Genomic DNA, 49,908 nt, shown 5'->3' with positions numbered 1-49,908 from the left:
GACATGCCGTTCACCGGCACCGACAACGAGCAGGTCCGCTTCCGTCGCGGCCTCCCACAGCGCCTGTCGTGCTGATCCCTCGACCACCCGGCGTGTCACGTCGGTCCCCGGGTACTGCTTCTCAGGGTTGCGCAGAGCGTCGTCGAGCACCTGTGCCGGTGGGCGACGGTGGGCCTCGAGGGCGTACCACGGCCCGGGGAGAGGTTCGGAGAGTGCGCCAAGCGGCGCACTCCAGGCGTGGACCGCTACGAGTTCGCAGCGCCGCACATGAGCCTCGCGGAAGGCGAACCCCACGGCCGTGTCGCTTCCCTCACCGTCCTCGACCCCCACGACGACGTTCCCGAACCGGCCGGCCCGGTGCTCCTGCGAGCCACGCACGACGATGACCGGGCAGTCCGCCCGCGCCGCCACGGCGAGGCTGACCGAACCCAAAAGCAGCCCGGTGAGTTCCCCGAGCCCTCTGGACCCGAGCACCAGCGCGAAGGCCTTGTGTCCCTCGTCGACCAGGGCGGAGGCCGCGTCGTCGCGCAGCACCTCGCTCGACAGCCGCACGCCGGCGGCGCCCCCTCCGGCCCGTTTTGAGGCGGCGGTGATCAGACCGGACGAGTCCTGGCCCGGCGCCGCCGCGTGCAGCAGGTGGAGCGGCACCGCGTGCCGGGCCGCCTCGTCGACCGCCCAGTCCACCGCCTCCAGGCTCGACTCCGACCCGTCGACCCCGACCACCAGGGGAACCACCACAGCCACACCTCATCCCTCGCCGGACTCCGTCCTTCGAGCCCCGACCCACATCGGGTCCGCGTGCGCCGCAGAAGGGTTTGCGGTAACTCTCGGATGAGTGGCAGGCACTGCGCGGCCCGCCACGCCCCGGAAGGACGACCCCGGTCATCGTCATGTCCAGCTTCCTACGAGACGGAGGCAGGCGCCATGGAGCCTGTGATCACCGTTGGTCTCGACGGCTCACCCGAGAGTCTTTCCGCCGCCCGCTGGGCCGCGGACGAGGCCGAGCACCGCAAGCTGACGCTGCGCCTGTTGCACGCGTGGCCCATGCTCGCGCCGGAACCCACCAAGGTGCCCTCCGAGATCGACCAGAACTACTGGGCGAAGCGGCTGGTGCACAACGCACAGGCGGAACTTCAAAGGCGCCATCCCGGTCTCGCCATCGTCGGCAACCTGGTTGCCGACGAGGCCCAGGACGCGCTGTTGCACGCGGCGTCGGAGTCCGCCATGACCGTGCTCGGTTCGCGCGGGCTGGAACTCGTCGAGAGCTACTTCCTCGGCGACACCGGCATGTCCGTCGCGGCACAAGCCGAGCGGCCGGTGGTCCTGGTCCGTGCCGGAACCCGCGCGGAAGTCCCGCCGGCCGCACCGGCCGGGACAGGCGATGTCGTGGTCGCGTTGAAGCTGCACGGCCCCTGCGACGACCTGCTCGGGTTCGCCTTCGCCGCGGCCTCGGCGCGGAATGTGCCGCTGCGGGTCGTGCACGGCCGGAGCCTGCCCGTGCACGCCTATGTTCCCTGGGGGGTGGATCACGACGTCGCCGAAGGCGTCGCGCAGGAGGCGAGGAAGCAGCTGGACCAGGTCCTTCGCCCCTGGCGTGAGAAGTTCCCGCAGGTGGAGGTGGCCGACAGCATCGGGCTGGAAAGCCCCGCCAGGGCGGTCCTGCGGTCCGCCGGGAGCGCCGGGCAGCTGGTCGTCGGCCGACGTCGGCACCGTCGCGTTCTGGCACCTCGCCTGGGTCCCGTCGCCCAGGCGGCCATCCATCACGCACGCTGCCCCGTCGCCGTCGTCCCCCATGACTGAGCCCGATGCCCCGAGGGGAGCGAGGCCGGTCGCACACCGGATCGACGCGTCCGCACTCCGGTCGGGCTCCGGCCCCGACGGTGCGACGTTTCCGCGCGCGGAGCTGCACGAGACGCACACCGCGATCGTGCTCCTCTTCGGCGATCACGCCTACAAGATCAAGAAACCGGTCGATCTGAAGTTCCTGGACTACACCACGGTGACGGCCCGCCGGGCCGCCTGCGAACAGGAGATCTCCCTCAACCGCCGCTTCGCCGCGGACGTCTACCTGGGCCTGGGCGAGATCCGCACCCCGCACACGGACGTGGCCGAACCGCTCGTCGTGATGCGCCGCATGCCGGCGGACCGCCGACTGTCCCGGCTGGTACGAGAGGGAGTCGCCGTCGACGACGTCCTGCGGGCCGTGGCCCGGCAACTCGCCGCACGCCACGCGGACGCGCACCGCAGCCCGGAAGTGGACGTACAGGGAACCCGCGACGCTCTGTACTCGAGGTGGGAAGCGAGCTTCGCACAGGTCCACGCCCTGGCCGAAGACGTCTCCTTGCCCGACGGCATCGACGAGGTCGAGCGGCTGGCGCGCCGCTATCTGGCCGGCCGCGAGCACCTGTTCGACACGCGGATCCGGCAAGGACGGATCGTCGACGGCCACGGCGACCTGCTGGCCGAGGACGTCTTCTGCCTCGACGACGGCCCCCGCATCCTGGACTGCCTGGAGTTCGACGACCGCCTTCGCCACGTCGACGGCCTCGACGACGCCGCCTTCCTCGCCATGGACCTGGAACAGCTCGGCGCCCCGGAGTCCGCGGCCCACTTCCTCGCCCGGTACAGCGAGTACTCCGGAGACCCCGCGCCCCCGTCGCTGTGGCACCACTACGTGGCCTACCGCGCGTTCGTCCGCGCCAAGGTCTCCCTGATCCAGTCAGGCCAGGGCGCGCCCGGTGCCGAGACGGCGTCCCGGCGACTGGTCACGGCGACGCTGCGCCACCTGCGCACCTCCGCCGTCGGTCTGACGCTGGTGGGCGGCCTTCCGGGCAGCGGGAAGTCCACGCTCGCCGGCGCACTGGCCGACCGCCTGGGGGTGAGCCTGCTCAGCAGCGACCGCCTCCGCAAGGAACTGGCCGGCCTCCCCGCGGAGCAGCCCGCGGCGGCCGGCTACGGCGAAGGCCTGTACACACCGGAGTGGACCGCCAGGACCTACGCCGCGCTGCTCGACCGTGCCTCCACCCTGCTGTCCTCGGGAGAATCCGTCGTCCTGGACGCCACATGGTCCGACGCGGGACAACGCGAAGCCGCCCTGCGCACGGCCGAACGCACCGGCGCCGACCTCGTGGCCCTGCACTGCCAGGTCCCCGGCGACGTGTCGGCGGCCCGCCTCACCTCCCGTGCCCCAGGAGCATCGGCATCCGACGCGGGCATCGCCGTGGCCACCGCCATGGCCGACAAGGAGCCACCGTGGCCCGAGGCCGTCACGGTCGACACCCGTGGCCCCCTGGAAGCGGCGGTCGTCCAGGCGCTGGCAGCCCTGCGCCCGTGGGGCACCGGCCAGGCCCCGGTATTCCGCCGCCCCCACCCGCGGCCGGACTGACGGACATGGGCGACGTGGTTCCCGTGTTGCCGGGGAGGCTTCGGGGGGTGACGGTGGAGAGGAACCGGCGAGGGGGACGAGGGAGGCAGCGGGCATGCGAGGACTCGTCTACCACGGTCCCGCCCGGACCTCCTGGGACACGGTGCCGGACCCGGTGCTCGAGGCCGACACCGACGCGATCGTGCGCGTCGACGCGACCACCGTCTGCGGCAGCGACCTGCACATCCGGCAGGGCGACCTCGCCGAGGTGAAACCGGGAACGGTCCTCGGCCACGAGGCCGTCGGCGAGGTGGTGGAGGCCGGCAGCAAGGTGCACAGCCGGCGCCCCGGACAGCAGGTGATCGTGTCGGCCGTCTCGGCCTGCGGGCACTGCCCGTCCTGCCGCGACACCCTGTACGGGCAGTGCCGCGGGGGCGGCGGGTGGATCCTGGGCAACACCGTCCACGGCACGCAGGCCGAGTTCGTCCGCGTCCCCTTCGCCGACCACTCCACACACCGGCGGCCCTTGGACCTCCCCCTGGACGAGGCGGTCCTGCTCGCCGAGCTCCTGCCCACCGCCTACGAGGTCGGGGTGCGCAACGGGCACGTGGGCCCGGGCGACACCGTGGTCGTGGTGGGCGCGGGACCGGTGGGGCTGGCCGCCGTCCTGGTCGCCCGGCTCTACTCGCCGCGCCGGATCGTCGCGGTGGACCTGTCCCGCCCCCGGCTGGCGGCCGCCGCCCGGCTGGGGGCCGACGCCGCCGAACTGCCCGGCCGGATGGTCGCCGAACTGTCCGAGGGGCCCGGCGCCGACGTGGTCATCGAGGCCGCGGGCACCCCGGACGGCTTCGTCCTGGCGACCCGCGTGGTGCGCGCGGGAGGGCACATCGCCAACATCGGCATGCCCGGCAGGCCGGCCACCCTGCACCTGGAGGCCCTGTGGCGCAAGAACGTGACGATCAGCACCGGCCAGGTCGACACCTCCTCCACCCCGTGGCTGCGCGACCTGCTGCTCTTCAAACGGCTGGCGGCCGCCCCCCTGGTCACCCACCGGTTCCGCCTCGAGCGCATGGAGGACGCCTACGAGGTCTTCGCGCACGGTCCGGACACCGGCGCCCTCAAGGTCGTGCTGCACCGCGAGACACCAAAACCACCCCGGTAACCGGTCCTCCGATCCGCACTGGGCCGACGACGACAGCTCTCACCTCCCGTGGGCGACGAGGAAGTCGGCGCTGCCGGACAGCGTGGTGAGCTGCGGTGTGTCCTCGTCGTCGATCCGCATGCCGGTCCGTTCGCCCAGGATCTCGATGTAGGTCAGGAAGTCCAGCGAATCCATCTCGAGCGCGTCCCGAAACGCCTCGTCGGGACCCAGAGTGGCCAGGTCGGCGTCAGGAATGACCTGGGCGATCGACTCCTTGACCACGTTCAGCGCGTCGGTTCGGTTCACAGCTTCTCCGGATTCTGCAAGAGACGGTCGAGCGTTGTCAGATAGCGGGCCCCGACGGCGCCGTCCGTCGCCCGGTGGTCCGCCGAGAGGGTGGCCGTGACGACGGGACGTACGCCCAGCAGGCCGTCGACGGCGCACGGCCGGTCGACCACCCGCCCGAAGCCGACCAGGGCCACCTGCGGCGGATGAATCACGCCGAACACGGTTTCCACGCCCTGGTCGCCCAGGTGGGTGACCGTGATCGTGGCGTCGGACACTTCGGAACCGCGCAGCCTGCCCGTGCGGGCGCGTGACACCAGGTCTTTCAAGGCGGTCATCAGCTCGGGCAGTCCGAGGGTGTCTGCCCGGTGCAGGGCGGGTGCGACGAGTCCCCCGCCCCGAAGGGACACCGCCACGCCGAGATGGATGTCCTGAGCAGCGGCGAAGCGGTCGTCGGTCCAGAAGCCGTTGAGCTCGGGCACCTCGTGTGCCGCGAGGGCGGCCGCCTTGAGCAACAGGGCCGCCGGAAGCAGTCGTTCGGACATCGGACTGCGCCGGTTGTGGTCGTGCAGCCAGTCCATCGCGGTGGCCATGTCGACGGTGGTGGACAGGTAGTAGTGCGGGATGTCCCGGTTGGCGCGGGTCATCAGGCGTGCGATCACCTGGCGCATGCCCGACGCCTGGTCCTCGGGAGGGTGGGAAGCACGCACGGCAGCGGTGGTCCGGCGCGGCGGTGGGGGCGCGGCAGCATGACCGGAGGCCGCCTTGCTCACGTCTTCGGCGCGGATGGCGGAATCTTTGCCGGTGCCGGTCACCGCGGACAGGTCGACACCCAGCTCGGCGGCGCGTCGGCGGGCGAGGGGAGTGGCCCGTATGCGCGAGGGCCGGGCAGCGGTCGTGGCTGCCGCTGCCCGCTCGATGTCGGCCCGGGTGACACGCCCTGCCGGCCCGGAGCCGTCGAGGGCCGTGAGATCGACGCCGCTCTGCTCCGCGAGGCGCCGGATCAACGGGCCGGCCCCGACGTGTCCGCGGTCCCGGCCCCCGGACGGCACCGGCGTGCGGGCAGGGGAGGGCTCGGAGGTTCTGGCGGGCCTCGCGTGCTCAGGGGCGGGCGGGGCCTGTGGTTTCCCCTGGGCCTTCCGGGCTCTCTCCGGTTCCCCGCGCCCTTCTGCCGCCGACTCGATCAGCGCGAGCGGCGTGCCCACCGGTACCGTCGTGCCCGGCTCGACGAGCAGCCGTCCCATCGCTCCGCTCTCGAAGCACTCCACCTCGATCGTGGACTTCGCGGTTTCGATGACCGCGACCGGATCGCCTCTGCGGATGCGGTCGCCGGGTCCCACCAGCCATTCCACCAGCGTGCCCTCGTCCATGTCGGCGCCGAGTGACGGCATGGTGAACTCGCCCATGATCAGTCCACCGCCCGGTGTGCGGCCGCGACGATGTCGGCGGTCTGTGGCAGGGCGGCCTCTTCCAACTGCCGGGCGTACGGGATGGGCACCTCGGCGCTGCACACCCGCTCGACGGGGGCGTCCAGGTCGTAGAACGACTCCTCGGCGATGCGGGCGGACACCTCGGCGGCGAGACTCCCCGTGCGCCATGCCTCGTCGACGATCACCGCACGGTGGGTACGGGCCACGGACGCGGTGACGGTCGCACTGTCGAGGGGCCGCAGCGTGCGCAGGTCGATCACCTCGGCGTCGATACCCTCGGCGGCCAGCTCGTCCGCCGCCGCGCGTGCCTTGGGCAGCGAACCGCCGTACGTGATCAGGGAGATGTCGGTGCCGGGTCTGCGGATCGCGGCATGGTCCAGGTCCACGGGGGCCGTCGGCGGGAGGAGTTCGCCGGAGGCGTTGTAGAGGCTGCCGTGCTCGAAGACCACCACCGGGTCGGGGTCGGCGAGCGCGGGGGCGAGCATGTGGCGTGCGTCCTCGAGCGTGGCCGGGGCGAGCACGCGGATGCCGGGAATGTGTGCGTAGAAGCCTTCCAGGCTGTGCGAGTGCTGCGCCGCGAGCTGCCGCCCCGCGCCCGTCGTCATGCGGATGACCAGCGGCACGGGCAGCTGGCCACCCGACATGTGCAGCAGGGTGGCGGCGTTGTTGAGGAGCTGGTCGAGGGCGAGCAGGCTGAAGTTGACGGTCATGATCTCGACGACGGGCCGCATCCCGGCCAGAGCGGCGCCGATGCCGGCCCCCACGAACGCGGACTCCGAGAGCGGGGTGTCGCGAACGCGGTCCGGTCCGAACTCCTCCAGCAGCCCGAGGCTGACGCCGAAACAGCCGCCGTACCTGCCGACGTCCTCGCCCATGAGGAAGACCCGGTCGTCGGAGCGCAGGGCTTCCCGCAGGGCCTCGCGCATCGCCTCCCGGTACGTCGTCTTCGTCCCCTCCGTCGCGACCGCGTTCACGGTCGGCTCACTTCCTCGGCCGAGGTACTGGTGACGTGGCGGAGCAGGTCCTCGACCGGCTCCTCGGGTGCTTGCTCGGCCGCATCCACGGCGCGGTCGATCTCGTCGGTGATCCGCTGCTCGATCCGGGTGAGTTCTGAGTCGTCGAGCTCGCCGTTGTCACGCATGAGGTGCGTCAGCCGGTCGATCGGGTCCCGGGACTTCCACTCCTCGATCTCCGCCTTCTTGCGGTAGCGGTCCGGGTCGTACATGGAATGGGCGCGGAACCGGTAGGTGCGCAGCTCCAGGAAGTGTGGTCCGGTGCCTGCCCTGATGCCTTCGACGGCCCGCCGGGCGGACTGTTCGACGGCGTCGACGTCCATGCCGTCCACGGCCCAGGCGGGCATGCCGTAGGAGGCGGCGCGCATCGCCAGGTCGGTCTGGGCGTGTTCGCGCGTGAGCGCCGTTCCCATGGCGTACAGGTTGTTCTCGCAGACCAGTAGCAGGGGCAGGTTCCACAGGGCGGCGAGGTTCGCCGTCTCGTGGAACTCGCCCTCGGCGAAGGCGCCGTCGCCGAAGAAACAGCAGGTGACGCGGGGCATGCCGCGCATCCGGTCGGCGAGGGCGAGACCGGCGGCCAGGGGAAGACCACCGGCGACGATCGCGCTGCCGCCGTAGAAGCGGCGGCTCGCGTCGAACAGGTGCATGGATCCGCCCCGGCCGCCGCTGCAGCCGGTCGCCTTGCCGTACATCTCGGCCATGACGGCCTCGGCCGTGAGGCCACGGGCCAGCGCGTGGCCGTGTTCGCGGTAGGTGGAGACGACCGCGTCCTCGGGGGTCAGCGCCTCGTTGACGCCGACGGCGACGGCCTCCTCACCGATGTAGAGGTGGACGAAGCCGCGGATCTTCGCGGCGCTGTACAACTCGACGCATCGCTCCTCGAAGCGCCGGATGCGCAGCATGGCCGTCAGCAGGTCCGTTCGGCGCCGGACATCCGGTCGGCCGACCGGTGGGGGTCCGGTGTCCGCCTTCCGCTCGGCCGTCGCGGTCTTCCTGCCGGGCTTCGGGGGCGCCGAGTCCTTGCCGGTGCGGGTGGTGGGTCGGGCCGCGCTCATGCGGATCCCTCCAAGGTCGACAAGTCGCCGGTAGGCAGACCGAGTTCACGCGCACGCAGCAGCCGGCGCATGACCTTGCCGCTGCGGGTCCTGGGCAGGTTCTGGTCGAACGCGATCTCCCTGGGCGCGACGGCCGGGCCCAGCCGCCGACGGGCGAAGCCCAGCAACTCGCGCTCCAGATCCGGGGAGGGGCCGACGCCGGGGCGCAGCGACACGAAGGCCTTGACGATGTTCCCGGCCACGGGGTCCGGCCGTCCGATCACCCCGGCCTCCGCGACCGCCGGGTGCTCCATCAGAGCGCTCTCCACCTCGAACGGGCCGATCAGATGCCCCGCCGACTTGATCACGTCGTCGGCGCGTCCCACGAACCAGTACCAGCCGTCCGCGTCCCGTCGCACCAGGTCGCCGGTCAGGTACCAGCCGTCGGTGAAGGCGGCGTCGTAGCGCTCCTTGTCGTGCAGATAGCCGCGGAACATCGACGGCCAGCCGGGGCGCAGCGCCAGCTCACCCTTTTCGTCGGGGCTCTGCACTTCCGTGACCCGGCCGTCGCTGACCAGCGTCCGGCCGTCCTCGCCGGTCCTCAGCACGGTCGCCTCGACGCCGGGCAGCGGGCGGCCCATCGAGCCGGGCCGGATGTCACAGGCCGCGTAGTTCGCGATCATGATGCAGCCGGTCTCCGTCTGCCACCAGTTGTCGTGCACCGGCAGGCCCAGCACATCCCGGCCCCACACGACGGCCTCGGGGTTGAGGGGTTCCCCGACGGAGGCGATGAGGCGCAGGGCCGACAGGTCGTAGGAGCGCGGCAGGTCGTACGGGCCCTGACGTGGTGTCGCACGCATGAGCATGCGCAGCGCGGTGGGCGCCGTGTACCAGACGGTGACCCGCTGCTCGCCGAGGATCCGGTACCAGCGGCGGGCGTCGTAGTCGCCCTCGTCGACGACCACCGTCACGCCGTGCACCAGCGGGGCGACGATGCCGTACGACATGCCCGTGACCCAGCCGGGGTCGGCGGTGCACCAGTACACGTCCCCGGGGTGCAGATCGAGCGCGTACGCGGCCGTGGCATGGTGGGCGACCACCGCCTCGTGGACATGGACCGCGCCCTTGGGGGTGCCCGTGGTGCCGCTGGTGAAGTGCAGCAGGGCCATGTCTCCGGGCGAGGTCGGCGGGATCGTGAAGGTGTCCGCGGCGGCGGACAGCAGCGCGTCGAAGGAGACGGTGCCGGGCAGATCCTCGGCGCCCGGCCCGACGATCAGGACGTGTTCCAGGCCGGGCAGCGAGTGCCGGCGGTCGGCCACCTTCTTCCGGTAGAGGGCCGCCGTGGTCACGAGCACCCGGGCGTCGCCGAGACGCAGCCGCTGCTCCACCGGGTCGGGGCCGAACGCGGAGAACAGCGGGCAGAGCACGCCGGTGTTCTTCAGCGCGCCCAGCACCGTGGTGTAGAGCTCGGGGCAGCGGCCGAGCAGCGTGAACACCCGGTCGCCGTGGCCGACGCCGAGTGTCCGCAGCACGTTCGCGAAGCGGGCCGTACGCCGGGCCAGTTCGGCGTACGTGACATCGGCGACGGCGTTGTCCCGGGCGATGCACCGCAGCGCGACCTTGTCCGCCCGATCCGAGGCCGCATGCCGGTCCACTGCCTCGTGTGCGATGTTCAGCCCGCCGCCGGGCAACCCGGCCAGCGCAGTGCGGGCCTGAGCCCAGGTGAACGTCGAGCGGACCCGTTCGTAGTCGGTGAGCCGAGGCGGAACGACCGGTGCGGTGTCCTTGTGGATCGTTTCCCAGTCCATGGGTGCTCCTCGCGGCACTGCCCTTGATCTCCAGGGTCGCGGAGCATGGCGCCGGTCGCACGTCGGCCCGCGTGGAGCGCCCGGACCAATGGACGGGCGGCATCTGCCGGCCTCGATGGAGCCGAGGGCCGCCCGCTTCTTGCGGGCCCTCATTGCACGGTGCGCGGTTTCGCTCCGCTCCTCCGTGTCTTTTGTGGCCCTCGGCTCATTTCCATGACACCGCTGCCCGCCCGCCGGCTGTAGGGCCGGACGGCCCTGCCGAGAGGGCCGGCCGACCCTCTCGGCGGAGAGCAGGAACGGCCGGATCCGCTCAGGGACCAACGGCACCTCCCGTCACGGGTTGAGGGCCACGAGAGGGGAGCCACACCTCACCGGGAGGCCCATGACGCTTCCCACCGTCACCATCGGTTCGGACGGCTCGTGCGAAAGCCTCACCGCTGCCGATCGGGCCGCCCGTGAGGCAGCCCTGCGGCAGTGTGAAGAAAGGTGGTGGACACCATGACCCAATGGCCCTTGGTCGTGGGCGTCGACGGATCGGGTCCCAGCCTCCTGGCGGTCGACTGGGCCGTGGACGAGGCGGCCCGGCACAAAATGCCGCTGCGGCTGGTGCACGCCTCCCTCTGGGAGGGCTCCGAAGGCACCTTTTCCCCGGTGGGCGAAAGGCCCTCGGCGCGTGTGTCGGCCGAGCACATCGTCGCCTCCGCCGCGGAACGTGCTCACCGGCGCAATCCGCAGATCAAGGTCTCCACCGCGATCCTCCCTGAGGAGGCGGCCCACGTCCTACTGCGCGAGGGCGACAGCGCCTCGCTCCTGGTGACCGGATCGCGGGGTCGCGGCGAGTTGAAGGGACTGCTCCTGGGCTCGGTCGGGCTCGCCGTGGCCGCGCGGGCGCACTGCCCGGTGGCCGTCGTGCGAGGCGACACGGCCGGTCTGGCCGGCGCCCACGAGCGGATTCTGCTCGGCGCGGGGGACCCCGGCACGAGCGGTGAGGCGGTGGATTTCGCCTTCCGCGAGGCGGAGGCCCGCGGGTGTGTCCTGGACGTCGTGCGCGCCTGGCGCTGCCCGGCGTACGAGACCACCGACCACCCGGCGTCGGCCGGGGGACCGGAGCGTCAGCACGAGGAGGAGGCTTCCCTCCTGCTCGACGAGCTGCTGCGCGACGCGATGGCCGCCCACCCGGGCGTCCGGGTGCGCCGCGCGACGGTCGAAGGCCCGGCCTCGAAGGTCCTCGTGCTCCGGTCGGCCGCCGCCGATCTGGTGATCGTCGGCGCGCGGCGCCACCAGGGCCGCTTCGGCCTCCAGCTCGGCCGGGCGAGCCACACGCTGCTGCACCACGCGCAGTGCCCGGTGGCGGTCGTGCCGCACGATCCGGGTGGCCGTCCCGTGGGCGGGCAGGAGACATGGGTCTGATGGCCCCTCGGGCGCACCCGGTAGCCCCTGTTCCGAACGTCGCTTCCCGCGTGACGCTGGTGGCGAGGGGGAAGGCCTTGTTCTGGAGGTGTATGTCATGCTGTCGCCCGTTGTCGTCGGCGTCGACGGTTCCGCCGAAAGCCTGGCAGCCGCCGAGTGGGCGGCCCACGAGGCCGTGCGCCGCGGGCGGGCCCTGCGGCTGCTGCACGCGCGCAGCTGGCACCCGGACCAGGAGCGGGCGGAGAGCGCGCAGGCGAGCGAGCGGCACCTGGCGCGGCGGGTCCTGCGGGAGGCGGAGGACCGCGTCCGCGCCGTGTGCCCCGAGGTGCCGTTGCACGCCGAGCAGGTCGCGGGACCGGCGACCGCCGCCCTGGTGGAGGCGGCGGACGGCGCCGACCTGCTGGTGCTGGGCTCGCGCGGGCTGGGGCGCGTCACCGGTCTGCTCCTGGGGTCGGTCGCGCTCGGCGTGGTGGCGAAGGCCACCCGGCCCGTCGTCCTGGTACGGGCCGGTACGGCCGGGGCAGAGCAGGCGGCCGGCACCGGGCGGCGGGACGTGGTCCTCGGCGTCGACGTCACGGAACCGTGCGACGAGGTGATCGCGTTCGCCTTCGCGGCGGCCCGCCTGCGGCACGCGCGGCTGAGGGTCCTGCACGCCTGGCGCGTGCCCGGCCCGCTCACCCTGGGCCCCGGCGAGGTGGGCCTGGTGGGCGGTCCGCAGCGGGCCGAGGAGTGGCTGGGCTTCCTGTCCGCCGTGCTCCAGGTGTGGCGCGAGAAGTACCCCGAGGTCGAGGTGGTGGAGACGACGGTGGAGGCCGAGCCGTCCGGAGCCCTTCTGAAGGCGGCGTCCGGAGCGGAACTGCTGGTCGTCGGCCACCGGCTCACCGACCGGCCGAAGGTCTCGCGCACCGGCCCGGTCACCCACGCCGTGATCCACGACGTCGGCTGCCCGGTGGTGATCGTGCCGCACGACTGACGGGGGCCGGCCCACGGGTCGACCGAGGGGGCATGCCCACGGTCAGGGAGCCAGGGAGAAGTAGTTCTCCTCCTCCTGCGTGAAGTGCAGCCGCAGCACGGTGTGCAGACCGTACAGGCAGGCGCGCAGGTCCTCGAGCTGCTCGGACTTCAGCGCGCCCTGTGCTTCGGCGAGTGCCACGTGGGTGGCCACCCGCCCGGAGAGCCGTTCGATCTCGGCGTGGGCGCGGCTCATGGTCGCCGTCGCCTCGGGGCCGCCGAGTGTGGGTCCGAGAGCCGGATAGAGCTGGTGCTCCTCGGCGTACTCGTGCGGCAGCAGCCGCTCGATGAGCAGCCGGTTCACCTCGCGTACCAATTCCAGGGCCTGCGCTTCCTGGCCGGGAGCCGAGAGCCGGGCCGCCGCGTCGCGCACGGCCTGCAACACGTCCTGCAGGTCCTCGTGCTCGGCCGCGAAACGGTGGATCAGGGCCTCGGCGGCGGGTTCCAGGGCGGGCCGGGCCCCTTGGTCCACGCGCAGGGCGCGCAGCGCGTTGAGGATGACCGCCACGTCGATTGCCTCCTGCAACAGGGCACCCACCGTCGGCGGCAGCAGTCCCATGGCGGCCGCGCCCATGGCAGCCAGGGACAGCAGCATGCCTCCGAGGGCGCTCTGCACGGCGATGCGGCGCGCCCGTACCGCGATCGACGTGGCGTCGGCCAGCCGGTCCACGCGGTCGGTGGTGAGGACGATGTCCGCGGCCTCGGAGGAGGCGGTGGAACCCCGTGCCCCCATCGCCACGCCGACGTCCGCGGCGGCGAGCGCGGGCGCGTCGTTCACCCCGTCGCCGACCATGACGGTGACGGCACGCCGGCGTTCCGCGCGGACCTCGGCCACCTTGTCCGCCGGGGTCAGTTCGGCCCGTACGCCGTCGAGTCCGAGGACGGCGGCGAGCTCGCGGGCGGGCTCGGGCCGGTCGCCGGTGAGCATCACGATCCGCTCCATGCCCGCCGTACGCAGCCGTCGCAGGGTCCGCGGCGCGTCGTGGCGCAGTGGATCACGCAGCAGGACGGCCCCCACCGGGAGGCCGTCGACGGTGAGCCAGGCGACGGCGGCCCCGTCCAACAGCGCCCGGTTCTCCGCCGCCCGCGCCCAGTCCGGGACCGGCGTACCGGGCTCCAGGCGGCCGACGGTCACCCTGCGGCCCTCGACCACGCCGTGCGCGCCCCGGCCGGCCTCCTCCGACACGTCCGTCGCCACCGACGGCTCCAGCTCGCGCTCATGGGCCGCGTCGACGATGGCGTGGGCCAGGACGTGTGGCGAGTACTGGTCGACGGTGGCCGCCAGCCGCAACACCTCGGCGGGTTTCCAGCCGGGGCCCGCGGTCACATCGAGAACGCGCGGGCGACCGCCGGTCAGGGTGCCGGTCTTGTCGAGCAGCAGCGTTCGGGCCCGTCCCAGGCGCTCCAGGGCGCCACCGTCCCGGACCACCACACCCAGCCGGGACGCCCGGGACAGTCCGGAGACGATCGCCACCGGGGCGGCGAGCAGCAGCGGGCAGGGAGTGGCGACCACCAGCACCGCGACGGCCCGCACTGCGGAGCCGCTGAACAGCCAGGCCAGCCCTGCGACCGCCACCGAGAGAGGCAGGAACCACGCCGCGTAGCGGTCGGCCAGGCGGACGACCGGGGCCGCCTCCGCACCCGCCTGCCGGGCCAGCCGCACGATCCCGGCATAGGTGCTGTCCTGCTCGGTCGCGGTGGCCCGCAACTCGAAGGCCCCGCCCGCGTTGACGACTCCGCTGCGCACGGTGTGCCCGGACCCCCGCTCCACCGGCGCCGACTCGCCCGTGAGTACCGACTCGTCGAGGACGGCCGCCGGGCCCACCACCTGCCCGTCGACCGGAACGACCTCGCCCGCGCCGACGACGAGCAGGTCCCCCACGGCGACTTCGGCGAGGGGGACCGGGCGGACCTCGGTGCCGGTGCGTCGGCGGGCGGTGCGGGGCGCGTGCGCGAGCAGCGCACGCAGGTCACGGGAGGCACGCCGCTGGGCGGTGGCCTCCAGTGCGCGGCCGGTGGCCAGCATCAGACCGATCAGCGCACCGGCGAGGTACTCGCCGACGGCCAGGGTGCCGCCGAGTGCCAGGACCGCGATGAGGTCCACACCGGCGTGACCGCGCCGCAGCGAGGTCAGAACCCAGCCGACCGCGGGGACGACGGCGGAAGCCGTGCCCAGAGCCCAGCACAGATCGGCGGCGTCGGTGTCGCCCAGCAGCCAGAGAACGCCCCCCGCCGTCAGCGCCGAGGCCGTGACGGCCAGGAGAGCGGGTTCGAGCCAGGATGCCGCCGTCTGCGCCGAGGCAGGTCCGGGCACCGGCTTCTCCCTGCCGGCCCGGTGGGAACGGCCGGCGCGGTTGACGTGACCCATGGCAGTCCTCACCGTCGGCGGGCTCGCGGCGTGGAGCAGCCGGCAACGACGCCACCTGCCCGGTCGGCCGCGTGCGTACTCTCCTCTCCTCGCGTCCAGGATCCGACGATTCATCGGGCGGATCCAGGGCCGCATGGCCCCATGCTCCTCGCCTGGCCTCCGGCCCGCCACGCCCAGGGTCCGTCACGGTGCTCCTCGTCGGAAAGCCAGGGGCAGCGTGCAGTCGGCCGGATCGGGCGATGGCGGGTACGCGTGGGTGCGGTGGGCGACCCGGGTGAGGAGAGCACTCCCCCCGCCCGGCTCCCGTACCTGCCTGGTCAGGGCCTGGGCGGCGGCAGGCCGGCCGCCGCGGGTGCCGCAGGTACCACCGCCGTCGTGCATCGTGAACGCCGTGGGGCAGCGCTCCGCTCGATCTCCGTCCTCGATCCGGAGGTCTCCTGGAGGGCGCGCCCCCGACCAGCACCACGAGCGCACCCCCACCCCAGCCGAAGGAGACCCGTGACGAACGCGGCGCCCGGCCGCAGCCGTGCCCGAACGGCAGTGAGCAGGTCGCGGCATGCTCCGATCTGAGGGCTGACGGGTGACGGCTCTTGGCTGAACGCGTGAGGGCGTGGGATCCGACCGGACGACCCGCTTTGCGTACGGCGACGCACCGCCGTCCGTCATGCCGCCGGATGCGCACCTCTGGCGCTGTGGCGACGGCTCCCGCAGCGTGGAGAGCAGGGGCGGACCGGCGCGGTGGGCACGTACGCTGAAGGAGAGGTGGGACGCATGGACAAAGATGCCTCCGAACGCCGGGTGGTGGTCGGTGTCGACGGGTCGCAGTCCTCGTACGAGGCTCTGCGCTGGGCCGTGCGCTACGCCGGTCTCGTCGGCGGCACCGTGGACGCGATCGCGGTGTGGGAGCTGCCGGGCCTGTACGGCTGGTCGGCGCCCGCCGTGGACATGGACGTCGACGAGGACGAGACCCGGCAGAAGATGAGCCGGGAGCTGACCGACGTGCTCGGCGCGGACACGGCCGACTCGGTCCGGACCCGTGTGGTGCACGGCAATCCCGCCGACGTTCTGCTGCGGGCCGCCGAAGGAGCCGAGGTCCTGGTCGTCGGCAGCCGGGGCAGGGGCGGATTCGCGCGCGCACTGCTCGGCTCCGTCAGCCAGCACGTGTCCCAGCACGCGAGCTGCCCGGTGGTGATCGTGCGCTCCGAGAAGCAGTGACCCCGAAGCAGTGACCTGCGGCCCGGTACGGTGCAGGGCCCCAGGTCACCGGAACGCCGCGTGGACCTCCTGCTCGCTCGCTTCGCGGGACACGGTCAGCAACTCGTCGCCGGGGAGCAACCGCACCTCGGGGCCGGGGACCGTGGGCCGGCCGCCGCGGTCACCGCGGAGGAACCGGTGATCACCCCGGCCGTGACCGTCACCGCCGACGTCCCCCTCGCCGGGGCCGCCCGCGTCATGACCCGGCAGCGGGTCGAGCCGTTGCCGGTGGTCGACGACGAAGCCATGGTGAAGGGCGTCGTCAGCCGTACCGGTCTGCTGGAGGTGTTCCTCCGCGACGACGAGGAGATCTCCAGGGAGATCAGCGCCGAGGTGGTCGCCGACCGGTTCCCGGTGCCGATGGAGCCGGTCCGTGTGGAGGTGTACGACGAAGTGGTCATCCTCTCCGGCCACGTTCCCGCCGCCCCCTCGTGCCGCTCGCTGTGCGTCTGCTCCGTGCCGTGGAAGGAGGCGTGCACGTGCCTGCGCGCTGTCGGCGCCGCACCGTCGCCCGGCTCTCGACCCGGATCTCCCGGACGACGGAGAACTCCGACGGCCACCACAGGCCCCAGCGGGTGATGACCACCTGACCGGGCCCAGCAGGGCCCGGTGAGGGGCCGATCGGCCCACGACCTGCACCACGGGTGCGCGGCCGGTGCGCTGCAGCCCGACGAGACACTTCACACCGGTTCACCTGCTGTCGCTTATATCGGCCTCCTCCAACGCTGCCCGCCCGGCCTCCAACCGTGCCACCGGAACCCGGAACGGCGAGCAGGAGACGTAGTCCAGGCCGGCGGCGTGGAAGAAGTGAACCGATTCGGGGTCGCCGCCGTGTTCGCCGCACACACCGATCTTCAGCTCCGGCCGGGTGGTGCGGCCCTCGGCGACCGCGATCCCGACGAGCCGGCCCACGCCGTCCTGGTCGATCGTCTCGAACGGGGAGGTGGGGAAGACACCCTTGTCGAGATAGGCGGAGAAGAACTCCGCCTCGACGTCGTCGCGGGAGAACCCCCACGTGGTCTGGGTCAGGTCATTGGTGCCGAAGGAGAAGAACTCCGCCTCCTCGGCGATCCGGCCCGCCGTCAGCGCCGCCCTGGGCAGCTCGATCATGGTCCCGACGGGGCAGGTGACGGGGACGCCGGACGCCTCGGAGACCTCGGCGAGCACCCGCTGCACCTCCTCGCGCACGATCCGCAGTTCCCGCACGTCCCCGACGAGCGGGACCATGATCTCCGCCTGGGGAGCGCCGTCGGCCCGGGTGCGTTCGGCGACGGCCTCGCCGATGGCCCGTACCTGCATGGCGACCAGGCCGGGAACCACCAGACCGAGGCGCACGCCCCGCAGCCCGAGCATCGGGTTCTCCTCGTGCATCCGGTTCACCGCGGCCAGCAGTTCGACGTCGCGCGCGACCGGCAGGTCGCCGCGCGCCTCGGCCGCGGCGATCCGCACCGCGAGTTCTGTCCGGTCGGGCAGGAACTCGTGCAGCGGCGGGTCCAGCAGGCGAATGGTGACCGGAAGGCCGTCCATCGCCTCGAGGATGCCGACGAAGTCCTGACGCTGGAGCGGCAGCAACGCCGCCAGAGCCCCGTGGCGTTCGGTGTCCGAGCGCGCCAGGATCATCTCCTCGACAAGCTTGCGGCGCTCGCCGAGGAACATGTGCTCGGTGCGGCACAGCCCGATGCCCTGAGCACCGAACCGGCGGGCTCGCACGGCGTCCTCAGGGGTGTCGGCGTTGGCCCGCACCTCCAGCCGCCGGACGGTGTCGGCCCGGGCCAGGGCGCGCGCCACCGCGTCGACCACCCCGGCTGATCCCTCGCCGGTGTCGCCGGTGTCGCCGGTCTCCAGGAACCGCATGACCGCCGAGTCGACGAGGGGCACCGACCCCGGATACACGGCACCGGCGGAGCCGTCCACGGAGATGACCGTGCCCTCTTCGACGACGGTGCCGTCAGGGGCGGTGAAGCGCTGGGCCTCCGTGTCCACCTCGAGATCCTCGGCGCCGCACACGCAGACTTTGCCCATGCCGCGGGCGACCACGGCCGCATGGCTGGTCTTGCCGCCGCGGCTGGTGAGTACGGCCTGGGCGGCGATCATGCCGGGCAGGTCGTCGGGGGTCGTCTCCTGGCGGACCAGGATCACCTTCTCGCCGGCCGCGGCACGTCGTACGGCCTCCGCCGAGTGGAAGACGGCCGCTCCGACCGCGGCACCCGGAGACGCCGGGAGGCCGCGGGCGAGCGGATCTCCGTTCCCCGAGGTGTCGAAGCGTGGGAACATGAGCCGGGTCAGTCCCTCGCCGCTCACCCGGGCAAGGCTCTCGTCCGGGGTGATGAGTCCCTCGTCGGTGAGGGCGGCGGCAAGGGCGAAGGACGCCTCGGCGGTGCGCTTGCCGACCCGGGTCTGGAGCATCCACAGCGTGCCGCGCTCGATGGTGAACTCGATGTCGCACAGATCGCGGTAGTGCCGCTCCAGCGTCCGCATGTGGGCGCACAGCCGGGCGTACGACGTGGGGTCCAGCCGCTCCAGCTCGCTCAGGGGCACGGTGTTGCGGATGCCGGCGACGACATCCTCACCCTGGGCGTTGGACAGGTAGTCGCCGTACGGTCCGGGGTGCCCGGTGGCCGGGTCACGGGTGAAGGCGACGCCGCTGCCGGAGTCGGAGCCGAGGTTGCCGAAGACCATGCGCTGCACGCTGACGGCGGTGCCCAGATCGTCGGGGATGTGCTCGCGCCGGCGGTACAGGCGTGCCCGCTCCCCGTTCCAGGACTCGAAGACGGCCAGGATCGCCCGGTGCAGTTGCTCGGCGGGAGACTGCGGGAAGCTCTCACCGGTTTCCCGACGGATCACGGTCTTGTACGTCTCCACCAGCTCGGCGAGGTCACCGGCATCCAGGTGCATGTCGTCCGGGGCGCCACGCAGGTCCTTGAGCTCGGCCATGGCCTGCTCGAACAGGGCGGCGTCGACACCCATGACCGTGCTGCCGAACATCTGGACGAGGCGGCGGTAGGAGTCCCAGGCGAAGCGTTCGCTGCCGGAGACCTTGGCCAGGCCCAGGACGGAGTCGTCGTTCAGCCCGATGTCGAGGATCGTCTCCATCATGCCGGGCATGGAGAAGCGGGCCCCTGAGCGGACGGACAGCAGCAGCGGGTCGTCCCGCTGTCCCAGCCGTCGGCCTGCGGCCTTCTCGACGGCCTTCAAGTAGTCGGAGACCTCCCGCGACATGCCCATGGGCTCGCCCCCGGTGGTGAGGAAGGCCCGGCAGGCCTCGGTGGTGATGACGAAACCCGGCGGGACCGGCAGCCCGAGCCGTGTCATCTCGGCCAGGTTCGAGCCCTTGCCGCCGAGCAGGCCGACCATCTCACGACCGCCCTCGGTGAAGTCGTACACGTAACGGACCATGACACCGTCCTCCTCCGTCAGGGGCCTGATGTGTCCAGCGTCCGACCGCGGGGCCCCTGGTGGGAGGTGCCGGCAGGCCCGGGCAAGGGGGGCCGTTGGGCCCCGACATCGCCCGCTGACGGTGCTCCCTGACGAAAAGGAGGGGGCGGGCGAAGATCCGTGCAAGGGCTGTGCGGCCTCTGGGCATCCACCTCGGCGGGGAAGAGGTTCGAGGGCGTCAGGAGCACCGGAAGCGATCCGGGGCCGAGAGGGATGCACGATGCCTCGCAACCTGGGTAGGGGGAGTCGCCGGATCCTCCGGGAATCCGGCGGCCGCACACCGGGTGGCCCGGGAGGCTCTGCGCCGTGCACCGGGCACGACTGGGCCGAGCAGACCGTCCGGGGGTCGTCCACAGCGGCTGCGCAACCCGTCCCGGGCCACGGATCGCCGACCCCCCTCGGGTACGACCAGCCGGTCGCCGCCGCAGAGGACAGTACCCAGGAGAGGGCCGTCGCTCCCGGCGAGGAACGGGTCGCCTCGGGGCTCGCATCGTGCGGATCGTCGCGGCCACCATCTCGCCGGAGTCCTTCGGGATCACCGCGAAGACATCGCGCAGGAAGTCAGGAAGTCAGGAAGTGAACGCGACACCGCCGGTGGGCGGCGCCGAGCACGACCTCGCGGACGGCCTGATTCCCCGGGTGCCGGGTCCGGAGGTCGCGGCGGGCCGTGGGCAGTGCGACGGTATGGGCAGGGAGTCTCGTGAGCGGCAGGACGGGAAGGCGGTGGTGACCATGGAACTCTCGCTGGTGGTGGGGGTCGACGGTTCGGATCCCAGCCTGGAGGCGGTGGACTGGGCGGTGGAGGAGGCGGCGCGGCACAAGCTTCCTCTGCGGTTGGTCCATGCCTCGCTGTGGGAGCGGTACGAAGGAGGCGTCCCGTCCTTCGGACGGGAGCGTCCCGCCGAAGCCGTCCTTGCCCAGCACATCGTCGCCTCCGGAGCGGAACGGGCCCGGCAGCGCCGCCCGGAGGTCAAGGTGTCGAGCGATGTGCTCCCCGACGACCCCGTGTCGGCGCTGCTGGCGGCCGGACAGGAGGCGTGGTCCCTGGTCACGGGCTCCCGCGGGCGCGGTGAGTTGGCCGGGCTGACGCTGGGGTCGGTCGGTCTCGCGGTGGCCGCTCGCGCGATGTGCCCGGTCATCGTGGTCCGTGGCGGGGAACGGAACCGGCAGGGAGCCTTCGGACGGGTGGTGGTCGGGGTGGGCGACCTGCCCCACGGTCCGGGTGCGGTGCGGTTCGCCTTCCGCGAGGCCGAGGTGCGCGGCTCGGCCCTGGAGGCCGTGCGGGCCTGGCGCAGTCCGGCTCCTGAGCACGCGGACCCCCACCGCGCGGACGACGGCAGGCCCGCGCCCGAGGAACGGGCGTCGGCCGGCCTCGCCGAGGCGTTGAGTGAAGCGGCACGGGAACACCCGGACGTCGACGTACGCCGCACACCGGTCGAAGGTCCCGCCCACAAGGTCCTCCTGGAGGCATCGGCCGATGCCGACCTGATCGTCGTCGGAGCCCTGCGGCGGCACGGCCACTTCGGTCTCCAGCTCGGCAGGGTCGCCCACACCTTGCTGCACCACGCCGAGTGCCCGGTCGCCGTCGTTCCGCAACGGGGCTGAGCCCGAGGGGCGTCGTACTCCTGCACGGTCCGGCAAGGAGAGATGCGAGGGCGGCCGATGTCGGAGTGGACGTGGGAGTACGAGGGGTACGACCCCGCCGCCGAGCGGTTGCGGGAATCGCTCTGCACGCTCGGCAACGGCTACTTCGCCACCCGTGGCGCGGTGCCCGAGTGCAGGGCGGGCCTGGTGCACTGCCCGGGGACCTACGCGGCCGGGTGTTACAACCGCCTCGAGTCGACCGTGGCGGGGCGCCAGGTCGCCAACGAGGACATGGTCAACCTCCCGAACTGGCTGCCGCTGCGTTTTCGTCTGCGTTCCCGGGGAGGGACATGGGGGCCGTGGCTCACCCCGGACTCCACAGCCCTGCTCGACCACCGGCAGGTCCTGGATCTGCGCGGGGCCGTGCTCATCCGTACCTCGCGCTACCGGGACGACGCCGCGAGAGCGCTCCGGGTGGAACAGATCCGCCTGGTGCACATGGGGGACCCGCATCTGGCGGCGCTGCGGACGGTACTCACCGCCGAGGACTGGACGGGAGACGTCGAGGTCGAGTCCGCCCTCGACGGCGATGTGATCAACGCCAACGTCCACCGTTACCGGTCTCTCAACCGGCACCACCTGGCCCGCGTACGGACCGGCGTGCGGGAGCCCGGGACGGTGTGGCTGCGCTGCCGGACCAGCACCTCGGACATCGGGATCGCCATGGCCGCCCGGAGTGCCGTCGTGGGGCTGCCCGCGTCCTCCTCACAGCTGCGTCCCGACCGGCACCGCGCGGTCCACCGCCTGGTGATCCCGATCGGTCCGGGCCGGCCCGTCGAGGTCGAGAAGACCGTGGCGCTGCACACCTCACGCGACACGGCGATCGCCGACCCGCTCGAGGCTGCCGTCGACCGGGTGACCGAGGCATCGGACTTCGCCGCCCTGCTGCACTCCCACGTCGCCGCCTGGAAGCGGCTGTGGCGGCGCGCGGAGGTCCGGGTGCCCGGCGAGGCGGGCCGCATCCTGCGCCTGCACCTGTTCCACGTGCTGCAGACGCTGTCACCGCACACCGCGGACCTGGACGTGGGAGTGCCGGCCCGGGGACTGCACGGCGAGGCCTACCGCGGGCACGTCTTCTGGGACGAACTGTTCGTGCTGCCGTATCTGAACCTGCACTTCCCGGAGGTCTCCCGGGCACTGCTGACCTACCGCCACCGGCGCCTGCCGCAGGCGTGCCGGGCGGCGGCCGCGGCCGGCCGGACGGGGGCGATGTACCCGTGGCAGAGCGGCAGCGACGGCCGTGAGGAGACCCAGGAGCTGCATCTGAACCCCCGCTCGGGCCGCTGGCTGCCGGATCACTCCCGGCTCCAGCACCATGTGGGCTCGGCGATCGCGTACAACGTGTGGCAGTACTGCGAGGCCAGCGGCGACACGGAGTTCCTGCACACCAAGGGCGCGGAGATGCTGCTGCAGATCGCCCGCTTCTGGGCGGACACGGCGGTCCACGACCCGGAGTCGAACCGTTATCGCATTCGTGGGGTGGTCGGCCCCGACGAGTACCACGACGGTTACCCGGGCTCCTCCCGGCCCGGCCTGGACGACAACACGTACACCAATGTCACCGCCGCCTGGGTCATCACCCGCGCCCTGGACCTCGTACGGCGGCTTCCCGCGTGGCGCAGGGAGGAGCTGTTCGAGCACGTGTGCCTGGACCGTGACCAGCTCCCCAGGTGGGAGGAGGTGTCCCGGCGGTTGCGGGTGCCCTACCACCAGGGCGTGATCAGCCAGTTCGAGGGCTACGGCGACCTCGCCGAGCTGGACTGGGACGGCTACCGCGCCCGGTACGACAGCATCCGCAGACTGGACCGGATCCTCGAGGCCGAGGGAGACTCGGCCAACCGCTACAAGGCCTCCAAACAGGCCGACGTCCTCATGCTCGGCTATCTCTTCTCGCCCACGGAACTGCAGCGGTTGTTCCGGCGGCTGGGGTACGCGATGGACGACGCGATCTGGCGCGGGACCGTCGACTACTACCTCCGGCGCACCAGCCACGGCTCCACCCTCAGCGAACTCGTCCACGGCTGGGTCCTCGCCCGGGCCAGACGGGCGGAGGCGTGGCAGTACTTCCATGAGGCCCTCGAGTCGGACGTCGCCGACGTCCAGGGCGGCACGACCGGCGAAGGCGTCCACCTCGGCGCCATGGCGGGGACCCTCGACCTCGTCCAGCGCTGCCTGACCGGACTGGAGACCCGCGAGGACGCCCTGTGGCTCGACCCGGTGCCGCTTCCGGCGCTGTCCGAGTACGGGTTCTCCCTGCGCTACCGCGGTCACTGGGGCATCAGCCTGCGGCGCCACAGCGGGCAGCTGGAACTCGGCGTACCGGACTCGGAGGAATCGCCGGTCCGCGTGGTGCTCGCCGACCGAGCCGTCACCATCGCTCCCGGAGAGACCTGCACGCTCCAGCTGCCGCCGAGCTGATCGGTGCCGCCGACGGGAGAAGCCCGAGGTGCCCTCACGAGCCGCCGGAGCCCACGCCGCCGGCCGGGCGGCAGGGGCGCGGCGTACTCGGACGGACGCGACGCCGACCACGCCGATCACGGGGCGGACACCGTGGGTACGGAGCCCCGCACCGCGGACCGACACGGACACCCCGCCGGGCCGGGACAGCGCGAACGCTTCTTTGTGGGAAGGCGTACCGGTCAGGGAGCCAGGGAGAAACAGTCCTCCTCCAGGGTTCGCAGAACCGCCCGGTGCCCCAGCGGTCCTTCGCTGTCGGAGCCGCCGAACAGGCGGAGAGCCAGAACGAAGCAGACCACCGCGCGGGCCGGGAGAAGCCTGCGGCGGCGCCCGCTCTTCCGGTCGACTCCAGTACTTCGTCGACCCGTGGACGGCCCGCCGCGTGAAAGCGCGAGGCTAGTCGTACCGGCGAAGGGTCCGTGTCGCGAGCTCGCGGATCCGGTCACGGGCTTCGGGGGGATCGGTCACGGTGAGGTCGTCCGCGAAGGGCAGCAACTGGCGCACGTCCTCGATCTCCCGGCATGCCACCGTGATCGTGGCTTCCTCGCCTTCGTGGGACCGCACGGTCAGACGGGAACCGAGGATGCGCCTGGCGCGATCGAGCTGGCGGGCGGCGAGTCGTGCGTGTATCCGGACGGCATCGCTCGTCTCCCAGCGCGAGGTCAGTTCCGTCACCACGTCGGCGAGGGCCGTTCCGGGGCGCAACCGGCGCGGGGCGCGCATCGGTCGCCATTCGACAAGCCGTTCAAGGGCGTACAGCCGGGGAACTCCCGAGCGATCGGCGACGAGGTACCACCGGCCCGCTTTGGCCAGCAGGCCGTACGGATCGACGACCTGCCAGGCCGGCTCGACGTCCTCGGAACGCCGGTAGCGGATGCGCAGCCGCACACCGCGGCGTACGTCACCGACGACGGCGCTCGGATCGGCCCCCTCGGCGTCCCGGCCGAACCAGGGCCTGTTGTCGGTGGTGACGACAGCGCTGATCGGCAGTCGAGACGACGCCGGATGTCGCCGTGCCGCGACCTTCGCTCGGGCCCGGCGGCTCTCGGTACCGGCGCCCAGCTGGTGGCGCTGCTCGTCGTCCAGACCGTGGAGCACGAGATGGTCGCGCTCGGTCGGGGTGAGCCGCGAGGTGTCGAGCGCGCCACCGGGCAGCAGCGTCACCCCGCCCCAGCGGCCGCGCTCGACCAGTATCGGAAAGCCCGCCTCCTGCAGCCATCGCAGGTCCCGCAGCACGGTGCGCACCGAGACCCCGACCCGCTCCGCGAGAACGGCCGTGGTGATGACCTCGCGGGTCTGGAGGGCCAGCAACAGGGAGAAGAAGCGATCCGGGGTCATGACGCCGAGGTTCTCACGGGAACACGACAGGATCTGTCATGTATGACCGGCAGGCTCCTCTCGCCCGGACCGACCGGATCGTCCGGATCGACCGGCAGAACCGAAGGAGCCACTCATGGCAGTCCCGAACATGGTCATCGTCCACGTCTCCGACGCACCGGCGTCCGCCCGCTTCTACGCGGAACTGTTCGACATCGAGCCGAGCTTCGAAACGCCCAGGTTCATCTCGTTCCCCCTCACCGACGGGTTCGACCTGGCCCTGTGGAGCGGGGTCTCGGGCCATCTGACGGCGCCGCGCACCAGTGAACTGTGCGTGACCGTGAACGGCGGTCCCGAACAGATCGACCAGCAGTTCCGGGACTGGACGGCGAAGGGCGTCAAGACGGTGGAGGAACCCCACGACGAGGTGTTCGGCCGTACATTCGTCGTCGCCGACCCCGACGGCAACCTGATCCGGGTGGCACCCGTCGACTGACGCCCCCTGCCGGCGGCACGCGGCTCCGCGGTCCCCGACCGTCCCGGGGTTCGGCCGCGCACCCTGGCGGGCGGATTCGCCTGCACCGAGGCCGAGGGGACCACGCTGCGGATCGACGGAGCCGAGACCAGGCCCACCGACCCCGGGCCGACCGGCCCGGACGGGGGTGAGGACATCCCGCTTCCGGCTGCCGCCCGGGGGAGCGACCTTCCTTCACCCGGGCCAGGCCGGTGGGGGCGTGGTTGAGCCGGGCTTTCCTCCAGACCGGCAGGGTCGGCCGGACCAGGGTCCTGCGCGGGTGTCTCTCGCCCGCACGGAGGAGGGCGACGGGCAGGTCGCCCGCGTACGCGACCGCCCGGGCCGGGCGGGACCGACTGCCGGTCGCCCGGGTGCCTCCGTGGGACCACCGAGCGGCGGGGCGGGTCACCTCTTGACCGCGACACCGCACACGGAGACGTCGGCCGTGTCCTCCTCGGCCCGGTCGGCGTCCGGGCGCCAGGCGGTCGTGGACACGACCCCCGGCTCCACCGGATCCAGACCGGCGAAGAAGGAGGCGATCTCCTGCGGCGAGCGCAGGTGGTAGGTGTTGGCCGACTGCCCGTTGTAGACCCCGACCGCGGTGTTGAGCGCCTCGTTGGTGTTCGTGCCGTCGCTCAGGGCCAGGTAGCTGCCCGGGGGCAGGGCCGACATCAGCGTGCTCACCAGATCGGCGGGGCGCTCGGCGTCGGAGAGCTGCCCCATGACGCCCAGCATGGTCAGGGCGACCGGGCGGCTGAGGTCCAGGGTCTTCGCCGCCTCGGCGAGGATGTGTTCCGGGTCCCTGGCGTCGGCGTCGATGTAGGCGCAGGCGCCCTCGGTGCTGCTGGTGAGCAGGGCGTGGGCGTGCACCAGGACGAGGGGGTCGTTGTCGACGTACACGATGCGGCTCTCCGGCGCGATGCGCTGGGCCAGTTCGTGGGTGTTGTCGGCGGTGGGCAGTCCGCTCCCGATGTCGAGGAACTGGCGGACACCGGCCTCGCCCGCGAGGAAGCGCACGGCGCGCGCGAGGAACCTCCGCTGCAGCCGTGCGACGGCGGCGAACTCCGGAAAGGTCTTCAGGATGACCTCACCGGCCTCGCTGTCGACGGGGTAGTTGTCCTTGCCTCCCAGCAGGTAGTTCCAGACACGGGCGGAGTGCGGACGATCGGTCTGCAGCCTGTCCCTGACTTCTTCACGCGGGTGAGTCATGGGGAAAGCTTCACACAGAGCTGTGCATCCGTAGGTCAACTACCGTGATACCGGCTTGACTTCGCTCGGGCTGAGGAACGTCGCCAGGGCCGCGACGGCCCGCTGGTGGCCGGACATCCACAGCACCGTCAAAAGATACGGAACCCTTGGCGCAGCCAACCGGGGAAGGGGCGGGCATGGCGCGGACGAGGACCCGACGGGGCGCGGCCACGTCCAGCGAGCCATGGCCAAGCTGCATGCCCGGGACCGCGCCCGTGTCCCTCTGTACGAAACCGGAGCACTCCATGCGGCGCGAAGCGGCGGAGAACTGCTGCGGATGTGCTGTTTCAGACGGCGGACCAGCCGTCGTCGACCGGAAGGATCGCGCCGTTGACGTTGCTCGCGGCATCCGAGGCGAGGAACAGGATCACCGCCGCCTGCTCCTCGGGCTGCGAGACACGGCCGAGGTTGACGAAGTGCGGGCCCAGTGCCGCCGGACCGTGTGCCGTTCGATCGGCGTCCACCGTGATGGCGGTCGCGGTGCCGCCCGGGCAGATCGCGTTGGCACGGATGCCGTTCTTGCGGTACATCACCGCCAGCGACTTCGTCAGCCCCACCACACCGTGCTTGGCGGCCGTGTACGCGGCGCCCGCCGCGCTGCCGCGCAGGGAGGCCTCGGAGGCGGTGTTCACGATGGCGCCGCGTCCGGCGGCCAGCATGAGCGGCAGCACGGCACGGGTCAGCATGAAGGGCGCGGTGAGGTTGACCCGGATGAGCCGTTCCCATTCGGCGTCGCTCACGTCGGCCAGTGCCGACATGCCGTCCATGATCCCGGCGTTGTTGACCAGGACGTCGACGCCGCCGAACCGTTCCGCGGCCGTCGCCGTCACCCGATCGACGACGGTCTGTTCGCTCAGATCACCCGTGACGGCCACCGCCGTGCGGCCGGCCTTCTCGATCTCCTCGACGACCGCGGCGGCCCCCTCGGCATTGAGGTCCGCCACCACGACGCGGTCCCCCTGAGCGGCGAACGCGAGCGCGGCCGCACGTCCTATGCCGGATCCCGCTCCGGTGACGATCACGCTGCGTCCGTTCCGCTCGCCGGTCATGAAGTGCTCCGTCCAGTGAAGTGCCGACGCGGTGGACCGGTGTCGCACCGCGGCAGCAGCCTACTTCTTTATGTCTCTGAGTGACATAAAGTCTGTGTGGAGAATGGACGCACCATGGACCACCGCAGCCGGAGGGACGGATGACCGCATCCCGTGGACGGACGGGGCGCCCCCCGTTGACCGAGGAACGCAAGGCCGCCATCCGGCTGGAGATCGCCGGTGCCGCGGTCGACCTGTTCATCACCCAGGGCGTCGCCGCGACCACGGGTGAGCAGATCGGGCAGGCGGTCGGCGTCTCGGCGCGGACCGTCTGGCGCTACTTCCCCACCAAGGAGAGCTGCGTACGGCCGCTGCTGACGACCGGTGTCGACACGATCGCCACCGCCCTGCGGCGGTGGAGCCCCGGCAGGCCTCTGCAGGACGCCTTCGACCACCTGTGGACCACCGACGTGCTTCTGCCCGGACCGGACGTCGGCGCCCTGCTGCGCCTGGCCCGGACCGAACCGGGTCTGCGCGCCGTCTGGCTGCAGACGCACGACGAGGCGGAACCCGTCTTCTCGCGCGCCCTCGCCGAGCGGGCCGGACTGCCCGCCGATGACGTGCGGCCGGCCGTGTGGGCCGCGATGCTCAATGCCGCCCTGCGCGCGGCCGTCGAACACCACGCCTACCGAACGGCAGGGCCCGACACCGGTTCCGCGGCCGCCCGGGCCGACCTCGTGTCGACCGTACGGACCGCTCTGGCCGTCGCGGCGACCGGCATCGCCTGACCTCGTCAGGTACGCACTCCTTCCGTCCGTACGCGGGGGCATCGGGTCATGTCCACCGGAGCGGCCGTCGAAGACACCGCTCCAGCGGACGTGACCACCGCGTTCCGCGCGGGGCGCGGTCACGGCGGTTGCCGCAGGGGCACCCTTTCCCGTGAGCACGGGGAGCCGTTCTGTGGGGAGCCGTGCTATGCCGTCTCCCGGTAGGCCGCCGCCTCCTCCAGGTCCAGCCGCCGCAGCAGGGTGCGCAGCATCTCGTCGTCGAGGTAGCGGGCGTCGCGGAGTCTGACGAACACGTCACGCTCCGCGCTGATCATCTCCCGCGACAGCCGCCGGTAGGTGTCGTCCACGGACTCCCCGGTGACCGGGTTGGTCTGGCCCAGACGTTCCCAGACGGCGTTGCGGCGGCGCTCCAGGACGGTGCGCAGCCGGTCGGCGAGCGGGGCCGGAAGGGCGTTGCGCTCGTCGGACAGGAGCTCGTCCAGCCGCTGCTCGGCGATCCGCGAGGCCTGCGCCTGGGCGTTGGCCTCCGCGAGGGTCTCGGCCTGGACGTCGCGCCCGGGGAGCTTCAGCAGGCGGATCAGCGGGGGCAGCGTCAGCCCCTGCACCACCAGCGTGCCGATGACCGTGGTGAAGGTCAGGAAGAGCAGCAGGTTGCGCTGCGGGAAGCCGGTGCCGCCGGCGGTGAGCGGGATCGAGAAGGCGATGGCCAGCGAGACCACGCCGCGCATGCCGGCCCAGGCGATGACGAACGGCGACTTCCAGCCGGGTCTCCCCTCGCGTTCCCGGATCCGGGCCGACAGCAGCGGTGGCAGAAAGGTGGCCGGGTACACCCACACGAACCGCGCGACGACGACCACTGCGAAGACGGCCAGCGCGTACCAGAGGGCCTCGGCGCCCGCGTACTCCCCGAGTCCCCTGAGGACGATCGGCAGTTGCAGCCCGATGAGCGCGAACACGGCGGCCTCCAGGACGAACGCCACCATCTTCCACACCGCCTCCTCCTGGAGCCGGGTGGCGAAATCGACCTCCCACGCACGGTGTCCCAGGTAGAGCGCGACGACCACGACCGCGATGACCCCGGAGGCGTGCACCTGCTCGGCGGCGGCGTAGGCGACGAACGGGATCAGCAGGGAGAGCGTGTTCTGCAGCAGCGCCTCCTTCACATGGGTGCGCAGCCAGTGCAGCGGAACCATCAGCAGCAGACCGACCACGAGGCCGCCGAACGCCGCGAGCAGGAACTCGCCGATCCCCCCGGCCCAGGTCGTGCCCTCGCCGATGGCCGCCGCCAGGGCCACCCGGAACGCGGTGATCGCGGTGGCGTCGTTCAGCAGGGACTCGCCCTGGAGGATCGTGGTGATCCGGGACGGCAGTCCGACCCGGCGCGCCACCGCCGTCGCCGCGACCGCGTCCGGCGGGGCCACCACGGCACCGAACACCAGAGCCGCGGTGAGCGGCAGACCCGGCACGAGCAGGTACAGGGCCCAGCCGACGACGAGGGTCGCGAACAGCACGTACCCCACCGACAGCAGCGCGACCGGCCGCAACTGCGCCCGCAGACCGAGGTAGGAGCTGTCGGTGGCAGCCGTGTACAGCAGCGGGGGCAGGATGAGCGGAAGGACGATGTGCGGGTCGAGCGTGTAGACGGGCACACCGGGCACGTAGCTGACCGCGAGGCCGGCGGCGACCACCAGCAGCGGGGCCGGCACCGGAGTGCGTCTGGCGGCGGCGGAGAGCGTGGCACTGCCCGCCACCAGCAGCAACAGCGGCATCACGTCCATGCCGTGCCCACCTCCGAATCTCCGCGCAGCGATCCGTGCAACCGTCGTAATCTGGCCATCATGAAACAGTGCACGCACGCCGACGCGCTGCCGCTCCCGGAACCCGCCCCGCTCACCGAGACGTGTCCGGAGTGTCTGCGGGACGGCACGGATCCGGTGCAGTTGCGCCTGTGTCTCAGCTGCGGTCACATCGGCTGCTGCGACTCGTCGCTGGGACGGCACGCGACGGGGCACCACCGGGCGACGGGTCACCCCGTGATACGGACCCACGAGCCCGGAGAGAACTGGCGCTGGTGCTTCGTCGACCAGGTGCTCGTGTGACCGGAGGGTTCGACCGTCCGGTGTCCGGGTACGCCGATCCGGCGCACGCTCTTCCCGATGATCGTCAGCGGGAAGAGCGTCACGCCAGGGGATAGGGCGGCGGGGTGCCGCCGAACGCCGGGCAGAAGCTCTGATAGCCGCACCAGTCGCAGAGCCGACTCGGGCTGGGCTGCCACTCGCCCGTCGCCACCGCCTGCTGGATCGCCGCCCACAGCGCCTGCAGCTTCCGCTCCACCGCCCGCAGGTCCGCCTCGTCCGGGTCGTACGTCACCACGTCGCCGCTGCCCAGGTAGACCAACTGGAGGCGGCGCGGTACCACCCCGCGCCGCCTCCACAGGACCAGGGCGTAGAACTTCATCTGGAACATGGCCCGGTACTCGAAGTCCGGTGGGGGCGCCCGGCCGGTCTTGTAGTCCACCACGCGGATCTCACCGGTCGGGGCGACGTCCACCCGGTCGATGATCCCGCGCAGTTCGAGACCCGACTCCAGCACCGTCTCCACGTGCAGTTCGCGCCCGGCGGGCTCCAACCGGTTCGGGTCCTCCATCCGGAAGTACCGGTCGAGCAGCTGTTCCGCCTCGGCCAGCCAGGCGGCCAGCGACGCGCCGTCCGCGTCCTCCGGGAAGAGGCCGGCCAGCTCGGGCCGTCTGCTCAGCAGCCGCTCCCACTCCGGACGCAGCAACGCGCGGGCGCGGCCCGGGGTGCGCTGCCCGGCCGGCACGTCGAAGAGCCGCTCCAGCACCGCGTGCACCACGGCGCCCCGGGCCGCCGCCTCGTTCGGTGGCTCCGGCAGCTTGTCGATCACCCGGAGCCGGTAGCGCAGCGGGCAGGTCATGAAGTCGTCCGCACGCGAGGGCGACAGCGACGACGGCCTCCTCGGGGCGGACCGAGGTGTCGGGGGCGGGGCCGCGTCCGATGCGGCGGAACTCTCGGACGGAGGCATACTCCGACCCTACGCCGGGCCCTTCCCGAGTCCACCGGACCGGTTCCGAGGCGATCGGTCCGGACGGTTCCTGGCGGCCACGACCTTTCCTCGTACACCTGTTCGAGTTACCATGAAATCCTGGCCAGAGTGGACATATGGGGAAATGTGCACTTCATGGGCCGGGGCCCGCGGAAGATCTTCCCGTGTCCGCATCGGGCTCCGCAGACGGGGTCCGTCTGCGGAGCCCGATGCGCCCGGAGGGCCCGTCCCGCACCCGCACGACTTCAAAGGGGCACGATCCGATGATCGCCTTCGTCAGCGGCACGGTCGCCGCGCTCGCCCCCGACGCCGCGGTCGTCGAGGTCGGCGGCGTCGGCATGGCCGTCCAATGCACGCCCAACACGCTGTCCGCGTTCCGCATCGGCAGGCAGGCCAGGCTGGCCGTCTCCCTGGTGGTGCGCGAGGACTCGCTCACCCTGTACGGCTTCGCGGACGACGACGAGCGGCAGGTCTTCGAGCTGCTGCAGACCGCCAGCGGCGTGGGCCCGCGCCTGGCCCAGGCCATGCTCGCCGTGCACACCCCGGACGCGCTGCGCCGGGCGGTCGCCCAAGGCGACGAGAAGGCGCTCACCGCCGTGCCCGGCATCGGCAAGAGGGGTGCCCAGCGGCTGCTGCTGGAGCTCGCCGGCCGGCTCGGCGAGCCGGCCGGGGCCGCCGAGACCGGCCACCCGGCCGGCGCCGCCGCTCCCGCGCCCTGGAGCGAACAGCTGCGCGCGGCGCTCGTCGGCCTCGGGTACTCCGCGCACGAGGCCGAGGAGGCGATCGCGGCCGTCACCCCCGCCGCCGAGGCCGCCGCGGCCGACGGTGCCGCCCCGAGGGTGTCGCAGCTGCTGCGTGCCGCCCTGCGCACCCTGAACCGCGCCCGCTGAGAGGAGTGGACCGCATGACCCGGGACGAAGCCGAAACCGCCGCCCTCATCGGACGGCTCGTCAGCCCCGCCGCGGAGCGGTTGGTGGGGTCTGTCGCCGACGGGGAGGACCAGGCCGTCGAGGCCGCCCTGCGGCCCAAGGACCTGGACGAGTTCATCGGCCAGGAGAAGGTCCGCGAGCAGCTCGACCTGGTGCTGCGCGCCGCCCGCGCGCGGGGTGCCACCGCCGACCACGTGCTGCTGTCCGGCGCCCCCGGTCTCGGCAAGACCACCCTCTCCATGATCATCGCGGCCGAGATGGAAGCCCCCATCCGCATCACCTCCGGCCCGGCCATCCAGCACGCCGGCGACCTCGCGGCGATCCTGTCCTCCCTCCAGGAGGGTGAGGTGCTCTTCCTCGACGAGATCCACCGGATGTCCCGGCCCGCCGAGGAGATGCTGTACATGGCGATGGAGGACTTCCGCGTCGACGTCATCGTCGGCAAGGGGCTGGGTGCGACCGCCATCCCCCTCGAACTGCCCCCGTTCACCCTGGTCGGCGCCACCGTGCGGGCGGGTCTGCTGCCGCCCCCGCTGCGCGACCGCTTCGGCTTCACCGCGCGCATGGAGTTCTACGAGCCCACCGAGCTGGAGCGGGTGATCCACCGCTCCGCCCGACTGCTGGAGGTGGAGACGACGCCCGAGGGGGTTGCCGAGATCGCCGGCCGTTCGCGCGGCACCCCCCGCATCGCCAACCGCCTCCTGCGCCGGGTCCGGGACTACGCCCAGGTCAGGGCCGACGGCGTGGTCACCCGCGAGATCGCCACGGCGGCCCTGGCGGTCTACGAGGTCGACGGCCGCGGCCTGGACCGGCTCGACCGGGCGGTGCTCGGCGCGCTGCTCAGGCTGTTCGGCGGGGGACCGGTCGGCCTGTCCACACTCGCGGTCGCGGTGGGGGAGGAACGGGAGACCGTCGCGGAGGTGGCCGAGCCGTTCCTGGTCCGGGAGGGCCTGCTGGCCCGCACCCTGCGCGGCCGGATCGCCACGCCCGCCGCGTGGGAGCACTTCGGTCTCGTGCCACCGGGGCGCTGACGCGGGCGCGCTCGTTCCGGCACTTGAAGACGATAGATGACCTTCTGTCCACTTTTTCTGAGGAAAGTGTTGATTTCACCCCCTGTTCGCGCCTAGCGTGGGATTCCCATCGGTTTCGAACAGGTATTCGAACTGAGGCGTCGGCCGTGTGGGTGCACGTCTTGCCGGGTGAGGACCGTGTTCCGTCCCTCCCCAAGCCCACCCCGAACCGCCGTCGGATGCGCCAGAGGAGAACGGCGTGAACAGCTTCACCTTCACCCCCGCAACCAAGGAGCAGGCCAAGGCCCGCATCGCGCTCACCGGACCCACCGGGTCGGGCAAGACCTACAGCGCGCTCGTCATCGGCACCGGGATCGGCGACCGGATCGCCCTGATCGACACCGAGCACGGCAGCGCTTCCAAGTACGCCGACGAGTTCGCTTTCGACACCCTCCCGCTCGCGACGTTCGAACCCCCCGCGCTCGTCGAGGCGCTCGCGGTGGCCGCCCACGAGGGCTACGACGTCGTGATCGTCGACTCGCTCACGCACTTCTGGTCCGGCTCGGGCGGGATGCTGGAGCAGGTCGACAACGCCGCGAAGCGCGTCGCGGGAGGCAACACCTTCGCGGGCTGGCGGGAGGCCCGCCCCCTGGAGCGGGCGATGATCGACGCCCTGCTCGCCTACCCCGGTCATCTCATCGCCACCATGCGCACCAAGACCGAGTACGTGGTGGAGGCGGACGAGCGCGGGCGCAAGGTGCCGCGCAAGGTCGGGCTCAAGCCCGAGCAGCGGGAGGGCATCGAGTACGAGTTCGACATCGTCGGCGACCTCGACCACGAGAACACCCTGGTGATCTCCAAGTCCCGGGCGAAGCCACTCGCCGGGCTCGTCGTCCGCAAGCCGGATGCGGCGTTCGCCGAGGCCGTCCTGGACTGGCTCAACGCCGGCAAGCCCACCCCGAGCGCGTCCGACTACCTCATGACCGCCACCGCCCCGCACACCACCTACGAGGAGCTCCGCGGCCTCTACGAGGAGGTGCGCCGGCACAACCTGCTCGCCGCCGCCGTCCTGGACCCCGACGGGTGCTCGACCACGCTGGGCGAGCTCATCGTGCGCCGCGGCACCGAGGCGAAGAAAGAGGCGGGAAAGCAGACCGAGCAGACAGGGCGGACCGAGCGGACCGAGCGGACCGAGCGTAAGGGTGAGGCAGCGTGAACCTCCGGGACCGCGCCACCCGGGTCGTCGTGCTCAGGGTGCTGCGCGACGCGGTGGAGGCCGAGTACCGGGCCGAGCGCCGCGCGGTCCTCGACGGGCTGCGCGCGGCTCGCGCCGAGCTCGCCCTCAAGTCGATGCGGGTGACCCTGCCGGACGACATCCCGATCGCCACCCTCACGCTCATCGACCCCCAGCCGACGGTCGTGGTCGCCGACGAGGACGCCTTCACCGCCTGGGTGGCCGTGAACCACCCCGGCGAGGTGGAGACCCTGGTCCGGGTGCGCCCCGCCTGGAGGCGGGAGTTCTTCGGCCGGCTCGCCTGCTTCGACCCGGTCGCCGACCCGCACACCGGCGAGGTGATCCCGGGACTGGCGGTGGAGCCGGCCTCCGAACCGCGTTCGTTCAGCCTGCGGCCCGTGCCCGGCGGAGCGGAACGGGTCGCCCGTGCCTGGCACACCGGCGAGATCGACCTGCGCCGGCTGCTCGCCCTCGGCGGTGGCGAGACGTGATGACCACCGCCACGGCGCGCTCCGACAGGGACCTGCCCGCCACTCTGTGGTTCCTGATCTCACAAGCCGGTCACCTCGGCTGCGGCCGCTGGAGTCTCGAGAGCGACGGGCGGCTGCGCTGCGCCTGCGGGACCGTCCTGTACCTGTACCGGCAGGCGGCGGACGGGTCGGGAGACGGGGTACCGGCACCCACCGGGACGCGACCCCGCGGAAGGGAGGAACAGATGACGCCGACCGAGACCGCGGAACTCGCCGCCCTGGTCGCGGCGATGTGCCCGTCGATGCATCTGGAGGAGACCGCGACGGACGCCTGGCACCTCCTGCTCGCCGACCTGGACATCGCCGACACGCGGGAAGCCGTGATCCGGCTGGGCCGCAGACAGTCCCCCATCGACGCCGCCGACATCCGTGCCGAGGTGCACGCGATCCGGGAGGAGCGGCTCGCCCGCGACCCACTGCCGCTCCCGGACGCCGACCCGGACGACCCGCACCGCTACCGCGCGGAACTCCTCGCGATCGTGACCGCGATCGCCTCGGGACAGCGTGTCAAGCGGGCACCCGCCGTCCCGGCCCAGTCGTCGCCCGCCCCCGTCGGACGCTCGAGGCGCGACCTCCGTGCCCACGCCCTTCGCGTGCCCTGCCCCTGGTGCCGGGCCGCCGCCGGCCGCCCCTGTACCGTCCCCCGGCTCGGCATCCCGATGAAGAACGCTCCGGCCCATGCGTCGAGGCTCATCGCGGCGGGGCCTGACGAACGAGAAGAGCGAGGAGAACCAGAGGAACCAGAAGAACCAGAAGAACCAGAGGGACAAGGAGAGCGAGGCGAGAAGGGGCCGGGCAGTGCGCCCGGGGAGCCCCCGGAACGGCAGCGTTGTCGTCGGACAGTCAACTCCCCCCGTCCGTTCGTGCGTTAGGAGTACCTCTCATGGTCGGCGAGACCGTCGTCACCGTCGTCGGCAACCTGACCGACGACCCCGAAATCCGCACCACCCCGTCCGGCGACGCGGTCACACACTTCACCGTCGCCTCCACGCCCCGCACCTTCGACCGGCAGAGCGACGAGTGGAGGGACGCCGACACGCTGTTCCTGCGCTGCTCGGCCTGGCGGCAGACGGCGGAACACGTCGCGCAGTCCCTGGCACGCGGCACCCGCGTCATCGTCCAGGGGCGGCTGCACCAGCGGACGTACGAGACCAGGGAAGGCGAGAAGCGGACCGTCATCGAACTGGAGGCCCTGGAGATCGGCCCCTCCCTGCGCTACGCCGCCGCGACGGTCAGCAGGACTCCGCGCGTGGGCGTGCCCGACGGCACCCTCTTCGACACCGTCCCGCCCGCACCGAACGACGCGCCGGGCGCTCCCGACGGGGACGAAAGCGCCTCCCGCGAGCACCACAGCCCCACGTTCCCTTTCTGACCCGGGTGAAGCCCCGCCGGGTGATCGTCATGAAGGACCTTCCGCCAAACGGCCAGGCACGGCTCGAGAACTGGACCCCGGCCGCCGCCATCGGCCTGACCTGCACCGACTGCCATCCCGAATACCGGGAGACCGCCCCGAGGTGGGGGCGGGTCGTCGGTGCCGGCCAGGGGCTCGAAGAACTCGAAGAACTCGAAGAAGGGGACCGAGAGCTGCCGCGATCGAAGAGCACGTATCCGACATGTGCGCAGGGAAGGCGCACAGAACCCCCAGGGTGGCGACCATGAAGGAACAGGACCGCGAGCAGGCGCTCGAACTCGCCCTCGCCCAGATCGAGAAGCGGTTCGGCCAGGGCTCGGTCATGCGCCTCGGCGACGACCCCTGGACCCCCATCGAGGTCATCCCGACCGGCTCCCTCGCCCTCGACGTGGCCCTCGGCATGGGAGGCCTGCCGCGTGGGCGGGTCGTGGAGATCTACGGCCCGGAGATGAGCGGGAAAACCACCATCGCGCTGCACGCCATAGCCAACGTGCAGCGGGCCGGCGGGACCGCGGTGTTCATCGACGCCGAGTACGGCCTCGACGTCGAATACGCGAAGAGGCTCGGCGTCGACATCGACGACCTGATCCTGTCCCAGCCGGACACCGGCGAGCAGGCGCTGGAGATCGCCGACACGCTGATCCGCTCCGGTGCCGTCGACCTCATCGTGATCGACTCCGTGGCGGCGCTGGTGCCGCGCGCGGAGATCGAGGGCGAGATGGGCGACTCGCACGTGGGCCTGCAGGCCCGGCTGATGAGCCAGGCGCTGCGGAAGATCGCCGGCGCGCTCAGCCAGTCGAGGACCACGATGATCTTCATCAACCAGCTGCGCGAGAAGATCGGTGTGATGTTCGGCTCCCCGGAGACCACCACCGGTGGCCGGGCGCTGAAGTTCTACGCCTCGGTGCGCATCGACATCCGCCGGATCGAGACCCTCAAGAGCGGCACCGAGGCGGTCGGCAACCGCACCCGCTGCAAGATCGCCAAGAACAAGATCGCACCGCCCTTCAAGCAGGCCGAGTTCGACATCCTCTACGGCCGGGGCATCAGCCGCGAGGGCGGGCTGATCGACATGGGCATCGAACACGGCTTCGTCCGCAAGGCCGGTGCCTGGTACACCTACGAGGGCGACCAGCTCGGCCAGGGCAAGGAGAACGCCCGCGCCTTCCTCAAGGACAACCCCGACCTCGCCGACGAGATCGAGAAGAAGATCCTGGAGAAGCTCGGCATCGGGGTGCGGCCGGAGACTCCTCCGGCGGAGTCGGCGGAGCCCGGCGCCGACGCCGTCCCCGCGGTCTCCATCGGCCTCACGAGGGCGCCGGCCGACCACGCGGGGCTCCACCTGTAGGAGATCCGCGTGAGCGCCGGCGCCCTCGCGCCGACCCGTTGACTCCGCCGCGCCCGCCAGGTCCAGCGCGCTGTCCGTCGCCGTTTCGGTGGCGCGCTTCCGGCCCGCGCAACTCGCCGCCGTGTGGTCGAATCGTCCGTGGGGGGAAGAGCAAACCCTGGAGGGGCCCGGAGCCGACCGTGCGCCGCGCCCGCCTCACGGTGGCCGGGTTCCGGGCGGTCGCCGGTGACAGCAGTGCCCCCCCCGCGTCAAGGAGCCCCCCATGAGCGACCGCGCCCCCGTCGTGCCGGACGGCCTCCGCACCCGTCTCGAGGAGGTCTACCGGGACCTGCACCGGCACCCCGAACTCGGACTGCGGGAGCACCGCACCGCGGGAAAGGTGGCCGAAGCCCTGAGGTCGTTCGGCCACGAGGTCACCGACGGCGTCGGCGGGACCGGCGTGATCGGGGTCCTGGAGAACGGGGACGGCCCGACCGTCATGGCGCGTGCCGACATGGACGCCCTCCCGGTGCGCGAACAGACCGGCCTGCCCTACGCCTCCACCGCGACCGTGACCGCCCCGGACGGCACCGAGCAGCCCGTCATGCACGCCTGCGGACACGACATGCACGTGACCTGCCTGCTGGGCTGCGCGCACCTGCTGGCCGAGAACCGCGACACCTGGCGGGGCACCTTCGTGGCGCTCTTCCAGCCCTCGGAGGAGAACGGCGACGGAGCCAAGGCCATGATCGCCGACGGGCTGACGTCCAGGTCGCCCCGGCCCGACGTGGTGCTGGCCCAGCACGTGCTGCCCTATCCGGCCGGATACGTCGGCACCCGCCCCGGCCCGTTCCTGTCGGCGGCCGACAGCCTGCGCATCACCGTCCACGGACGGGGAGCGCACGGTTCCATGCCCCAGGCCGCGGTGGACCCCGTCGTGATGGCCGCGATGATCGTCGTACGTCTGCAGACCGTCGTCTCCCGGGAACTGGCAGCCACGACCCCGGCCGTGGTCACGGTCGGCAGCATCCACGCGGGCACCGGCCCCAACGTCATTCCCGACAGCGCCGTCATCGAACTCAACGTGCGCACCTACGACGACGCCACCCGCAGCCACGTCCTGGACGCGATCACCCGGATCGTCCGTGCCGAGTGCGAGGCGTCCCGCTCGCCCCGGGAGCCCGAGATCGAGCGGACCACCTCCTTCCCGCCCACCGTCAACGACGAGGCGGCGACCCGACGGGTCGCCGAGGCCTTCGCCGCGCACTTCGGGGACGACGCGCACACCATCGACCTGCAGACCGCGAGCGAGGACATGAGCGAGATCCCCGGGGCGTTCGGGGTGCCGTTCACCTACTGGGGCATCGGATGCGTCGACCCCGACCGCTACGCCGAGGCCGCCCGCAGGGGCACCCTCGACCAGGACATCCCCGTCAACCACAGTCCCGCCTTCGCCCCCCTCCTCCAGCCCACCCTGGACACCGGCGTCCGCGCCCTGACCGTGGCCGCCCTCGCCTGGCTCGGCACCTGATCCGTCAGTGGCGGCCCGGCCCGCCGCTGCCGAACCCGCCGCTGCCGCCCTCCTCCCAGCGGGGCCGGTCCTGGGAGGCACCGGTGCGGCTGCCGGAGCTGCCGCCGTGCAGGTCGTGCGGCAGCAGGCGGTCGTCGCTCCGGGGCATCTCGTCGGGCTCCCGGCGTTCACGGGTCTCACGTACCGGGCCGCCCTCGGGCATCCGGGGCTGTTCATCGGGGCGCGGCCTGGGTGAGTCCCCGCGCCCGACCCGGCGGCTGCCGACCGTGAACAGGCCGATCAGCAGGCCCACGACCAGCACGGCCACCACGATCAGTCCGATGCCGATGGTGCCGCGGCTCGCGGCGAGGTCGGCCGACTCGGTCCGGGAGGCGTGCATCAGGGTGTTCACCGCAGTACTCAGCATGGCTTCCGAGTGCCCGGAACACGCCCGCCGAACCCTGTGGACGGGCCACGGGACACCCCCCTGGGGGACCGGCCGTGGGGGACGGACGAGGAACCCCGGAGTGCGGCGGGTTTGACCGCCCGCGGCCAGGGCTACCCGCGCGGCGTGACGACGACATCGCAGCAGGAGCTGTTCCGGTTTCTCGAGGACCGTTTCGCCTGTGCACAGGCGTGCACGGAGTGCGCACGGGCCTGCGCGGTGCGGGCGAGTCTCGTGGACCCGGACAGCGGCAGGGACCAGGAACTCGTGCGCCGCAAGGGCATCACGTGCGCGGAGGTGTGCGACGCGACGTGCCGTGTGCTGTCCGAGGACAGCCAGGTGGACGAGACGACCATCCGGCTCCAGGTGGAGTGGTGCCGGCAGGTGTGCCTGGAGGGCGCGCACGTCTTCGACGGGCACCCCGGCGCGGAGCGCACGGCCGAGGCGTGCCGGGCCTGCGCGCGCGCCTGCACGGACTTCCTCACCACGCTGAACTGACGACGGGGGCACTCCTCAGGGGCACCGCTGCGCGTTTCCCCTGAGGCGGAGCTGCTCGGTGCTCCGGTCGAGGAAGCCGGCCCTCTCGACGACAACGCCTGCGGGACGTTCGCCGAGTGGGCAGGGGCTCCTGGACGGACAGGGGCTCCTGGACCGGGCCCGCCCGGTGGACCGCTGTGGGCCCGGAACCCCGAGCGGATCCGGCCGATCTCGCGGTCGGCCCGTACGTGGACGGCGAGGTGGTGGCGACCGGTTCGCCGGCCGGCATCCCCGGTCACCCGGAACGGGAACCGGAAGCGGTCGAGCGGACGGCCCGGCCGCACGGGACCGCGCTGCCGGCGGGCGCCGTCGTGCCGGCGGGTGCGGCCACGGTGGAGGCCGTCGCCACGGTCGGCGACCCGGGCAGGATGCCGGTGCGCACCGCCGGTACGGCGCGGACGCCCTCGGACGCGGGAAGGGCGGGCCGGGACGGATGTGGACAGGCCGGGAGCCCGGTGGCCGTGGCGGTCGCCGGGCTCCCGGTTCCCGGTGCGGCGGGACGCCGGGACCGCCGCCGCACCGGGCGTCCCGGAGGAGGGGCGCACCGTACGAGGCGGGCACCGTACAAAATCGGGCGAGACATCGCCATACTGGACGGGCCAGGGGAGGGCGCGTTGGACATCGACGGGGGCGGGAGATGGGGGACAGCAGGCTGATCCACGGCCGGTACCGGCTGCTCGATCCGATCGGGCGGGGCGGCATGGGGGAGGTGTGGCGGGCACGCGACGAGTCACTGGGCAGACAGGTCGCCGTGAAGTGCCTCAAACCACTGAACGCCCACCACGACCACGCCTTCAGCGGGGTACTGCGTGAGCGGTTCCGGCGGGAGGCCCGGGTGGCGGCGTCCCTGCAGCACCGCGGGATCACCGTCGTGCACGACTTCGGCGAGTCCGACGGAGTGCTGTATCTGGTGATGGAGCTGCTGCAGGGACGTGACCTCAGCCGGCTCCTGGAGGACAACAAGCAGCATCCGCTGCCGGTCGACGAGGTCGTGGAGATCGCCGAGCAGGTCGCCGCCGCCCTCGCGTACACCCATGACCAGGGCATCGTGCACCGGGACCTGAAGCCCGCCAACATCGTGCGGCTCGCCGACGGCACCGTGAAGATCTGCGACTTCGGCATAGCCCACCTCGGCCACGACATCGGATTCACGTCCCGGCTGACCGGCACCGGTGTCGCGATGGGCACGCCGCACTACATGTCACCGGAGCAGATCAGCGGCACTGAGGTCGACCGGCGCAGCGACCTGTACTCCTTCGGCTGCGTGCTCTACGAGATCGCCACCGGGGTGCCCCCGTTCGACCTCGACGACGCGTGGGCGATCCTCGTCGGCCACCGTGACACCCCGCCCCGGCCGCCGCGCGGCCACCGCGCCGAACTGCCCGAGCGGCTGGAGCGGATCATCCTCGACCTGCTGGCCAAGGAACCGGGCCGACGCCCCGACAGCGCACGCGAACTGGCCCGCCGGGTCGGCGCACTGCGGGCCGCGCCGGCCCGGCTGCCGGTACCGGCCGCGGTGACGGCCTGGCCGGAGCCCGCGGGCCCGACCGGTGCGGGCGGACAGGTGGCCCTGCCGCCTCCGGCGGTCCAGGCGCCCGAGCCGGCGGCGGGCGCGCCCCGGCTGCCGTCCTGGACCAGCGGCATGACCAGCGGCCGCAAGGCGGTCGTCACCGGAGCGCGCACCACGCCCCCGGGCCCGGCGGCCGGGCTGTCCGGCGAGTGGATCGCCCGCCCCGCGACCGGCCGTGCCGAGCCGTCCCCGCAGGAGGAGCGGCCCACCCCGTCGCCGGGAGCCCTGACCACCCTGGCCGGACGGCACAACGCGGGCCTGAGCCTGGGCCGCCTCGGCCGCTGGACGGAGGCGGGGGAGGTGCACCGCGCGGTCGCCGCGGAGCGCGAACACCTCCTCGGCCCGGACCACCCCGACACCCTCGCCAGCCGCTACGAGGTCGCCTTCACCCTCAGCCGCACCGGCCGCGCCGCCGACGCGCTGCGCGCGTACAAGCACGTGGCCGAGGCCCGTATCCGCGCGCTCGGGTCCGACCACCCCGACACCCTGGCCGCCCGTCAGGAAATGGCGTACGTCATGGCCCAGTTGGGCCGGCCCTTCGACGCCCACCAGGTCTATCTGTCGGTGCTCTCGGCCCGCGAGCGCACCATGGGGGCCGAACATCCCGACACCCTGCGCTGCCGGCACAACCTTGCCTTCAACCTCTCCAGGCTCGGCCGTCTGGAGGACTCGTACAGCATGGCGTGCGAAGTGGCCGCCGCCCGCGCCCGGGTGCTCGGCCCCGACCATCCGGACACCCTGGTCACCCGCTACGAGGTCGCCTACACGCTCGGGCAGCTGGGCCGGTGGACGGAGGCCCTGGAGGCCTACCGCGAGGTCGCCGGGGCCCGCGCGCGGGTCCTCGGACCGGACCACCCCGACACGCTCGCCGCCCGCTACGAGACCGGCATCGGCCTGGGCCGGCTCGGCCACACCGCACAGGCCCTCGACCTCTACCGCGGCCTGGTCGACGACCGCACCCGGGTCCAGGGCCCCGCCCACCCCGAGACGCTGCGCGCCCGGCACGGTCTGGGCGTCAACCTCGGCCGGCTCGGCCGCTGGGCGGAGGCCCTCGCCGAGTCCCGCGCGGTGTGCGCCCTGCGTGAGGGGGCGCTCGGCGCCGACCACACGGACACCCTGGTCAGCCGCCGCGAGGTCGCCGTCGGTCTGGGCTGGCTGGGCCGCTGGGCGGAAGCACTCACCGAGTACCGCAAGGTGGCCGCCGGCCGGGAACGCGTCCTCGGCGCGGACCACCCCGACACCCTCACCGCCCGCGACGACGAGGCCCGCTGTCTGGAGCGGCTCGGCCACGGCGCCGCGGCCGCCGCGCTGCACCGCGAGGTGGCGGGACTGCGACGGCGGCGGACCGCGGGCGGAGCCTGACGGCAGGCACGGCACGGCACGGCACGGCGGGGCAGGGCGGGGCGGCGCCGTGGCCGACGAGGCCCGCTGCCTGGTCGGCGCGGAGCCGCACGTGCTACGAAGAACCACATGAGCGCAGACGAGGGAACCCGGACGTACGACGCCGTCATCGTCGGTGGAGGCCACAACGGTCTCGTCGCCGCCGCCTACCTGGCCCGGGCGGGACGCTCCGTCCTGGTGCTGGAGCGGCTGGACCGTACGGGCGGGGCGGCGGTGTCCACCCGGCCGTTCGCCGGTGTCGACGCACGGCTGTCCCGGTACTCGTACCTGGTCAGCCTGCTGCCCCGGAAGATCGTCCGGGACCTGGGGCTCGACTTCCGGGTACGCGCCCGCACCATCTCCTCCTACACCCCGGTCGAACGCGACGGGCGGCCCACCGGGCTGCTCGTCGGCGGCGGCGAGCGACGTACCCGCGAGGCGTTCGCCCGCCTGACCGGATCCGACCGCGAGTACCGGGCCTGGCAGCGTTTCTACGGCATGACCGGCCGCGTCGCCGAGCGGGTCTTCCCCACCCTCACCGGACCGCTGCCCACCCGCGAGGAGCTGCGTGACGCGATCGACGACGAGGAGGCCTGGCGGACCCTGTTCGAGGAACCGATCGGGGTCGCCGTCGAGGAGCGCTTCACCGACGACCTCGTGCGGGGCGTGGTCCTCACCGACGCCCTCATCGGCACCTTCGCCGACGCCCACGACCCCACACTCCAGCAGAACCGCTGCTTCCTCTACCACGTCATCGGCGGCGGCACCGGCGACTGGGACGTGCCGGTCGGCGGCATGGGCGCCCTCACCGACGCGCTGGCCGCCGCCGCGCGCGAGGCGGGCGCCGTCATCGCCACCGGTCACGAGGTGGTACGGATCGACACGGACGGCCGCACGGCCGAGGTCACCCACCGCACGGCCGACGGCGAGGGGGTCGCCGCCGCCCGGCACGTCCTGGTGAACGCCTCCCCGCGGGAGCTGGCGGCGCTGACCGGCGACACACCCCCCGCCCCGGCCGAGGGCGCCCAGCTCAAGGTGAACATGCTGCTCAAGCGGCTGCCCAGGCTGCGCGACAGCTCCGTCGACCCGCGCGAGGCGTTCGCCGGGACCTTCCACATCGCCGAGGGATACGGGCAACTGGCCGCCGCACACGCGCAGGCCGCCGCCGGTGAACTGCCCGCCGCGCCGCCCTCCGAGATCTACTGCCACTCGCTCACCGACCCGACGATCCTCGGCCCGGACCTCGCCGCACAGGGCTACCAGACGCTCACGCTCTTCGGCCTGCACACCCCGGCCCGGCTGTTCGAACGGGACAACGACGCCGTGCGGGAGGAGCTGCTGAAGTCGACGCTCGCCCAGCTCGACGCCCAGCTGGCCGAACCGCTCGCCGACTGCCTGGCGACCGACGCGGACGGGCGGCCGTGTCTGGAGGCGAAGACCCCGCTGGACCTGGACCGCGAACTCGGGCTGCCCGGCGGGAACATCTTCCACCGCACGCTGTCCTGGCCCTACGCCCAGGACGGCACCGGCCGGTGGGGCGTGGAGACCCGGCACACCAACGTCCTGCTGTGCGGTGCGGGCGCGGTGCGCGGCGGCGGGGTGAGCGGGGTGCCGGGGCACAACGCGGCCATGGCGGTCCTGGAGGCGGGCTGACGGGACAGACCCGAGGGGAGCCGGAGGAGGAGGGAAGGACCGGCGGAGGGCGGCCGGGTGTCAGTCGGCCGACCGGCTCCACCCCACGGCCCGGACGCGTGCCGCGTCCGCCGGGCGGGCCTCGTCGAACAGCACGCCGTCACCGGTCGCGACGCGCATCCCGTCGACGTACGCACCGCGTCCGACGTACAGCCGGTCCGTCGCGTAACGCCAGCGCAGGGTGAGGCTCCGTGCGGCGGGCAGGCCGGCGGTGAGTGCGTGCCAGACACGGCCCGACCAGCCGGTGGCGGTGCCCGAGGGATGCCGCTGCGGCTCCCCGCCCCGGCGTTGCGTGGTGAACGGCACCGGCTGCCAGGTCGCGCCGCCGTCCGCCGTGGCCTCCAGGGTGAGGACGTCGGAGCGCGGCTCGGTGTCCCACCACAGGGCGCAGCGCAGCCGCGCGCCGCCGGACGAGGTGTCCACCGCGGGCAGGGTGAGGGCTGCCGTCGCCGAACTCGCCATCCCGGAGAACCAGGCCGTGCCTCCCCGCGCCGGACGGACCGGGACCGCGCGGGCCAACCGGTTCGCGGCGGCCACGCGGGGAGCCGACCCCGAACGCCAACTGCGTACGGGGTGCACCGAGTTGCCGAGCACGACGAGGAAGGAGTCGGTGGTCGGATCGAGCACCAGCGCGGTGCCGGTGAAGCCGGTGTGGCCCGCCGTGCGCGGGGTGGCCATCGCCCCCATGTACCAGTGCTGGTACAGCTCGAAGCCCAGTCCGTGCTCGTCCCCGGGGAAGTCGGTGTTGAAGTCGGTGAACATCAGGTCCACCGACTCCGGTCTCAGCACGCGGGCCCGGCCGTAGCGGCCGCCGTTGAGCAGGGTCCGCCCGAGTACGGCCAGGTCCCAGGCGCACGAGAACACGCCCGCGTGGCCCGCGACCCCGCCCAGGCTGTGGGCGTTCTCGTCGTGCACCTCGCCCCACACCAGCCCCCGGTCGAGACCGGACCAGGGCAGGCGGGCGTCCTCGGTGGCGGCGATCCGCGGCTTCCAGGAGGCGGGCGGGTTGTAGCGGGTGCGCCGCATGCCCAGCGGGCCGGTGATGTCGTCATGGAGCAGGACGTCCAGGGTGCGGCCCGTGACCTGCTCCAGCACCAGCTGGAGCGAGATCAGGTTCAGGTCCGAGTACGCGTACGCCGTGCCCGGAGGGCTGACCGGCGCCTCGTCGAGGACGAGCCGGATGCGCTCCTCGTACGTGGGTGCGCCGTAGAGCGGGATCCAGGGGCGGAAACCCGAGGTGTGTGTGAGCAGTTGGCGGACCGTCACGTCAGCCTTGCCGGCGCGGCCGAAGTCCGGCAGGTAGGAGGCGACGGCCGCCTCCAGTTCCAGGGTGTCCCGTTCGATCTGCTGCACGGCGAGGACGGAGGTGAACAGCTTCGACACCGAGGCCAGATCGAAGACGGTGTCCTCGGCCATGGGGATCTGCCGGTCCGCCGGGAACTCGACGCCGGTGTCGGTCTTCTCGTCGTACGCCCGGTAGCGCACGGCCATGCCGATGGGCCGGTGGAGCGCGACGGTGCCGCCGCGTCCGGCGAGCAGCACGGCGCCCGCGTACCAGGGGTGTTCGGGGGACGGACCGAGGAACGCCTCGGCGTCGGTGACGAGTCGGTCCAGATGCTCCGTGAGCAGGCCGGCCTGCCGGGCCGATCCGTGCCGCAGGGTCGGGCGCCCGCCGTCCGACGCCGCCGGCGGCGAGGCCGCCGCCGCGGGGCCGGCCGGGAGGGAGGCGAAGGCCAGGGCGCCGCCCAGAGCCATTGCGCGCCCGCCGAGTTGCCGGCGAGTGAGACCGCTCGACCCTGCGTCCGTCATGGGGGTTCCTCCCGTGTCGTGGCCGCGGGCGGCCTGAAAGAATCTTTCGGGGATCGCCTTGCGGGGTGAAACTTTCCTGTCAGGTACGGGATGTGTCAATGGGGCGTACGCGGTCGCGGGAGAAGCCGGAGTCCTTGACCTCCCCGGCCGGTCGGCCGAGGATCGTCTGTCATGACGCCCGGACACGGAAGCACGGTCGACGGACTCCTGCGGCGCAGCGCCCGGCGCACTCCGGCGCGTACCGCCGTCGAGTACGGCGACCGCACCTGGACCTACGACGCGCTCGACACCGCCGTCTCGGCGGCGGCGAGCGTCCTGCTGGCGAAGGGGCTGTCCCCCGGGGACCGGGTCGGCGCCTACGGCCACAACTCCGACGCCTACCTGATCGGCTTCCTCGCCTGCGCCCGCGCGGGCCTGGTGCACGTACCGGTCAACCAGAACCTGACCGGCGACGACCTCGCCTACCTGATCGGCCAGTCGGGCAGCACACTCGTCCTCACCGACCCCGACCTCGCCGGACGGCTCCCGGACGGGGTACGGGCGCTGCCCCTGCGCGACGCCGACGGTTCACTGCTCGACCTGCTGGCCGGGGCGCCCGCGTACGACGGCCCCGGGCCGCGCTCCGAGGACCTGGTGCAGCTGCTGTACACCTCCGGCACCACCGCCCGCCCCAAGGGCGCGATGATGACGCACCGCGCCCTGGTGCACGAGTACCTGAGCGCCATCGCCGCCCTCGACTTCCTGGCGGGCGACCTCCCCGTGCACGCGCTCCCGCTCTACCACTCGGCACAGATGCACGTCTTCCTGCTGCCCTACCTCGCGGTCGGCGCGACCAACGTCATTCTCGACGCGCCCGACGGCGACCGGATCCTCGACCTGATCGAGGCGGGCCGCGCGGACAGCCTGTTCGCCCCGCCCACGGTCTGGATCGCCCTGTCCGACCGCCCCGACTTCGCCACCCGCGACCTGAGCGGACTGCGCAAGGCGTACTACGGGGCGTCCGTCATGCCGGTGCCGGTCCTGGAGCGGCTGACGCGGCGGCTGCCGGACCTGGCGGTCTACAACTGCTTCGGGCAGAGCGAGATCGGCCCGCTGGCCACCGTCCTGGGCCCCGACGAGCACAAGGGGCGCATGGACTCCTGCGGGCGGCCCGTCCTGTTCGTGGACGCACGGGTGGTCGACGAGGACGGCAAGGAGGTGCCCGACGGGACACCCGGTGAGATCGTCTACCGGTCGCCGCAGCTGTGCGAGGGGTACTGGGACAAGCCCGAGGAGACCGCCGAGGCCTTCCGCGACGGCTGGTTCCACTCCGGGGACCTCGCGGTGCGCGACGCCCACGGCTACTTCACCATCGTCGACCGGGTGAAGGACGTCATCAACTCCGGTGGCGTCCTGGTCGCCTCACGGCAGGTCGAGGACGCGCTGTACACGCACGAGGCGGTCGCCGAGGCCGCAGTGATCGGCCTCCCCGACGACCGCTGGGTGGAGGCCGTCACGGCGGTCGTCGTCGCGCGCGGCGAGACGACCGAGGAGGAACTGATCGCGCACACGCGCGAACGGCTCTCGTCCTTCAAGGCGCCGAAGAGGGTCCTGTTCGTGGACGAACTGCCGCGCAACGCCAGCGGGAAGATCCTCAAACGGGAGCTGCGCCACCGCTTCACCGGATGAGCGTGGCACGGCCCGCGCCGGCGCGGGCCGTGAACCGGAGAGGTCCGCTCAGCCGGTGGGGCGCGGCGCGGTGCCGCTTTTGGCGCCGGCACCACTGCCGCCGCCCTGGGGCCCGTACGCCGTCATGAAACGGTCCCGGAAGGTGTCCATGCCCCAACGCGGTGCGTCCGGGGCGGGTTTGAGGCCCTCGGTCCAGTTCCAGTCGGCCACCCGGTCCAGGACCTCCGGATCCTTGGCGACGATGCTGATCGGCACGTCCTTGCCGGTGTCCCCGGCGGTGACGGTCGGGACCGGCTGGTGGTCGCCGAGGAAGACCAGGACCGTGTCCTCGTCGCCGTACCGCTCCATCCACTCGATCAGGCTCCGCAGCGAGTACTCGATGGACTTGCGGTACTCGGTGCGTACCCTCTCCGGGTCCTGCCAGACCTCCTTGGGATCGGTGCCCTCCTTCTTGATCCGGTGGAACACGGAGCCGTCGCCGAGGTCGTCCCAGTCGATCATGCGGGCGTTGGGGGACCACGGGTTGTGGCTGGAGGCGAGGATGATCTCCGCCATGATCGGCTCGCGGTCCTTCTTACCGTGCTCCAGGCGCTCGAAGGCCTCCATGCTGAACTGGTCGGGCACCGGCGTCCAGCTGAAGTACGGCCCCTGGTAGCCGAGGTGCTCGGAGTCGTAGATGTGGTCCAGGCCGAAGTACTTGCCCTCCGGCCAGGCCCGCCGCACCCCGGGCACGATGCCGACGGTGCGCCAGTCACCGGTCTTGCGGAAGTAGCTGGTGAGGGTCATGCGGTCGCTGGTGGTGAGGCTGCGGTAGCGCTGCTGGTTCTTGATCCACAGGCCGGACAGGAAGGTGGAGTGGGCGAGCCAGCTGCCCGCACCCGTCACCGGTGACGTGAGCCAGCCGCTGCGCGACGCGAAACCGGCGGCCTCCAGGGTGCCGGTGCCCTCCTTCAGTACCGCGTCGATCGGCTCCGCCATCGCCGGGTCGTCGATCGCGACCCGGCCGTAGCTCTCGATGAACGTGAACAGGACGTCCTTGCCGCGCAGTCCCGTGAACAGCTGGTCGGGCGGAGTGTCGGCGAAGGCGTCGGCCGCGGCCTGCTCTCTGAAGACCCGCCCGTCCTTGATGCCCGCACGCGTCTGCTCCACCCGGTTGCCCAGCATCTCCGCGGTGCCCTTGGTGGCCAGCGGGACGCCGGTGATCTGCACGCCCAGAGTGACGCAGGTGATCCACGCGACGCCGA

General features: G+C 72.4%; 41 protein-coding genes (1 of these 41 only partly in view). 25 read left to right on the top strand and 16 right to left on the bottom strand.

Features of this window, described 5'->3' with window-relative positions; translation table 11 throughout:
- Positions 1-738: universal stress protein (locus ACTWJ9_RS32790; RefSeq protein WP_443296142.1), on the bottom strand; the 738-nt coding region annotated here is incomplete at its 3' end.
- 186 nt (positions 739-924) lie between these two features.
- Here ACTWJ9_RS32790 and ACTWJ9_RS32785 point away from each other — a divergent pair.
- The 3 genes from ACTWJ9_RS32785 (at position 925) to ACTWJ9_RS32775 (ending at position 4,526) form a co-directional block, all read left to right on the top strand.
- Positions 925-1,800 carry a universal stress protein gene (locus ACTWJ9_RS32785; RefSeq protein WP_279337517.1) on the top strand — a complete coding sequence of 292 codons (876 nt, stop codon included), beginning with the start codon at positions 925-927 and terminating at the stop codon, positions 1,798-1,800.
- Between the two features lie 103 nt (positions 1,801-1,903).
- Positions 1,904-3,385, top strand: coding sequence for a bifunctional aminoglycoside phosphotransferase/ATP-binding protein (locus ACTWJ9_RS32780; RefSeq protein ID WP_388708894.1), 1,482 nt, complete (start codon positions 1,904-1,906; stop codon positions 3,383-3,385).
- Between the two features lie 94 nt (positions 3,386-3,479).
- Positions 3,480-4,526, top strand: coding sequence for an alcohol dehydrogenase catalytic domain-containing protein (locus ACTWJ9_RS32775; RefSeq protein ID WP_443294996.1), 1,047 nt, complete (start codon positions 3,480-3,482; stop codon positions 4,524-4,526).
- Positions 4,527-4,565: 39 nt separating this feature from the next.
- Here the strand turns inward: ACTWJ9_RS32775 and ACTWJ9_RS32770 are convergent, their stop codons facing one another.
- From ACTWJ9_RS32770 to acsA, 5 genes are all read right to left on the bottom strand, one after another.
- Positions 4,566-4,811 (bottom strand): acyl carrier protein, encoded by a 246-nt coding sequence (locus ACTWJ9_RS32770; RefSeq protein ID WP_279337519.1) that lies wholly within the window; start codon positions 4,809-4,811, stop codon positions 4,566-4,568.
- Positions 4,808-6,196, bottom strand: coding sequence for a 2-oxo acid dehydrogenase subunit E2 (locus tag ACTWJ9_RS32765; protein WP_388708983.1), 1,389 nt, complete (start codon positions 6,194-6,196; stop codon positions 4,808-4,810). The genes ACTWJ9_RS32770 and ACTWJ9_RS32765 overlap by 4 nt, the downstream gene beginning before the upstream one ends.
- Positions 6,197-6,198: 2 nt before the next feature.
- Entirely contained in the window at positions 6,199-7,146 is a 948-nt protein-coding gene (locus ACTWJ9_RS32760; protein WP_443296141.1) for an alpha-ketoacid dehydrogenase subunit beta, read from the bottom strand.
- A gap of 44 nt (positions 7,147-7,190) precedes the next feature.
- Positions 7,191-8,135 (bottom strand): pyruvate dehydrogenase (acetyl-transferring) E1 component subunit alpha, encoded by a 945-nt coding sequence (gene pdhA / locus ACTWJ9_RS32755; protein ID WP_443296140.1) that lies wholly within the window; start codon positions 8,133-8,135, stop codon positions 7,191-7,193.
- 149 nt (positions 8,136-8,284) lie between these two features.
- Positions 8,285-10,075 (bottom strand): acetate--CoA ligase, encoded by a 1,791-nt coding sequence (acsA, locus tag ACTWJ9_RS32750; RefSeq protein ID WP_443294998.1) that lies wholly within the window; start codon positions 10,073-10,075, stop codon positions 8,285-8,287.
- A 498-nt stretch (positions 10,076-10,573) separates the two neighbouring features.
- Between acsA and ACTWJ9_RS32745 the strand changes: the two genes are divergently transcribed.
- A complete protein-coding gene (locus ACTWJ9_RS32745; RefSeq protein WP_443294999.1) occupies positions 10,574-11,485 on the top strand; it encodes a universal stress protein in 912 nt (303 codons plus the stop codon).
- Between the two features lie 97 nt (positions 11,486-11,582).
- Positions 11,583-12,458 carry a universal stress protein gene (locus ACTWJ9_RS32740; protein WP_443295000.1) on the top strand — a complete coding sequence of 292 codons (876 nt, stop codon included), beginning with the start codon at positions 11,583-11,585 and terminating at the stop codon, positions 12,456-12,458.
- 42 nt (positions 12,459-12,500) lie between these two features.
- On the opposite strand, the gene ACTWJ9_RS32735 is transcribed toward ACTWJ9_RS32740, so the two are convergent.
- A complete protein-coding gene (locus ACTWJ9_RS32735) occupies positions 12,501-14,864 on the bottom strand; it encodes a heavy metal translocating P-type ATPase (RefSeq protein WP_388708971.1) in 2,364 nt (787 codons plus the stop codon).
- Positions 14,865-15,635: 771 nt separating this feature from the next.
- Here ACTWJ9_RS32735 and ACTWJ9_RS32730 point away from each other — a divergent pair.
- Both ACTWJ9_RS32730 and ACTWJ9_RS32725 read left to right on the top strand, forming a co-directional pair.
- Positions 15,636-16,079: a universal stress protein gene (locus ACTWJ9_RS32730; RefSeq protein WP_279337528.1), complete on the top strand. Its 444-nt coding sequence runs from the start codon at positions 15,636-15,638 to the stop codon at positions 16,077-16,079.
- A 60-nt stretch (positions 16,080-16,139) separates the two neighbouring features.
- Entirely contained in the window at positions 16,140-16,697 is a 558-nt protein-coding gene (locus ACTWJ9_RS32725) for a CBS domain-containing protein (protein ID WP_443295001.1), read from the top strand.
- 111 nt (positions 16,698-16,808) lie between these two features.
- Here ACTWJ9_RS32725 and ppdK read toward each other — a convergent pair whose 3' ends face one another.
- Positions 16,809-19,514, bottom strand: coding sequence for a pyruvate, phosphate dikinase (gene ppdK / locus ACTWJ9_RS32720; protein WP_443295002.1), 2,706 nt, complete (start codon positions 19,512-19,514; stop codon positions 16,809-16,811).
- Between the two features lie 771 nt (positions 19,515-20,285).
- Between ppdK and ACTWJ9_RS32715 the strand changes: the two genes are divergently transcribed.
- Entirely contained in the window at positions 20,286-21,158 is an 873-nt protein-coding gene (locus tag ACTWJ9_RS32715) for a universal stress protein (RefSeq protein ID WP_387039937.1), read from the top strand.
- Between the two features lie 57 nt (positions 21,159-21,215).
- Positions 21,216-23,615: a glycoside hydrolase family 65 protein gene (locus ACTWJ9_RS32710; RefSeq protein WP_387039933.1), complete on the top strand. Its 2,400-nt coding sequence runs from the start codon at positions 21,216-21,218 to the stop codon at positions 23,613-23,615.
- Between the two features lie 435 nt (positions 23,616-24,050).
- On the opposite strand, the gene ACTWJ9_RS32705 is transcribed toward ACTWJ9_RS32710, so the two are convergent.
- On the bottom strand, positions 24,051-24,992 hold the full coding sequence (locus ACTWJ9_RS32705; RefSeq protein ID WP_279337533.1) for a helix-turn-helix transcriptional regulator: 942 nt from the start codon (positions 24,990-24,992) through the stop codon (positions 24,051-24,053).
- Positions 24,993-25,107: 115 nt separating this feature from the next.
- Between ACTWJ9_RS32705 and ACTWJ9_RS32700 the strand changes: the two genes are divergently transcribed.
- The gene (locus ACTWJ9_RS32700; RefSeq protein WP_279337534.1) at positions 25,108-25,467 is read left to right on the top strand and encodes a VOC family protein; all 360 of its coding nucleotides are present in this window, start codon (positions 25,108-25,110) and stop codon (positions 25,465-25,467) included.
- Positions 25,468-25,890: 423 nt separating this feature from the next.
- On the opposite strand, the gene ACTWJ9_RS32695 is transcribed toward ACTWJ9_RS32700, so the two are convergent.
- Both ACTWJ9_RS32695 and ACTWJ9_RS32690 read right to left on the bottom strand, forming a co-directional pair.
- Positions 25,891-26,694, bottom strand: a complete 804-nt coding sequence (locus ACTWJ9_RS32695) for an SAM-dependent methyltransferase (RefSeq protein WP_443295003.1) — start codon at positions 26,692-26,694, stop codon at positions 25,891-25,893.
- Between the two features lie 326 nt (positions 26,695-27,020).
- A complete protein-coding gene (locus ACTWJ9_RS32690; protein ID WP_387039931.1) occupies positions 27,021-27,782 on the bottom strand; it encodes an SDR family NAD(P)-dependent oxidoreductase in 762 nt (253 codons plus the stop codon).
- A gap of 140 nt (positions 27,783-27,922) precedes the next feature.
- Here ACTWJ9_RS32690 and ACTWJ9_RS32685 point away from each other — a divergent pair, with 140 nt between their 5' ends.
- Positions 27,923-28,549, top strand: coding sequence for a TetR/AcrR family transcriptional regulator (locus ACTWJ9_RS32685; RefSeq protein ID WP_279337538.1), 627 nt, complete (start codon positions 27,923-27,925; stop codon positions 28,547-28,549).
- Between the two features lie 185 nt (positions 28,550-28,734).
- Here the strand turns inward: ACTWJ9_RS32685 and ACTWJ9_RS32680 are convergent, their stop codons facing one another.
- The gene (locus tag ACTWJ9_RS32680; protein WP_279337539.1) at positions 28,735-30,327 is read right to left on the bottom strand and encodes a Na+/H+ antiporter; all 1,593 of its coding nucleotides are present in this window, start codon (positions 30,325-30,327) and stop codon (positions 28,735-28,737) included.
- Positions 30,328-30,387: 60 nt separating this feature from the next.
- Here ACTWJ9_RS32680 and ACTWJ9_RS32675 point away from each other — a divergent pair, with 60 nt between their 5' ends.
- Positions 30,388-30,648 carry a UBP-type zinc finger domain-containing protein gene (locus ACTWJ9_RS32675; protein WP_279337540.1) on the top strand — a complete coding sequence of 87 codons (261 nt, stop codon included), beginning with the start codon at positions 30,388-30,390 and terminating at the stop codon, positions 30,646-30,648.
- A 79-nt stretch (positions 30,649-30,727) separates the two neighbouring features.
- On the opposite strand, the gene ACTWJ9_RS32670 is transcribed toward ACTWJ9_RS32675, so the two are convergent.
- Positions 30,728-31,591, bottom strand: a complete 864-nt coding sequence (locus ACTWJ9_RS32670; RefSeq protein ID WP_279337541.1) for a RecB family exonuclease — start codon at positions 31,589-31,591, stop codon at positions 30,728-30,730.
- A 284-nt stretch (positions 31,592-31,875) separates the two neighbouring features.
- On the opposite strand from ACTWJ9_RS32670, the gene ruvA reads away from it, so the two are divergent.
- From ruvA to ACTWJ9_RS32630, 8 genes are all read left to right on the top strand, one after another.
- Positions 31,876-32,502: a Holliday junction branch migration protein RuvA gene (ruvA, locus tag ACTWJ9_RS32665; RefSeq protein ID WP_443295004.1), complete on the top strand. Its 627-nt coding sequence runs from the start codon at positions 31,876-31,878 to the stop codon at positions 32,500-32,502.
- A 14-nt stretch (positions 32,503-32,516) separates the two neighbouring features.
- Positions 32,517-33,572, top strand: a complete 1,056-nt coding sequence (ruvB, locus tag ACTWJ9_RS32660) for a Holliday junction branch migration DNA helicase RuvB (RefSeq protein ID WP_443296119.1) — start codon at positions 32,517-32,519, stop codon at positions 33,570-33,572.
- A gap of 238 nt (positions 33,573-33,810) precedes the next feature.
- Positions 33,811-34,767 (top strand): ATP-binding protein, encoded by a 957-nt coding sequence (locus ACTWJ9_RS32655; protein ID WP_387039741.1) that lies wholly within the window; start codon positions 33,811-33,813, stop codon positions 34,765-34,767.
- Entirely contained in the window at positions 34,764-35,276 is a 513-nt protein-coding gene (locus ACTWJ9_RS32650; protein ID WP_387039739.1) for a hypothetical protein, read from the top strand. Before ACTWJ9_RS32655 ends, ACTWJ9_RS32650 begins: the two co-directional genes overlap by 4 nt.
- Positions 35,276-36,187, top strand: coding sequence for a zinc finger domain-containing protein (locus ACTWJ9_RS32645; RefSeq protein ID WP_443296118.1), 912 nt, complete (start codon positions 35,276-35,278; stop codon positions 36,185-36,187). Before ACTWJ9_RS32650 ends, ACTWJ9_RS32645 begins: the two co-directional genes overlap by 1 nt.
- 11 nt (positions 36,188-36,198) lie before the next feature.
- Positions 36,199-36,687: a single-stranded DNA-binding protein gene (locus ACTWJ9_RS32640; protein WP_443296117.1), complete on the top strand. Its 489-nt coding sequence runs from the start codon at positions 36,199-36,201 to the stop codon at positions 36,685-36,687.
- A gap of 283 nt (positions 36,688-36,970) precedes the next feature.
- The gene (gene recA / locus ACTWJ9_RS32635) at positions 36,971-38,074 is read left to right on the top strand and encodes a recombinase RecA (RefSeq protein ID WP_443296116.1); all 1,104 of its coding nucleotides are present in this window, start codon (positions 36,971-36,973) and stop codon (positions 38,072-38,074) included.
- 262 nt (positions 38,075-38,336) lie between these two features.
- The gene (locus ACTWJ9_RS32630) at positions 38,337-39,584 is read left to right on the top strand and encodes a M20 family metallopeptidase (RefSeq protein ID WP_443296115.1); all 1,248 of its coding nucleotides are present in this window, start codon (positions 38,337-38,339) and stop codon (positions 39,582-39,584) included.
- A gap of 4 nt (positions 39,585-39,588) precedes the next feature.
- On the opposite strand, the gene ACTWJ9_RS32625 is transcribed toward ACTWJ9_RS32630, so the two are convergent.
- A complete protein-coding gene (locus tag ACTWJ9_RS32625) occupies positions 39,589-39,990 on the bottom strand; it encodes a DUF6479 family protein (protein WP_279337550.1) in 402 nt (133 codons plus the stop codon).
- Positions 39,991-40,134: 144 nt separating this feature from the next.
- Between ACTWJ9_RS32625 and ACTWJ9_RS32620 the strand changes: the two genes are divergently transcribed.
- From ACTWJ9_RS32620 to ACTWJ9_RS32605, 4 genes are all read left to right on the top strand, one after another.
- Entirely contained in the window at positions 40,135-40,506 is a 372-nt protein-coding gene (locus ACTWJ9_RS32620; protein WP_279337551.1) for a ferredoxin, read from the top strand.
- 176 nt (positions 40,507-40,682) lie between these two features.
- Positions 40,683-41,201 carry a hypothetical protein gene (locus ACTWJ9_RS32615; RefSeq protein WP_443296113.1) on the top strand — a complete coding sequence of 173 codons (519 nt, stop codon included), beginning with the start codon at positions 40,683-40,685 and terminating at the stop codon, positions 41,199-41,201.
- Positions 41,183-43,477, top strand: a complete 2,295-nt coding sequence (locus ACTWJ9_RS32610) for a tetratricopeptide repeat protein (protein ID WP_443296112.1) — start codon at positions 41,183-41,185, stop codon at positions 43,475-43,477. Before ACTWJ9_RS32615 ends, ACTWJ9_RS32610 begins: the two co-directional genes overlap by 19 nt.
- 108 nt (positions 43,478-43,585) lie before the next feature.
- Entirely contained in the window at positions 43,586-45,148 is a 1,563-nt protein-coding gene (locus ACTWJ9_RS32605; protein ID WP_387039731.1) for a phytoene desaturase family protein, read from the top strand.
- Positions 45,149-45,208: 60 nt separating this feature from the next.
- On the opposite strand, the gene ACTWJ9_RS32600 is transcribed toward ACTWJ9_RS32605, so the two are convergent.
- Positions 45,209-46,996: a serine hydrolase gene (locus ACTWJ9_RS32600; protein WP_443296111.1), complete on the bottom strand. Its 1,788-nt coding sequence runs from the start codon at positions 46,994-46,996 to the stop codon at positions 45,209-45,211.
- 171 nt (positions 46,997-47,167) lie between these two features.
- Between ACTWJ9_RS32600 and ACTWJ9_RS32595 the strand changes: the two genes are divergently transcribed.
- Entirely contained in the window at positions 47,168-48,664 is a 1,497-nt protein-coding gene (locus ACTWJ9_RS32595) for an acyl-CoA synthetase (RefSeq protein ID WP_279337556.1), read from the top strand.
- Between the two features lie 48 nt (positions 48,665-48,712).
- Here ACTWJ9_RS32595 and ACTWJ9_RS32590 read toward each other — a convergent pair whose 3' ends face one another.
- Positions 48,713-49,908: the 3' portion of a sulfatase gene (locus tag ACTWJ9_RS32590; RefSeq protein ID WP_279337557.1), read on the bottom strand. 625 nt of this gene lie beyond the right edge of the window; only the last 1,196 of its 1,821 coding nucleotides appear in the window; its start codon lies off the right edge, out of view; it ends in the stop codon at positions 48,713-48,715.

Origin of the sequence: Streptomyces sp. GDS52, from assembly GCF_052246875.1 — a bacterium.
Taxonomy (GTDB): Bacteria; Actinomycetota; Actinomycetes; order Streptomycetales; family Streptomycetaceae; genus Streptomyces; species Streptomyces cathayae.
Note: the sequence above shows the minus strand (reverse complement) of the source record. Positions and strands in the feature narration are given on the sequence as shown.

What these genes read in the sequence shown, in the direction of transcription:
- ACTWJ9_RS32785 (WP_279337517.1), top strand. Translation starts at nt 925, where the DNA reads ATGGAGCCTGTGATCACCGTTGGTCTCGACGGCTCACCCGAGAGTCTT.
- ACTWJ9_RS32775 (WP_443294996.1), top strand. Translation starts at nt 3,480, where the DNA reads ATGCGAGGACTCGTCTACCACGGTCCCGCCCGGACCTCCTGGGACACG.
- ACTWJ9_RS32765 (WP_388708983.1), bottom strand. Translation starts at nt 6,196, where the DNA reads ATGGGCGAGTTCACCATGCCGTCACTCGGCGCCGACATGGACGAGGGC.
- ACTWJ9_RS32760 (WP_443296141.1), bottom strand. Translation starts at nt 7,146, where the DNA reads ATGCGCGAGGCCCTGCGGGAAGCCCTGCGCTCCGACGACCGGGTCTTC.
- pdhA (WP_443296140.1), bottom strand. Translation starts at nt 8,135, where the DNA reads ATGCTGCGCATCCGGCGCTTCGAGGAGCGATGCGTCGAGTTGTACAGC.
- acsA (WP_443294998.1), bottom strand. Translation starts at nt 10,075, where the DNA reads ATGGACTGGGAAACGATCCACAAGGACACCGCACCGGTCGTTCCGCCT.
- ACTWJ9_RS32745 (WP_443294999.1), top strand. Translation starts at nt 10,574, where the DNA reads ATGACCCAATGGCCCTTGGTCGTGGGCGTCGACGGATCGGGTCCCAGC.
- ACTWJ9_RS32740 (WP_443295000.1), top strand. Translation starts at nt 11,583, where the DNA reads ATGCTGTCGCCCGTTGTCGTCGGCGTCGACGGTTCCGCCGAAAGCCTG.
- ACTWJ9_RS32735 (WP_388708971.1), bottom strand. Translation starts at nt 14,864, where the DNA reads ATGGGTCACGTCAACCGCGCCGGCCGTTCCCACCGGGCCGGCAGGGAG.
- ACTWJ9_RS32730 (WP_279337528.1), top strand. Translation starts at nt 15,636, where the DNA reads ATGGACAAAGATGCCTCCGAACGCCGGGTGGTGGTCGGTGTCGACGGG.
- ppdK (WP_443295002.1), bottom strand. Translation starts at nt 19,514, where the DNA reads ATGGTCCGTTACGTGTACGACTTCACCGAGGGCGGTCGTGAGATGGTC.
- ACTWJ9_RS32715 (WP_387039937.1), top strand. Translation starts at nt 20,286, where the DNA reads ATGGAACTCTCGCTGGTGGTGGGGGTCGACGGTTCGGATCCCAGCCTG.
- ACTWJ9_RS32710 (WP_387039933.1), top strand. Translation starts at nt 21,216, where the DNA reads ATGTCGGAGTGGACGTGGGAGTACGAGGGGTACGACCCCGCCGCCGAG.
- ACTWJ9_RS32705 (WP_279337533.1), bottom strand. Translation starts at nt 24,992, where the DNA reads ATGACCCCGGATCGCTTCTTCTCCCTGTTGCTGGCCCTCCAGACCCGC.
- ACTWJ9_RS32700 (WP_279337534.1), top strand. Translation starts at nt 25,108, where the DNA reads ATGGCAGTCCCGAACATGGTCATCGTCCACGTCTCCGACGCACCGGCG.
- ACTWJ9_RS32695 (WP_443295003.1), bottom strand. Translation starts at nt 26,694, where the DNA reads ATGACTCACCCGCGTGAAGAAGTCAGGGACAGGCTGCAGACCGATCGT.
- ACTWJ9_RS32690 (WP_387039931.1), bottom strand. Translation starts at nt 27,782, where the DNA reads ATGACCGGCGAGCGGAACGGACGCAGCGTGATCGTCACCGGAGCGGGA.
- ACTWJ9_RS32685 (WP_279337538.1), top strand. Translation starts at nt 27,923, where the DNA reads ATGACCGCATCCCGTGGACGGACGGGGCGCCCCCCGTTGACCGAGGAA.
- ACTWJ9_RS32680 (WP_279337539.1), bottom strand. Translation starts at nt 30,327, where the DNA reads ATGGACGTGATGCCGCTGTTGCTGCTGGTGGCGGGCAGTGCCACGCTC.
- ACTWJ9_RS32675 (WP_279337540.1), top strand. Translation starts at nt 30,388, where the DNA reads ATGAAACAGTGCACGCACGCCGACGCGCTGCCGCTCCCGGAACCCGCC.
- ACTWJ9_RS32670 (WP_279337541.1), bottom strand. Translation starts at nt 31,591, where the DNA reads ATGCCTCCGTCCGAGAGTTCCGCCGCATCGGACGCGGCCCCGCCCCCG.
- ruvA (WP_443295004.1), top strand. Translation starts at nt 31,876, where the DNA reads ATGATCGCCTTCGTCAGCGGCACGGTCGCCGCGCTCGCCCCCGACGCC.
- ruvB (WP_443296119.1), top strand. Translation starts at nt 32,517, where the DNA reads ATGACCCGGGACGAAGCCGAAACCGCCGCCCTCATCGGACGGCTCGTC.
- ACTWJ9_RS32645 (WP_443296118.1), top strand. Translation starts at nt 35,276, where the DNA reads ATGACCACCGCCACGGCGCGCTCCGACAGGGACCTGCCCGCCACTCTG.
- ACTWJ9_RS32640 (WP_443296117.1), top strand. Translation starts at nt 36,199, where the DNA reads ATGGTCGGCGAGACCGTCGTCACCGTCGTCGGCAACCTGACCGACGAC.
- recA (WP_443296116.1), top strand. Translation starts at nt 36,971, where the DNA reads ATGAAGGAACAGGACCGCGAGCAGGCGCTCGAACTCGCCCTCGCCCAG.
- ACTWJ9_RS32630 (WP_443296115.1), top strand. Translation starts at nt 38,337, where the DNA reads ATGAGCGACCGCGCCCCCGTCGTGCCGGACGGCCTCCGCACCCGTCTC.
- ACTWJ9_RS32625 (WP_279337550.1), bottom strand. Translation starts at nt 39,990, where the DNA reads ATGCTGAGTACTGCGGTGAACACCCTGATGCACGCCTCCCGGACCGAG.
- ACTWJ9_RS32610 (WP_443296112.1), top strand. Translation starts at nt 41,183, where the DNA reads ATGGGGGACAGCAGGCTGATCCACGGCCGGTACCGGCTGCTCGATCCG.
- ACTWJ9_RS32605 (WP_387039731.1), top strand. Translation starts at nt 43,586, where the DNA reads ATGAGCGCAGACGAGGGAACCCGGACGTACGACGCCGTCATCGTCGGT.
- ACTWJ9_RS32600 (WP_443296111.1), bottom strand. Translation starts at nt 46,996, where the DNA reads ATGACGGACGCAGGGTCGAGCGGTCTCACTCGCCGGCAACTCGGCGGG.
- ACTWJ9_RS32595 (WP_279337556.1), top strand. Translation starts at nt 47,168, where the DNA reads ATGACGCCCGGACACGGAAGCACGGTCGACGGACTCCTGCGGCGCAGC.